Genomic DNA, 57671 nt, shown 5'->3' on the forward strand with positions numbered 1-57671 from the left:
GAAGATACAAGGTTGGGTTAGGGGTAAGTCGTCAGTTGGGTTAGCGCAGCGTAACCCAACGTTTTTAAGATAAACTCTTGAATTTGTTGGGTTTTTACAAGCTCAACCCAACTGACTTATCTTGCCTGCAAATTTAAACCCACCAATCACCCACACACCGCCAACTTTTCGCACATATCCAGCAAACGATTGGCATAGCCCCATTCATTGTCATACCAAGCGAAAATTTTCACCTGCTTGCCAACTTTCATAAATTGCAAGCCGTCCACCACCAAAGAATGCGCATCGCCAATAAAATCTGCCGACACCAAAGGCTCGTCTGTATAGCCTAAAATGCCTGCCAACTTGCCACGGCTCGCCTTATAAATAGCAGCTTTGACATCATCAATGCCAGCATCCACGCCAAGCACGCAAGTTACGTCAATGGCCGCCACGTTGATGGTTGGCACACGAATAGAATGCCCGTCAATCTTACCTTTCATAAAGGGCAACACACGCTCGGTGGCGTTGATACTGCTTGACGTGGTGGGAATGATGTTATGCCCTGCCGCTCTGGCACGGCGCAAATCTCGGTGCGTCTGATCCAGCACGCTTTGATCGGCAGTTACTGCATGGATTTCCGTCATCATCACGCCATCAATACCAAAGGCTTCATGCAGCACCGACAGCAGCGGCACCAGTGCCTGCGTGGTGCAAGACACGCCAGAAATGATGGGCAGCGCACGGCTTAGCCCATCGTCATTCACGCCCATCACAATGCTTGCGTCCACTTCATCAAAAGGCGCAGCACCGATGATGACCTGCTTTGCGCCTGCTATGCGGTGTAAATTCGCCGCCCTGTACGAGCGAAAATGCCCCGTACATTCTAGCACCACATCAATGCGCAAATCCTGCCATGGCAAATCGCTGGGGTTTTTTTGGTTTAAGAGTAAAATTTCTATGGTTTTAGCGTCTTTTGTCAATGTCAGCACCGCACCGCTCACATCGCTGCGCACACTTGCTTGTACGCCTGTTGCTGATAATCTGCCGTGCGTGCTGTCAAATTTCAGCAAATGCAGCAAAGTGTCTGCGTCCCACACATCATTGATGGCAACGATTTGCACACGCTCGCATAGCGTGTCAAGCCGCTGCAAATACGCACGCAAAACGTTACGCCCAATGCGCCCAAAGCCATTGATTGCCAAGCGAATTGGCGAGTTTTGCTGTGTCATATCTTTGCCTTTTTTGTGTCGTTTGTTGTGTGGTTGCTGCGGTTTTGGCGGTTGTATTTATGCTCAATTTTCATTTAACGCTTTAATCCAGCGTTTTAATTAAACCTTGCAATTTCACATTTTCATTTAATGTTTTCATTTGCCAATTTACCAAAAACCGCTGCAACCAAGAAAATCATCAAAGCTATTTTTGCGCCTGCTTGCGTGCTTTTAAAATGCTGACGATGGATTTTTTGCCTGCTGACTTGGCATGATTATCGTCTGGTGTGGCGGATTTTGGTTTGGCACTTATGCCGCTTTTTATGCCGCTTTTTGCACTACTTGTTGCAGCGCCATCTTTCGTATCGTCTTTGTCATCATCTGCTTTATCCAGTGCTGATTTATCCACGAAAATGAGCGCCAAGCGCACAGTGTTATAATCGCATTTATACGCAAGTGCTTCCACAATGGGACGTAATTGCACGCCATCGGTAAATTCGCCCTTGGCTTCCAGCAAATCAAACGCCGCTTGTACTGCCGCAATCACCTTATCATCTGGGCGCACCGCACTCAAATCAGGCGCATTGCCCTGCTCGTACAGCTCGCCAACGTGCGTGATAATCGTGGATAGTGCAAGGCTGCGCTTCTCGGCAATCTGCGCCAAATCCAAGCCCTGCTCAAGCAGTGCTTTGGTTTCTAATAAAGTTGGCGTGAGCGTGCGCTTATCACTCGTTGGCGTCAGTGCGCTTGGCGTTGGCGCATTGGCACGCAATCTTGCACGCAAGGCGGCGGCATCTTTCTCGGCTTGCAGGCGTTTTTCGTTGGCGGCGATGAGTTCAGGCTTGATGATGCCTTCGCACGCCACGATAAAACCTTCATGCACCTTTGCCACCGTGTCCGAATCCAGCGCACAAAATGCCGCTTCATGCTCGCCTGCCAGCTCTTGTAGGCGCTTATCCACACGGCAAATCCACTCATCAAGCAGCAAACTTTTTTGGTTAAATCCCAAAAGTTTTAGCCCATCCAGCGAACGCAACCTTGACAACGCCACATAGCCCTGCCCCATCTCAAACGTGCGTGACAAATCCACTTCGGCAGCGTCCAGCGTCATGCCTTGGGATTTATGAATGGTAATCGCCCACGCAAGACACAACGGAATCTGGCTAAAGCTCGCCAAAATCTCGCCTTGGGCATTTTCTACCGCCCATTCGTCAGGCTCAGCGATGATGCTGCGTCCATCATTGAGCCGCACCACAGGATATGCCACCGACAAAGCGTCATCATTATCGTCGTCCAAATTGGTGCTGATGGACGAAAAATCCACCACTTCACCCATCGTGCCGTTAAACACATTCAAATCAGGGTTGTTTTTGACGAACATCACCTTTGCGCCCACTTTTAGGCTTAAAATTTCAGGCGCACGCACGTTCTTTTTAAGTGTCTCAACCAGCGCTTTTTCGCCAAATTCGGTGGCGGTGAATGCGTGCGCTGGTGTGGTTAGATTGTTAAGTTCAGCTTCATTGATTTGATCCACGTTGGCGTTGTGCGTGTATAGGCGTGTACGGCTGTCATCCAAGGCATTTTGCTGCGTGGCGGCAAGCGCTTGCATGGCTTCGGCGCTCACCGTTTGCGTGCGGATTTGATTCAAAATATCATTTAATGACACGCCAAATTGCGCACGCTCATCGTCTTTGGATTGGCGGTGCTGCTCGGTCAAATAGCACACTTGAAACTTTGCCGCAAGCCACGCTTTTGCCATAAAAGCAAACTTTTCTTTGTTGGTTTCGTCCTTGTTGCCCACAGGTGGCAGCTGGAAAAAATCCCCTGAAAAAATCACCTGCACACCACCAAAAGCGAGCGAATTTTCACGAATGACTTGTAAAATTTGATCCAAAAGCTCCACCTGCTTGGCGTGCAGCATGGAAATTTCATCAACAATCAATACCTTAGCTTGCTTAATGCGCTCCACCGCCACTTGGCGTGCTTTTAGACGCTTAAAATCGTCCGCAGAAAACTCATCTTTAATGCCCATGCCACTCCACGCATGAATCGTCATGCCATTCATGTGCGTGGCGGCAATGCCTGTGCTGGCGGTGATTGCCACAGGAATACCCCGCGCGCGCAAATAGCGAATGTACTGATTGAGCACATAGGTTTTGCCTGCGCCTGCCTGCCCTGTCAAAAAGACGTTTTGCCCCGTTTTTAAAATATCTAATGCAACTGCCTGCTTCATACTTTTATCAAATTCATTTATAAATTTAAAAATAAATAAAATTTATACAAACTTACAAAAAACTTGTCGATTTCACGCCATCAACACCGTTTTATTGATTAGTTTTTCTATAAAATAAAAATCTGATCAAGAAAATTTTGGCGCATTTATTAAGGCAATTTACGGCAATTTTTGGGAAAGTTTTGCCACTTTTCACGCACGCCCAGCCAAATTCACACTTGCCAATTCTTTTCTTGCTAACCGCTTAGCATAGCACAGTTTGACTTTTTTCGCCTGACAATTTCGCTAAGCATTTTCGCTAAGCGATTTTTATCCAGTATTTTCACTGAGCGATTTATCATCAGGTGATTTTTCACCAAACAGTTTTCACCAAACAGTTTTCACCAAACAGTTTTCACCAAGCGATTTGTACCAAACAACCACACCCAAATCCACCAATGCCAAACCAGTGGAATTTTCGTCCTTTAATTGCAATAATATTGAAATATAAAATTACAAAACATTACAAAATTTATGCGTGCAAAGTTGCTTATGATTTGTTATCTTAATTTCAAGGCATTTTGGAGTACGCCTGTTTCGTTGTCGACACTCAAAGCAAATCTCGGCAAATCCCCATCCATTCATAACAAAGGATTTTATTATGAAATACGATACCCCAAACACCCCAAATTCCATCGTTCAATTTCGCAAACAATACGACAATTATATTGACGGTCAGTGGGTCGCACCCAAAGCAGGCAAATACTTTGAAAACACAAGCCCTGTGGACGGCAAACTCATTTGTACCGCCGCACGCTCGGACGAAAGCGACATCAATGCCGCGCTGGACGCAGCGCACGCCGCGCGTGATGCTTGGGGCAAAACCAGCCCTACAGAGCGTGCTGCGATTTTGCTGAAAATGGCAGATCGCATTGAAGCCAATCTTGAGAAAATCGCCCTAGCCGAAACCTACGACAACGGCAAGCCAATCCGTGAAACGCTGGCGGCAGACATTCCGCTGGCAGTGGATCATCTGCGCTATTTTGCAGGCTGTATCCGCGCCCAAGAAGGCGGCATCAGTCAGATTGATGACGACACCGTGGCTTATCATTTTAACGAGCCGCTTGGCGTGGTGGGACAAATCATTCCTTGGAATTTCCCAATTTTGATGGCGATTTGGAAAATTGCGCCAGCTTTGGCAGCAGGCAACTGCATTGTACTCAAACTTGCCGAGCAAACGCCAGCGTCCTTTTTATACTTACTAGAAACCATCGGCATTGATGAAATCCTGCCAAAAGGCGTGCTGAACGTGGTAAACGGCTTTGGCCTAGAAGCGGGTAAACCGCTGGCGTCCAGCCCACGCATTGCCAAGATTGCCTTTACTGGCGAGACGAATACTGGCCGTCTGATTATGGGTTATGCCAGCGAAAATCTGATTCCTGTTACGCTTGAGCTTGGCGGCAAATCACCGAACATTTTCTTTGAAGATGTGATGGACGCAGACGATGAATTTTTGGACAAGGCGGTGGAAGGCTTGGTGATGTTTGCGCTCAACCAAGGCGAAGTTTGCACTTGCCCATCGCGCGCTTTGGTGCATGAAAAGATTTATGATCGCTTTATTGAGCGCTGCATTGAGCGTGTCAAAGCCATCAAACTTGGCAGCCCGCTGGATACCGAAACGATGGTCGGCGCACAAGCCAGCCAAGAGCAGCTGGACAAGATTTTATCTTATCTGGACATCGGCAAATCCGAAGGCGCACAAGTGCTGGTCGGCGGTGAGCAAGACAAACGCGGCGATGACGGTGCGGACGGCTTTTACATCAAGCCAACCATCTTTGCTGGCGATAACAGCATGCGCATTTTCCAAGAAGAGATTTTCGGCCCTGTGCTGGCGGTGGCGAAATTCAGCGATGATGACGAAGCCATGCGCATTGCCAACGATACCCTATACGGACTGGGTGCAGGCATTTGGACGCGCGATGTGCATAAGGCGTACCGCTTTGGGCGCGGCATTCAGGCAGGTCGTGTGTGGACGAACTGCTACCACATCTACCCTGCGCACGCAGCCTTTGGCGGCTATAAGCAATCAGGCATTGGACGTGAAAACCACAAAATGATGCTCGCACATTATCAGCAAACCAAATGTATGCTGGTGTCTTATAGCAAAAAGGCGATGGGGTTTTTCTAATCACCTAACAAAACCACAAGACAAAACCGCTTTTGATGAGCGGTTTTGTTTTTGCTATCAAATGGCTTACTTTGTATAAAATTATTGATAAATCAGCAAATATGGACTTACAATCAACATTTTGCAGACGTTTTAAACAAGCAAGAAAAGCAAAAAATTTATCTCAAGAAAAATTAGGCGTACTGATTGGGCTTGATGAATTTGTCGCCAGCACACGAATTAACCGCTATGAAAAAGGCGTGCATTTACCCGATTTGACGACATTACAAAACATCGCCCATGCCCTAGACGTGCCAAGCGCATACTTCTTTGCTGATGATGAATTGACTCACATCATTTTGGCGCACCATCATAAAACCAACACTCTTAAAACTGACACACCATAAAATTTACGCATAAAAAAACCAGTCAGCAAACGCCAACTGGTTTTGATAAAGCATTTAAACGTTTAAGCGATAAACAACTAAATCAGCGACTTCACCGCTTCTACCACCGCTTCGGTCGTGATGCCAAAGTGTGCGAATAACTCTTTGGCAGGCGCAGACTCGCCAAAAGTCGTCATGCCGATGATTTTACCGTCAAGTCCGACAAATTTATACCAATAATCAGTGATGCCAGCTTCCACCGCCACACGCGCACGCACATGGCTTGGCAGCACGCTTTCAATGTACGCACGCTCTTGCTTAACAAAAATTTCCGCACACGGCATAGACACCACTCGCACGCCCGCGCCTTGCTCGGTGAGCGTGTTGTAGGCATTCATCGCCAGCTCCACTTCTGAGCCTGTGGCGATGATGATGGCGTTTAACTCACCTTGTTCTCTGGCAAGCACATACGCACCTTTTTCAATGTCAGCGATTTGCTCGGCAGTACGTGCTTGGTGCGCCAGATTTTGACGTGATAGAATCAATGACGTTGGTGCAGTTTGAGTTTTTAGAGCAACTTTCCATGCCGCTGCCGTCTCCACCGTGTCGCATGGACGCCATGTAAAATGATTTGGCGTGTTACGCAAACTTGCCACCTGCTCCACAGGCTGATGGGTCGGGCCATCTTCACCAAGTCCGATACTGTCGTGGGTGTAGACGTTAATCACACGCTGCTTCATCAGTGCCGACATACGCACCGCATTGCGCGCATATTCCATAAACATCAAGAATGTGGCGGTATACGGGATAAATCCGCCATGCAGTGCCACGCCATTAGCAATCGCTGTCATGCCAAATTCACGCACGCCATAATGCACATAGTTGCCGTCTGCGTGGTTTTGTACGCCTTTTGCGTCTTTCCACAAGGTCAAGTTTGAACCTGCCAAATCCGCACTGCCGCCTAGAATTTCAGGCAGCTGTGGCGCAAAAGCAGCGATGGCGTTTTGACTTGCCTTGCGTGTGGCGATGCTTTCGCCTTTGTCTTGGCAAGATTTGATGAACTCATCCGCCACTTTATCAAAATCGCTTGGCAACTCGCCTGCCAAACGGCGCAACAGCTCAGCCGCTTCGGTTGGGTATTTGGCTTGGTAGTCGGCAAATTGGGCATTCCAAGCGTTTTCTTCGCTTGCGCCTTTATCCGTGCAATCCCACGCCTTATAAATCTCATCAGGTACGAAAAACGGCTCGCTGCTCTCCCAGCCAAGCTCCGCACGCGTCAAAGCAATTTCGTCCACGCCAAGTGGCGCACCATGGCAGTCTTCTTTGCCTTGTTTGTTTGGCGAACCAAGACCAATCACGGTTTTACAGATGATAAGCGTTGGTTTTTTGGTTTCGGCTTTTGCCGCTTCGGTGGCTTTACGGATTTGCTCGCTGTCGTGTCCGTCCACGCTCAGCACTTGCCAGTTATAGCTTTCAAAGCGTTTGGCGGTGTCATCGCTGAACCAGCCTTCCACTTCGCCATCAATAGAAATGCCGTTGTCGTCATAATACACAATCAGCTTGCCAAGCCCCAGCGTGCCAGCCAGCGAACACGCTTCGTGGCTTACGCCTTCCATCAAGCAGCCATCGCCCAAAAAGCAGTAGGTGTAATGGTCAATGATGGCGTTGTCTGCTTTGTTAAACTGCGCAGCAAGCGTTTTTTCTGCCAAAGCAAAACCTACCGCATTGGCGATGCCTTGCCCAAGCGGGCCTGTGGTGGTCTCAATACCGTCCGCATAGCCAAATTCTGGGTGGCCTGCGGTTTTTGAGTGTAATTTACGGAAATTTTTGATGTCATCAAGCGTCAAATCATAGCCCGTCAAGTGCAGCAAGGCGTACAAAAGCATTGAGCCGTGTCCGTTTGACAGCACAAAGCGGTCGCGGTTTGCCCATTTGGCATTTTTTGGGTTGTGGCGTAAAAATTCACGCCAAACCACTTCAGCAATATCCGCCATGCCCATCGGTGCGCCCGGGTGGCCTGAGTTGGCGTTTTGCACAGCGTCCATCGCAAGAATGCGAATGGCGTTGGCGTTTTTACGGTCTTTTAGTTGGGTTTGCATAAGCGCTACCTAAGATATTGATTTATTAAGAGAATTTAAAGGTTTATAAAATGAGCAAAAGTAAAATTTAGCGAAATGATGGCAAAATTGCACAAATTTCACATGTTTGTATTGACAATTTCAATCCAACGAATGCTTTGGCGCAGTGGCTGGCAACTCAAAAGTTTGTGTTGATAGTACGCTTTGTATTTGCTCGTCATTCAAGCCAGCCTGCACCAAAGACTGCTTAAGCTGCTTAAGTCTGGCATAAAACGCTTGCTTGGCTTGATGCACGCCATCAGCGATAAACTGCGCGTCCAAATCGCTCTCAAGGCGATAAAATTTAATATTCGACACACAAGGATAAAACCACTCAAAACGTGCCGTCAGCTCTTGAATGGCAAGCGTGCCATGCGCTTCGCTCACGCCATCATCGCCAAGATACACACTGCCTTGCATATTGGCAAAACCGTGCTTTTTTAATACCGCTTTGATGTCGGCATAGGCGTTTTGCCAAGTGGCAGCATGATACCTGTCCCTTAGACAATTTATATCCATGTCAAAAGCGATTAAATAACGGCTCACAAGCACTCGCCACACTTAAAATTGGCAAATCTTCACGTTCATCACGCCAGCACCGTCAAGCCGCCCATATAAGGCTGCAGTGCTTTTGGAATATTGACCGTGCCGTCAGCGTTTTGGTGGTTTTCAAGGATTGCAAGCAGCGTACGCCCCACCGCAAGCCCTGAACCATTTAGCGTATGCACAAGCTCGGTTTGCTTGCCGTCTTTGACGCGCGCGCCCATGCGGCGTGCCTGAAAGTCGCTGCAATTTGAGCAGCTAGAAATCTCACGATAAGTGTCTTGTGATGGCAACCAAACTTCAATGTCATAAGTTTTCACCGCACTAAAGCCCATATCGCCAGTACACAGCTGCACCACACGGTACGGCAACTCCAACGCCTGCAAAATGCTTTCTGCCTGCGCAGTCATCTCTTCTAGCGCCTGCATAGACGTATCGGCACGCACGATTTGCACCATTTCCACTTTTTCAAACTGATGCTGACGAATCAAGCCGCGCGTATCACGCCCAGCACTGCCCGCTTCAGAGCGAAAGCACGGCGTGTGAGCGGTGAGCTTCATCGGCAAATCACTCGGCGCAAGCATGACATCACGCACGCTGTTGGTCAGCGGCACTTCAGACGTTGGAATCAGATAATAATTGTCGCTGACTTTAAACAAATCTTCTTCAAATTTTGGCAGCTGCCCTGTGCCTTTTAGGCTGTCGCTATTGACAATGTACGGCACGTACATTTCGGTGTAACCTTTGGCGATGTGCGCATCCAGCATGAACTGAATCAGCGCACGATTTAAGCGCGCCAAACCACCTTTGAGCGTGCTAAAGCGTGAACCCGTCAGCTTCGCCGCCAGCGCAAAATCAAGCTGACCTAAGTTCTCACCAATGTCGGTGTGGTCTTTGATTTCAAAATCAAAAGCGCGCGGCTCACCCCATTTGCGCACTTCTACGTTGTCGTTTTCATCTGCGCCCACAGGTACGCCATCAGCTGGCAAATTAGGAATGGCAAGGCTTTCAGCAGTGATGACAGCTTGCAGCTCTTTTAATTTTAGCTCGGCAGCTTTCATCTGCTCGCTGACTTTTTCCATCTCGGCAAGCAGCTCATCAGCATTCTCGCCACTGCGTTTTAGCTCACCGATTTTTTTTGCGCCTGCATTTTTTTGCGCTTGCAAATTCTCAGTTTCCACCTGAATGGCTTTGCGCTTGGCTTCCAAATCCTGCCACAGCGCCACGTCCAGCGCATAGCCACGAGTGGCAAGTTTGGCTTGCAATTCGTTCAAATCACCACGCAATAATTTTGGGTCTAGCATACAATTCTCTTGATTGGATTTATCACGATTTTGTTGATTGGTGCATGATTTGTCGCACGATTTTAGGCGATTTTCATGCAGCATTTGCATAAATTGACGGCAATAAACCACCCAAAAACCGCCCAAATTTGGCACAATCAACATTGATATAAATTTTTGCTTATCATACCAAATTTTACCGCTTTTTGTCAGCTTTTTTGTTGTGCTTGGCACAGACTTTATGCCAAATATCGGCAAATTGACGGATAATTTTACGCCCTTTTTATAACGATGACTTTGGCAAAACAACAATAAAATAACCAAAACAACACCACTCATCGCCACCATTTATCAAAACTTACCACGAACCCAACCAACAATTTCATCAACAATCCTACAAAACCCTACCAAAAACCGCCAATTTGCAAAAAATTTGGCAAAAGCGTGTATTTTTGGTTTATTTTTTGCCGTAAACTTAGTAATATAAGAGCAATTTTCTGGCAAATTCAAATGCATGTTAATTTGCCAATGTGTTGTATTTATCTGTTGTGTTTTATCAACGATTTTCTTAATTTAATTTTCATTAAACCTAACGGAATAACCATGTCAGCAAGCTCAAAAGCATTGTACCCTTACACCCTAAAACCCGTGTCGCTCAATCTGACCGATGCCGAATTCAAAGGCGCTCAGCTTGCCTTGTTTGAAAAAAGCGCCAATAATTTTGGGCTAAAATCTGTGCGCACCAAAGAATGGATTGTGCTTGCGCTGATGACGGCGGCGGCAATCGCAGGGCTGGTATTCGTCAGCGGCTATTCCACCATCATTTTTTGGGTGATGCTCGTGCTGGTAGGTTTGTATCTTTTGGCGCGCACTTTGGGGCTAAAATGGTACATGAAGCGTGAATACGACAAGCAAGTGGCTGGCGTGAGTATGCCTGATGAGATGAAAAAAGTGCAGCTTGGCGTGCAGTCGCATGGACTTGTGCTGTCTATGCCAGCACCGAGCGACATTCTAAACAGTCCGCAGCTGCGTGGTATGCAAATGCGTGCCGCACCGACACAATCAGCGGTAATTCCTTGGTCGGCAGTAACCAGCTGGGACGAGACGGACGAGTATGTATTTGTGCTGTTTGAAGCCAAAGGTCAAAAAGGCAGCCAAATCATTCCAAAACGCCTAAATGCCGAAGGCTTGCCGATTGCCACCATCACCAAGCACCTAAAACAAGCCAAACCGCAAGGCTTAGAATCTATGATGCAAACGCCAGTTTAAGCATTTTGATTTAAATCACATTTTAACAAGACCGTGCTTTGACGCGGTTTTGTTTTTGAGAACGACTCACCGACTGAGTTTAAAAACAACCCTGCTTAAGCCCAACCCACCACATTGCCAAAGCGCACCAAAATCACAAACACAAAAAACGCCCTTATCATTAAGAGCGTTTTTAAATCGTGAAAAGTTAGTATTTTAACTCAATGATTTCCACCCAGTAGCCGTCTGGGTCTTTGATGAAAGCGATGTCCTTCATGCTGCCGTCTTCTGGGCGTTTTTGAAATTCCACGCCATTTTCATCAAACCACGCCACCGCTTTTGCCAAATCTGGCACGCTAAAGCAAATATGCCCAAAGCCACGCGGGTCGCTGTTGCCGTTGTGGTAGCTAAAATCAGCGTCATTTTCTGTGCCATAATTGTGCGTCAGCTCCAAAATGCTGCGCTGGCGAGACACATAAGCGGTCAAATCTGCCGTTTGTGGCAAATTGGCACGCTCTTCTTCAGTCAATTTCGCCAAAAAGTACAAATCAAATTTTGCGTCTGGAAACTGGCTGTGGCGCAGCAAAGTCATGCCCAAAACACCTGTATAAAACTCCAAAGATTTTACAGGGTCTTTAATGCGCAGCATGGTGTGGTTAAACACAAAGCCTTCTGATTGCGCTGGAATGTCTTTCACGCCTGCCGCACTTAGGGCAGTTTTTGGTTGAGCGATGGTTGTCATGATACTCTCTTTGTGGTTTTGTTTTGAATGTGAAATTTGCTTAAAACTTAGTTAAACTTAAAGTTTGATTAAACTTAAAACTAGTTGAATTTGTTGGCAAGCGCAAACCGCCAACGACAGCCATCATTCTAACAAAGCCCGCCTATTTTGGCAAATTGGCAAACTTACAAGGCTTTGAAACTCGCCATCAATTTTTTAGCTTGCCATCAATTAAAGAAATTCACCTTGCCAGTGGCGACGTCATATTCTGCGCCAATGATGGTCAGCGCACCAGAATTTACCATATCTTCTAAAATGCGTGAGCCGTGCTTAAGCTGGCTGACCGACATTCGCACATTGGCACGCACCGCACGGTCAATAAATTCGTCCATATCTACATCGCCATCACCAGCCGACACGATTTCGTGCAGATTGTACACGCTTGGGCGAATGCGATCCACGATGGATTGCAAGTTTGGCGAATAATACTGCTCTGGATTGGTCAAGGCTTCCACGCACGCCGTTACCGCGCCGCAATGCGAATGCCCAAGCACCACAACAAGCTGCGTGCCAAATTTCTCAGCGGCAAACTCAATCGAGCCGATTTGACTTGGCGCAACGACATTGCCCGCCACACGAATGACAAACAGCTCACCCAAGCCCTGATCAAAAATCAGCTCCACAGGCACGCGCGCATCCGAGCAACCTAAGATAATAGCGCTTGGTTTTTGCTCCGCCACAAGCATTGGCGGTGGAATTTTTAGCGGCTCGGTGCTGGCAAGATTGGCAACATAACGCTCGTTGCCTGCCTTGAGCATTTCTAGCACGGCTTTGGCATCTAATGGCTGTGATGATGACATAAAACCCTCTGTAAATATAAAAGCCGATGATTATTCTGACAACACTTCTAGTACGGTGCTGGCAGGCGTATCCATGTCTGGTGCAGACTGGTTTTCAGGCTTTGGTTTATCCGCCTTTTCTGCGCGCGGCTTATCAGCTTTGGCTGGCGGTTCAGATGGCTGATGGGCTGGCTGCACCGCTTGAGTGGCAGGCTGCGCGGCTTGGGTAAGCGAATTTTGCGCTGCTGGCTGATGCGCAGGCTGATTTGGTTTCTGATTTGACTTCTCGCTTGGCTGGTTTGCGCCATCATTAAATACCGATCCGCCTACCGCGCCTGAGCGAGTTTTTGACGCATTGCCAGCTTCACTTGGTGCGCCAATGCCTTGTTCTTGGGCGCGTGCCAATGCCGCTTCACGCGCCTTGGCGATTTTTGCCGCTTGCTCACGGCTGCGCTGCGCCAAAGCGTCATCGGCAGGTGTGGCAGCTTGCACAGGGATTTCACGCTTGGTGGCTTGCAAATTCACACTGCGTGGCTGGCGTGGCGATGAATCACGCACCACCGAACCACGCTCGTAATCATCAATCATCTCAATATAACGACTGACAGGCGCAACGCTTAGGCGCACGGACGCTGGCAAGCCAAAATCGGTAACGCTAAGCTGGGATTGTGCGGTGTCGGCATTGCTAAATTTGCCATAAGTCAGCACATAGCGTGGCTGCTTATCCGCATCCAAATAACGAAAATAAGCGAACTGATCACGGTCTTCTCGTCCGTTCAGATAATCCACGATGACTTCGTGCTGTCTTACGTCCATCAGCTCAATGGCGTAGCTGTTTTTGGCGGCTTCAAAAAAGCGATGGTCTTTGAACTCGGCAGGATAAGTGCGCAAATCTCGCACCAGCGTAGAAAAATCAATCGGTGCGACTTCTTTATTCAGCTCACCAAGCGTATCAATACGAGTTGGCAAGGCGATGTCTTGGGAAGTGATTTCTTCTTTTTTGGTGTCTGTGATGATTTTTGGTGCGCTTGCCGCCAGCCACAAAATCAGCCATGCCGCCAAAATCGCACCAGCCGCAATCAGCCAGTACAAGGCTTGGCGGCGAAAATAAGCACTTGCAGTTGTTGATTTATACATCGTTTTTCTCGCTTAACACATCGCTCACAGACGTTAATACTTCGTTTAAAATCGCCATGTCAAAATCTGCCGTAACAAAAGCATCGCCCAGCGCACGCAAAAGCACCAAGCGAATCTTGCCTTGCTGAACTTTCTTGTCATGCCCCATTAGGCTTAATGCTTCGTCCACCGCAATCTTTGGCGGCTGTACAGGCAGCTCAAATCGCTCAATCAATGCCACCACACGGCGCACATCGTCAAGGCTAATCAGCCCAAGTTTATAAGACATCACAAGCGCCTGCACCATGCCAGCCGCCACCGCTTCACCGTGCAGCCATGCGCCATAGCCTTGGTGCGTCTCGATGACATGCCCAAACGTATGCCCAAAATTAAGCAAAGCACGCTTGCCAGATTCACGCTCATCAGCCGCCACGATTTGCGCCTTATAATCACAGCAGCGATGCACCATCTGCGCAAGCGTTTCGCCATCTTTGGCAAGGATTTTATCGGCATGATTTTCAAGCCACGCCAAAAATTCAGCGTCCATAATCAGCGCATATTTGATGACTTCTGCCATGCCAGCAGCAAATTCTCTAGGCGGCAAAGTCGCAAAAGTCGCCATGTCGGCAAGCACCGCCACAGGCTGCCAAAACGCACCAATCATATTCTTGCCAAGCGCATGGTTAATGCCCGTTTTGCCGCCCACAGACGAATCCACTTGCGCAAGCAGCGTGGTCGGCACTTGAATGAAATTCACGCCACGCATAAAACTTGCCGCCGCAAAACCTGTCATATCGCCAATCACGCCGCCACCAAGCGCCACCAGCGTACAATCACGCGCAAAATGCGCCTGCATCAGCGCATCATAAATGGCGTTAATGCTGTCTTGGTTTTTAAACTGCTCGCCATCAGGCAAAACGCACGCACGCACATCAAAGCCCGCCTGCGCCAGTCGCTCTTGTAGCCCTTTTAAATACAAAGGCGCAATCAAATCATTGGTAACAATCAGCACCTGCCTGCCTTTAATATAAGGCACAATCGGCGTTGCCAAATCCAGTGCTGCCAGCGCATTGTCTTGGGCGGATTGCTCGGTAAACGCACGGCAATCGCCACTTGCGGTGATAAAAATCGGATAATCGTGGCTTTGGGTGTGTACGGTCAGCGTGTGTTGTGTGTTCATGAGTGATTCGGTTTTGTTAATTTTAAGTAGTTGATTATTTTTGGGTTTTAAGTTTTTCAGGCGTTAAAATTTTAGCGCAAGTGGTACTTTAGCTTTAATAAAGGCACAAATGACGAACGCCTATCCAAGCCTAATTTTAAACTTTAGTTTGTAAACTTTGGTTTTTAAACTTTAATTTATAAACTTGGCTTATCAAATCCAATTTTAAATCTTGCCAATCAAGCCAGCCAAAATCTACTCATCAGCGTACTGCTTGAGCTGCTCAAGCAATTCTGCCACCATTTGCTTGGGATAAGCACGCCCTGTCGGCACGATGATGTCCGCCACTTCACGGTACAAAGGATTGCGCACTTGATACAAAGATTCTAACACCGCGCGCGGGTTGTCGGATTGTAGCAGCGGTCGGTTTTTGTCTTTTTTGGTGCGTGCCAGCTGCGTATCAACGCTTGCGTCCAGATAAATCACCAAGCCACGCCCCAAAAGTGCACGATTTTGCTCCCTGCCCACTGCGCCGCCGCCTGTCGCCATGACAATGCCGTCTCGTTCGGTCAGCTCTTCTAGTGCGCGCGTTTCACGATCACGAAAACCCGCTTCGCCTTCTTTGGCAAAAATCCAAGGAATGTCCGCGCCTGTCTGCTCGCTGATGTACCAATCACAGTCCACAAACTCACGTCCCAAATGCTTGGCAAGCAGCTTACCAACCGTGGTTTTGCCTGCGCCCATCGGCCCCACCAAATACACGCTCGGCAATTTTTTGGCAAGGCTGGTGATGGATTTTTCAATGATAACATCTTCAATGATTGGCGATTGTCCGTCAGTCATCGTTTTAGCCTATTTTAAATTTATAATCAAACAATCTATGATACAAGGTTTGCGCCAATCTTGCCAGTTTTTTTGTATTTTTTATGTATTTTGATGGGTTTATTTTGGTGTTGGTTTAGCGTTGACTAGATATGATGATGATTTTTCAGCGTCTGTTTTTGTGATTGGCAAACCTTAAAATCATGAAAAGATGGCGCAAATTGCCTGCAAAATGGCGCAAAAATTGGCAAGCATGGCAAATCCATCTATGCTTGCCTATTTAGTTTCACCCATTAAAAACTTGGCTTAACCATTCGGTTTGACAATTCGGTTTGACAATTCAACTTAAAAAGTCTGGTTCACCAAGCGTGGCGTAACAAAAATCAGCAACTCTTCTTTATTATTCACACGCCGCTCATTACGAAACAGCCTGCCAATGTACGGCAAATCGCCAAAAAACGGCACTTTCGCCACCGTATTGCCCTGCGTGTGGCGATAAATCCCGCCCAGCACGACGGTTTGCCCATCTTGGACGTGTACTTGCGTTTCAATGGCATCTTCTTGAATAGCAATCTCGCCCAAATTGGTAACAGGCGTGCCATTTTTCACCAAAAGTTTGAGCAAAATGCTGCCGTCAGGCGTGATGTTTGGCGTGGCTTCCAGCACCAATGCCGCTTCTTTAAAGACGGTGTTGGTCGCGCCAGACGCCGTTTCTTCTTGATAAGCGATTTGCATTCCCGATGAAATGCGCGCGGTTTGTTTGTCTGCGGTCATTACCTTTGGCGTGGAAATGATTTCGCCTTGATTGGTGGCTTGCATGGCGGACAGCTCCAAATCCAGCATGGCATTTGGCAAGGACAAAATCCCAAAAGCAATGCTGCCTGCTGGATTTGCCACGCCCAAATTCACCGATAAATTATCAGGACGTGTTACGCCTTCACGCCGATAATTGCTGGTGCGCATATCCCAAAGCGTGGACTGCCCACCGCCAATCTGCAAATCCTGCCGATCTGACAACATCCCAAAATTCACGCCCAACTCACGGCTAAAAGTATCACTTGCCGCCACGATACGCGCTTCAATCATCACTTGGCGCATCGGCACATCAATGAGCCGCACCGCTTCACGAATGGCGTGCAAATGCGCTGGCACATCTTGGATAATCAGCGTATTTGTGCGCACGTCTACCGCCACCGCCCCACGCGCTGACAGCAGTCCTTGTGGGCGTGCGTCTGTATTTGTGGCGTTTGGCGTGTTTGCTAGGTTTGTAGCACTGGCTGTATTGCGCTGATTGCCTTGTAAGCCCACCAACAAATCACGCATTTGGCTGGCGTCTGCATAGCTTAGGCGCACATATTCAGTGCTAAGCGGCATAAGATTCGCCAGACGCTGCGCCTGCTCGGCAGCATTGGTCGCACGCTTATCAGCTTCTTCTGCGCTTTCAATCATGATGACATCGCCATACCAAGTTTTGATCAGATTTTTGCTGGCAATGACAATATCCAGCGCCTGATCCCAAGGCACGTTCGTCAATCGCAGCGTGATGTTGCTTGTAACCGCATCGCTCACCACGATGTTTGCCTTGCCTGCGTGCGCCAACACATCAGGCACCGTGCGCACTGGCAAATCATAAAAATCCAGCGACACCCGCTCGCCTGTGTAAGTTGGCGCAGTGGAATTTGGCGTGGCACTGCTTGGTGCGCTATTTGTGGCAACTGGGCTAATTGGGGAAAAACCACCTTGAGATGAGCTGACTTGTGGTAAGCTGTTTTGAGATAAATTAACTTGAGACAAGCCGTCTTGAGATGAAAAGCCTTGCGGTAAGCTGTTTTGAGAAAAGCTGTTTTGAGAAAAACCGTTTTGAGAAAAACCATCTTGCGCAAAATCCGCTGGCGCACTGGCTTGCCCAACTGATTGCCCTGTCGTTTGCCCAGCACTTTGAGCAGCTGTTTGAGCAGCTGTTTGAATAGCCGTTTTATCAATCAAGCCTGATTCATCTACCGTCTGCGTCAAAGGCGTGATGACGGCACTCTCGGTGCGATCAATAATCTCACCAAATGCCGTGATGGGCGATAATAACAACAAAACGCCAAGCCATGCAAAATTGATGGCGTACGAATGGGTGGTTTGAGTGTGGATTTGTGCGTGCGTCTGCGTGCGAATGACAATGCCGTCCATGTGCATGATAAAATTATACCAATAAAAACGCTTTCATTGTAAGGCGAAAAAATCAGATAATCAAGCCTAAATTTACTCCCAATTTGCCCCAACTTATCCCAGTTTACCGCCAAGCGCACGCAAAAAAACAGCGACAGATTACTCCGCCGCTGTTTTTGCTCTTAGCATTTGCGCTAAATTTTAAATTTAACTTTACGTCAAATTAGAATTTTAGGTGTGCGCCAATGCCCCACATATTTGCATCTGAGCTTAGGTAGTTATAACCTGCTTCGATACCGATGTTTGCGGTTGGGTTGTAGCCCACTGCCACACCACCAGCCAAGCCAGTTTTGTCGCCTTCATAAGAGCGTGCACCTGAAACACCTTCAATGCGCTCGACTTTTACTTCAGTTTTCGCTACGCCCAGTTTGCCTTTGGCATAAAATGGCGTGTTGTTGAAGTGGTAGCGATAAGTACCGTATGCGCCGTAAGTTTTTGCGTCATACTCGTAAGTTGAAGCGCCTTGGGTGAATTTTTTGTCGTCCGAACCTACATACTCAACTTCCGCACCAAAGTTTTGGTCAAAGTTGTAACCAGCGTACACACCGTAAGCGGTTGCGTCTTTTGGTTGGTCTGCGTCAATTTGACCCACTTTCACACCAACGTATGGCTGACCTGCTGCCGCTGAACCATAAGAGATGGCTGCGTTTGCGCTCATTGCTAGAGCTGAAGAAGCGCCAAGAGCAAGAAGTGTTTTGGTTAGAGTTTTCATAGTTCTCTCCTAAAATTGTGGCTGCGCCACGTTGCTTATTGTTTGTTTATTACTATTTTCACCAAGTGGTTTGTGCGTTGTTTGGTGAGCTGTGTTTGGTTGGCAACTCATCGTGCAACTGCGCTTGCCTGCTTGGTATGGGTTTATAGTAACAAAATATTTCAAGCGGTCTGTGCGTGTTTGTAGAGTGTTGTGTAAAGTTTTGTAATAAAATCCGCGCGCCTGTCAAACTCTACCGAAAAATGAAACGTTTTGTTACTAATTCTTGGCAAATAAGGCAAACTTTGCGCAAATTTGGCGCATTTTCGCTGGTTTGCGGAAAGTTACCCCATCAAAATTGGTTAATTTTTAACCATTTTACGCCCAAATGCCTAAAAATGTCAAAATTTTCCGCACTTTTTCTTAAAACACAAACAAAAACACGTCAGCGTCAAATCTTTTTTGGGCGATTTTTTGGTAAATTTTAGCAATTTTTGGCAAATTGACATGAATTGTTACAACTTTCAAGAAATTTACGCAAAAATTTTTGGCTGTGTTACAATCGTTTTTAGAAAAAATTTGGCAAATGGACGAAAATTCCTACGATTTTGCCAATTTCAATCAGACAAACACCCAATCAAGGCAAAATAAGGCGAAACGATGAAAAAAACTTTGATTATTTTTGATTTGGACGGTACGCTCATTGACAGCGTGCCAGATTTGGCGGCGGCGGTGAACGCCATGCTGACGGAGCTTGGCACGGCAAATGCCAGCACCGAGCAAGTGCGCTCGTGGGTGGGTAATGGTTCGCTGGTGCTGACTGAGCGTGCCTTGACGTGGGCGAATCTTGCCACTGATGATGCCGCCTTGCACCATGCGCACGAGCGGTTTTTGGCGCATTATGCCGACTGCGCAAGCTGTGCCACCGCCCCTTATGCTGGCGTCAGCGCAGGACTAAAGACGCTTAAGCAAGCGGGTTTTGCGCTTGCCATCGCCACCAATAAGCCTGCACGCTTCTTGCCAGAAATCTTGGCGGCGCAAGGCTGGCATGATTTTGATTGCGTGATTGGCGGCGACAGCTTACCCACCAAAAAGCCTGACCCTACGCCACTTTTGCACATTTGCGATGCGCTTGGCATTTCGCCTGCCGCTGCCATCATGGTGGGCGACAGTAAAAATGACGTCGTCGCTGGCAAAAACGCCAACATCACCACGCTTGCGCTCAGCTATGGCTATAATTATGACGAACCGATTGCGCACAGCGAACCTGATGCGGTTTTTGATGAGTTTGCCGATTTGGTGGCGTTTATTTTGAAAAACTTTGCCGAATGATTTTGGCGTGGCGAAATTCACCATTCAAAAACCCCATGCCAGTGCGTGGGGTTTTGTTTGATGGATTTGGCTAAAAATTGGTGTTTTGGCGTTCTTGTTGCACTCGCTTTAGTTCCGCTTTGGCAAATAAAGCATGGTCAGCCCAATCGCCAATATGACCGATAATGCAAAATACCAAACCGTCATTCTTTATTGTCTAAACGCTTAAATCCTTATTCATGCTATAAATCGCCGTATAAAGCATGATCGCAATGAATTATAGCGTAAAAAACATCATCTATTTACCCCCCCCCAATCGCTATTTATGCTGGCGCAAAATCCTTGCAAACAATAAAAATCCATAGCAAATAACCAACAACATTTGCCATTTTCACCCAAACGCCGCTTGACCCATAAATCATCTGGCGCAGCAATGATGGCAACCTTAGCAATATCATCGCTCATTTTACAATTTTTATAATGACAAGCGTCTGTGGCTCGTGTGGCTTTTGCGCAAATTCATCATCAATCCCTTTGACAGTCATCGCCCACTACCGATAACTGAGCGCTTCTGCCAGCTGCGCCGTGCCAATCTCATCAAGCCCTGCCAAATCAGCAATCGTGCGTGCCACTCTTAGCACACGGTGATAGCTGCGTGCCGACAGATTAAGCCTTGCTTGCGCCACTCTTAATAGCTGCTGCTCGGCATCACCAAGCGGCGCCACTTTGTCAATTTCACTGGGCGAAAGCTCGCTGTTTGGCTTATTTTGGCGTGCCATCTGACGCTCTCTGGCTGCCAGCACGCGCGCTCGCACCACTTCCGAGCTTTCACCCGCTGGCGCAGTTTGCAGCTCGTCAATCGGCATGGCTGGCACATGAATGTGCAAATCAATGCGGTCAAGCAGCGGCCCTGAAATCTTATCCTGATAGCGTCTCACCTGCTCAGGCTTGCAATGACAACGCCCAGAACCATCGCCATGATAGCCGCACGGACACGGATTCATCGCCGCCACCAGCTGAAAATTGGCAGGAAAGCGCACTTGCGAATTGGCACGGCTGATGATGATTTCTTTGGATTCTATCGGCTGGCGCAGCACTTCTAAAGTCTTGCGGTCAAATTCTGGCAATTCGTCCAAAAACAACGCCCCAAAATGCGCAAGGCTAATCTCGCCGGGCTTTGGCTTGGAGCCGCCACCCACCAGCGCCACCGCACTGATGGTGTGATGGCACGCACGAAATGGGCGCACGCCAAACTCATACTCCGCACCTGCCACCGAATAAATGCTCGCCACTTCCAGCGCTTCTTCGTCCGAAAGTGGCGGTAAAATACTCGGCAAGCGGCTCGCCATCAAAGTTTTGCCAGAACCCGGAGAACCTGTAAACAGCAGCGAATGTCCGCCTGCTGCGGCAATCTCCAGCGCGCGGCGTGCGTGGTGCTGCCCTTTTACGTCCGCCAAATCCAGCGCATAGCTGTGCGGTTTGGCGTCTGGCGTGTGCGTGATGACGGGCAAAAGCTGGGATTTGTCATTACTGATGCCGCTCACCACGTCCAAATGCCTGCACACTTGCTCAAGCGTTTCGGCTGCCAGTACCGTTACGCCTGCCACTTTCGCCGCTTCAATGGCGTTTTCTTTTGGTACAATCAGCGTGCGTGGCGCAAGGTTTTCGTTGGCGTTGTCGTTGGTATTTTGTGCGCCAAGCGTTTGGCTTGCCTTGATGGCGCGCGCCACCGCCAGTGCGCCTGTTACCGCACGCAGCTCGCCATTTAGTGCAAGTTCGCCAATAAATTCATACTCGCCAAGCACCGATTCATCAAGCTGACCGCTTGCCGCCAGCATACTGATGGCAATCGGCAAATCTAGGCGCGCGCCATCTTTGGGCAAATCCGCAGGCGCAAGATTGATGGTCAGACGGCGATTTGGAAAGTCAAATCCGCTGTTTAAAATTGCCGAGCGCACACGATCTTTACTCTCACGCACGCTCGCTTCAGGCAAGCCAACAATCGTCAAAGCAGGCATTCCTTGCGACAAATGCACTTCCACCGTAACATTTGGCGCGTGCAACCCCACCACCGAACGGGTAAAAACTTGAGCAAAAGACATAATTTCTCCTTGTGTCGCACACTTTTTGTCTTGATTGAATGGGTTTTGGCTAAAATTTGGTTTAGTTTGACTTGGCTTATTTTAACTGGATAAACTTCTCATCTTATCCATGATTTACACCACAAGCCAAGCCGCAACCAAACCACCATTTAAGCCTTCAAATACTGCGCAGATAAATCTTGGATTTCCACCGCATATTGCACGTCTGCCACATCGGCAAAGTGCGCCTGCAGCACCGTCATCACACGCCCCACCAATGCCGATTTTACGTCATCGCTGCGCCCAGCCAACAAAGCAATCTTCGCTACCACAAAATGCTCGCCATCGCCTGCTTCACCGAGTCCAATTAGGCTCACAGGTGCGCGGTAAATGCGGCTTTTGATGTCTTTGGCGGCACGAAATTCACCGCTGGCAAACAGCGTTTCATTCACCGCTTTTAGCAGCGCTTTGCCATCTTGCAAAGGCAAATTTTCAGAAAGTTCAATCACAACGTGTGGCATAAAAATTCCTTGATGGATTTTAAAAAACTTAGGGCTTGACCGTTACCAGCACACGAATGCTGTCAGGCACTAAAGATAACTGCGCCAACGCTTCCAAACCTTGCGCGCGCATGGCTTCGAGCTGTGCGATTTCATCATCACGCACGTTTGGATTGATGGCTTGCAAGCGTTTTAAGCGCCCAATTTCTTTATTCATGTACTCGCCAAATTGCGCCTGCGCTGCCGCTGCGATGTCGTCCAGCTGCTCATTTGCCAGCGTTTGCGCACGTTTCGCCTGCGTCTCAATCACCGCTGAGCGCACCTTGATGACTTGGCGAGCCTTGGCTTTTTCTAGGCGTTCGGTCAGTGGCAGCAGTTTTTCAGGCGTGGCAACCGCACTCAAATCATCGCCACGCTCAGTCAAAAACACTCTCAATACTTGTTTTGGCAAATAAGCCGACAAATTCAGCTGCTTTGGCGCAATCACTTCTACTCTAAAGTTGCTCTCCACCAGCACCATGCCTTGTGGCATTGCCGCAGATTTTAGCAGTGCCACTTGCGTATTGCCAAATGAGCCGCTCGTTACCATCTCCAAAATTGCCGTAACCAGCGGATGCTCGTAAGTCATGTAATCCATGTCTTCACGCGCCAACGCCTGCGCACGGCTAAAGGTGAGCGTCATGCCATCTTCATCAAGCGGCAAACTTTCCACGCCGTCATTATCAATCTCGCCGCCATCAATCGGATGCACAATCCACGAATGATCACGCTGCACGCTGTAATCCATGTTCACCGCTTCAAAATAGCGGTCTAAGAACATCGGCAAAAGTTTGGCTTCGTCCAGCTCGCTCATCGCTTGGGCAATGCGCAAAGACGCATTCGGACGGCAAGAATTATACTCCAGCAATCTATCACGCCCTGCTTGCAGCTCGGCTTCTAGCTCCACACGCAAATTTGCCGCGCTGGCGATAAGTTCGGCAAATTCGTCCGTTTGCCCGCCTTGCTCCAAAAGCGGCTTGAGCGTGGCGATGTATTGCTCTTGGACGGTTTGGGCAGTTGGGCTGATTTGATTAAAAATATTGAGTGCGCCATCATACCAATGGTACAGACGCTCTTGGGCAGTGCCTGCGATAAAAGGAACGTGCAGCGTGATTTTGGCAATCTGTCCAATGCGGTCAAGTCGCCCAATGCGCTGCTCAAGCGTGTCTGGATTGGCTGGCAAATCAAACAACACCAAATCCTGCGCAAACTGAAAATTGCGCCCTTCTGAGCCAATCTCCGAACACAGCAAAATCTGCGCACCGCTCACATCGGCAAAATACGCCGCCGCCTGATCTCGCTCAAGCAAGCTCATCTGCTCGGTAAAGACAGCCGTCTTGATGCCAGCGTGCAGACGCAGCACCGCTTCTAGACTTTCAATGGTCGCCCCAGAACGTGCAATCAGCAGCACTTTTTTGTGTTTTAATTCATCACGCAAAAGACTAATCAGCCACGGCACACGCGGATCGCTTTCCAGCCATGAGCCATCTGGGTAATTTTCTTCGCCCCATAGTTGCTCACGCAGTTTGCCATGCGTATAATGCGTGTCTTGCCAAGCGGCAGGCAGTGGCAACGGATAGGCGATACTTGTGCGCCCATGAAAACCTTGCACGCTGTCTCTGGTATTACGAAACAGCACACGCCCTGTGCCATGACGGTCTAAAAGCTCGTTAATGACGTGCGTGCGTAATTTGTCGTTGTCGTTAATGTCAGCCAGCTCGTTTTCACTAAAGCCCAACAAACCTGACACCGCGCGGATTTGCTTGTCAGTCAGTGGCTTGCCATCAATCAGCAAAGTCGCCACCATTGCCACATCGGCAAAAGCGTCTTGGGCGGCGATAAAATCTTCTAAGTCATCAAAACGGTGCGGATCAAGCAAGCGCAAGCGGGCAAAATGACTCTCCACGCCCAGCTGCTCTGGCGTTGCGGTCAAAAGCAGTACGCCTGCGGTGCTTGCCGCAAAATCCGCCACCAGCTCATATTTGTCGTTGCCGCCTTGCTCGCTATCCCAGTGCAAATGGTGCGCTTCGTCCACCACCAGCAAATCAAAACCAGTCGCATACGCCTGCTCGTACAAATCACGATGATCCAATAGCAAATCAATGCCAGCGATGATAAGCTGCTCGGTGGTAAAGACGTTTTGGTCAGGGTTATGCTCTTTAATAGACGCAGTGCGCACCAAATCAAACAGCGCAAAATCCAAATTAAAACGGCGTTTTAGCTCAATCATCCATTGATATTGCAAGCTGTCTGGCACCAGCACCAGCACACGATTCGCCTTGCCTGTCAAAATCTGCTGATGGATAATCAGCCCAGCTTCAATGGTCTTGCCAAGCCCCACTTCGTCTGCCAAAAGCACACGCGGCGCCAAGCGTTTACCGACTTCATGGGCGATGTACAGCTGGTGCTTGATGATGTCCACGCGCGCACCAATCAAGCCACGCAGCGGATGGCGGTTTAGCATGGTTTGTAGTTTTAGTGCGTCTTGGCGCAGATCATAACGCTCGGCATTTTCAATGCGCCCAGCCAGCAAACGCTCAAGCGGCTTGGCAAGCTGAATATTTGCCGCAAGACGTGTCTCCATCAGCGACTTGCCGCACGTCAGATGATAACGCATGACGCTCGCCACTTCTTCGCAGCGCTCCACGATGTACTGATTGCCGTCTTGGTCGCTCACCGTATCGCCTGCCGAAAACACCACACGCGACAAAAGCGCAGACGCCTTGGCATAGACGCGCGTCTCTTCGGATTGCGGAAATAAGATATGCACGCAGCGTTCATCTACGTCAATCACCACACCCAGCCCAAGACTGCTCTCAGAATCTGACAAATAACGCTGACCAATGGCAAATACTTGATTCATAAACTACCCACCCGTTAGGGAATGATTTTTCTTGTTGTTTTGATGGTGAATACCGACACCAAACTTCCTATTTTACTAAAATTTCACAAAAATTTCACGGATTACTTATCAGCACAAGGCGCAAATTTTTTCAGATGGTTTTTGGGTGGTTTTCGGACGGATTTTAGACAGTTTGACAAACAGCTTTTCTGGCAATTTCTACTCACCGCCCAATCTTAATTAGCAAATTTCAGCCAAGCACACAAATCTATCAAGCAAGCACAAGACAACTTAAACCCATCGCCAAGCTGTGCTACAATGGCAAGGTTTTATGTTTTGGCGACTTGTGCGCCGCTTGAAATGAACGCAAGTTTTGCGTACAAATTTCACCCACAAACGCCACCATTTCACCGATAAACCAAACCCATAAATCACCACAAGGAACGCCAATGAAAGCTGTATTTTTGGACGCTGGCACGTTTTCGCCGCAAATTGATTTGTCCTTGCCAAGCTGTATCAGCGCATACGAGCGCTTTGACAGTACCGACACAGACGCACAAATTTTGGCACGCTGCCACGATGCTGACATCATCATCACCAATAAAGTGCTGCTTGGCAAAGACATCATCGCCCAGCTGCCCAAGCTAAAACTGGTGCAAATCAGCGCCACAGGCATAAATAACGTGGACTTACAAGCCTGCCAAGCGCACGGTGTCAGCGTGCAAAATGTCGCGGGTTATTCTGTTAAAAGCGTGCCAGAACACACTTTTATGCTCATGCTGAACGCCCTGCGTGCTGGCAATTATTACCACCGCACCGCCACTGATGGCAGCTGGCAAGCCGATGGGCGTTTTTGCTTGCTGAATGAGCCGATTTTTGATTTGGCGGGTCGTACGCTTGGCATCATTGGCGCAGGCAACATCGGCAAACGTGTGGGCGAAATCGCGCGCGCCTTTGGCATGGCGGTGCTGTATGCCGAACATCAGGGCAAAGCGCCACGCTCGCCTGAATACACCGCCTTTGATGATGTGCTTGCCAAGGCGGACGTCATCAGCCTGCACTGCCCGCTGACCGACAGCACCGCCAATCTCATCAACGCACAAACCATCGCCAAAATGCAAAAACAGCCGCTAATCATCAATGTCGCTCGTGGCGGCGTGGTGGACAGCCAAGCGGTGGTGGACGCACTGCACGCAGGGCAAATTTTAGGCTATGCCAGCGATGTGTTTGCGCACGAGCCTTTTGCCGATGACGAGCCACTGCTTGCCGTCAAAAACCACCCGCGCGTGTTTTTCACACCGCACAACGCTTGGGGCAGCCTTGGCGCACAGCAAAAATTATGGAAAATTCTGTGCGATAATGTGGCTGGTTTTGTGGCGAATTTTAAGGCGAATGCCTAAACTTTAAACTGGGTTAAATTGGTGAAGTTAATAAGCTCAAACGACAGTCTTGCCTTTTAAAACCATCAACCATTAAGCCGATAAAGCCTAAAAACAAAAACCCAAACAAAAAACACCTCCAAAAAATTTGAAGGTGTTTTTTATTGTTCTAATCAAATCATGCGACAAATCACATGACTTTCACACGATTTGGCTTGATTAGATAACAGTGATACCCTCTTGGATATACACTTGAGTGCCTGCTTCAGTAGCATAAGCGGTGTAGCCTGCTGGAGCGGTATCCGCTTGTGTAAAGCCAGCGATTACAGGAGCGCCTGCAGTGCCGCCATTGCTACCTAGGTCTACAGTTGCTTTGGTTGCGCCTTGAGCCATGTCGATAAACAGACCTGAGAAAGTCACTTGAGTAGCTTCTGCACCGGCTTCAGTAGCAGGAACGTCAAAAGTGCGTGCTTCTTGCTTCATTGCGTCTACTTGTGGAGCAACCAAGTCAAGCTCTACTGCGCCAACAGTCAGCGGAGAAGCAATCGATACGTCATTGATGGTTACTTCATTGGCTGCAACACCGCCTACGGTGTAAGTGATGTTTTCAGCGTCTTCCACCAAGCCGTCAGCCAATACCGGTGTAGTGATGGTGAATGATTCTACGGTAGAATCTACATTCACAGTGCCGTCTGCATTTACGGTTACGCCTTGGCTGTAGATTGCTTTGCCAAAGTCGGTAGCGTCTGCAGTACCGCTGGTTTCAACTGCCAACTTGTCCACACCGTTTTTGTTATTCAAAGTAACGGTGGTTACCAAATTTGCGCCTTCATTTACGGTAGCAGTGCTTGCTACAGCAGTAACAACAGCAGGAGCAAGGTCGGTTTGTGCAGTAGCAACAGCAGTATCACCGCCAACAGTTGCGGTTACGGTAACGTCGGTGTTGTTAGTTGGTACAGGCAGCAATACTTCAACTTGGTTTTTCGCCAAATCTTCGGCAGTCAAAGGTTTGTTATACAACTCGTTGCCTGCTTGGTCGGTTACTTTCAGGACATCGCCTTCTTTGTAGCCGGCAGTACCCAGTTTGTTAATAAATACGCGAACGGTCGGCGCGGCTTCTTTTTCAAACAGATCAGAATGCTCAACAACGCCGTCAAGGCCAGTATTGATGATTACTTCTAGTTGCTTAGAAGCATTCAAATCTTCAATCGTAAACGTAGGGCCGTTTACTGCTTCACTGGTGTTGCCCGCTGGATCGGTAGCAGTGACTTTACTGCTGTAAGTCGCATTAGGATTCAATGTGCGAACATCCACGCTCCAGTTGCCGTCTGCGTCCACTACGGTTTTTGCAGTGAATACTTTGCTTGGATCGTTCACGTCAGTAACCGTTATAGTAATGGTATCGCCCGGAGTGCCTTTACCAGAGAAAGTCGGTGTTCTGTCGTCAATGATAGACTTGTCTGCAATCTCGCCTTTTACCGTACCGAAGTCGTCAGTTGCAGTAAATGTGAAACTGTCGGTCGCTGGCGGTGTGGTGTCAAGCGTAAATGGATTGCCTTTGGTTGGCTCACTGGTCGCACCTGTCTTAGGGTCAGTAACAGTGATGGTGCTGGTGTACGTGCCTTCTGGCAAGTTTGGCTTCATCACCACTTCCCAAGTACCATCTGGTTTTACAATGGTAGTTACAGGATATGAAACGCCAGTTTCGCCATGGGTAACAGTAACGGTAACAACATGACCCGGAATTAGCGCATTGCCGCTAAAGGTTGGGGTGTCGTCATTGATCACAGGTGGTTGATCACCATCTTTGGTTGGCGGCACAATGCCTACATGCTCTTGCGCACGATCAGCCGTTGTTACGTTTGGAGATTTAGGCTGAACATATGCCGGAACTTCACGCACAGGGGCTTCTGTTGGCACTTCGGTTACTGGAGGAGGAGTCTTGTCTTTGCCATCGCCTTCACCTTGGGGCTTCTCTTCTTTCTCTTCTTCAACAGGCGCTACTGGAGCTGCTGGAGCTGGTGCTGGCGAATCATCGCTGCTGCCACCTGCTGCCGCTGCGATACCACCGATGGCTGCTGCGCCTAGTAGCCATGGCCAGATTGCGCCTGCTGCTGCCACGCCAATCCACCATGGAGCCAAAGCAGCTTCACCACCCAACGCCTGACCTTCCACATCATTGATGGCAAGTTTGGTAACGTAGTCTGCTACTTCGCCAGTGTCTGGGATGTAGTAGTAGTATTCGCCGTTTTCAGCTTGACCGATTAGGGCTGCTGAGTCTTCGTGGTCGTAGAAGCCTTCTAGGATAAGGTCGTCTTCTTTGCCTTCATCTTCTAGTGAGATGTGTAGGTCGTTGCCCACACGTTTGGTGATGATGTGGTCAGGGGCGACGTTTTTGACTAGGTCGATGAACTCGTAGTTTACGTTCTTTTGTGCTTTAACAACGGTAGGCTGACCATCTTTGGTTACTACCGTGATTTCTTGCAGTGTTTCGTTCGTGCCATGCACTTTTACAAGAATGTTTTTCATAAAAATCTCTTGAATGAAGTTATTTTAAATCAACTTAAGTTTTGGATTTGGTGTTTGGTTATTAGTTTGGTACCACAACCATCACACGGCGGTTTAGCTGACGACCTTCTTCGGTGTCGTTGGTTGCTACTGGACGTAGCTCACCAAAGCCTTGTGCGCTGATGCGGTTTGGTGCGATGCCATAATCTGTGATTAGTGATTGACGTACGGCAGCAGCACGGCGCTCTGAAAGTGCTTGGTTGTAGGTTTCGCTGCCGCGAGAGTCAGTATGACCTTCTACAATCACTTGTGCGTCTGGATAGTCTTTTAGGAAGTTTGCCGCTTTGGTAACTTCTGAGCGGTATTGTGGTTTGATGTCTGATTTGTTGGTGTCAAACAAGATGTTCAAACGAATGTTTGGACGGGTTTCAACGTAGTATTCAGATTGTGGTGCTGGCACTACTGGTGCTGGTGCAGGTGCAACAACTGGTTCTGGGCAGTTGTGTGCTTGTACACGGCTGATTTGGTGTGCTTGACGATAAGTGCCTTGTAGTAGGTTTGCAGCAGTTTGTGCGTCTACTTGGCGTAGGGTTGGTTGGAAAGTGTTTGCGTCTGCTGCTACAGCAAAGTAAACAGTTTCACCAGCGGCAAGTTTAAGGTTTACTGCGCCTGCGTCTAGGTCGTTGATTTTAGCGGCAGTTGGAACAGCAGACAGTGCTACATCGCCTGCACATACGACGCTTGCTGAGTAGTGATTGTCTTGTACACTTACCAAGAAACGATCATCAAGACCGATGTTAGTGCTTGAATCTGGATTGGCAACGTTTTCAGTTGCAGGGCGGATAAATACCAAAGCAGCAGTGCGATCATCTAAAGCGATGTTTTGTACATCAGATACCATGCCTGAAGCTGATTTGTTCCATGTTACCACGTTTTTAGCTGGAGTGGTCGTGCTGCAGGCGGTTAGGCCTACGACAGCGGCTAGGGCTGTGGCTAGGGGAATGTGTTTAAAAGATAGCATTGCAAATCCTTATAAAATAAGCGCGAAAATACGAGCAAAAATAGTAAACCAAACTTACTATCCATGCTTGCCTTGTTATGGTGCTGCAAAAATTGCAAGTTTTGGTTGCTTAATTATACTATACTTCTAGGCGGTGTGCACTTGTCTTAACAAAACTTGAACAATTATTCTGATAAATTTACAAATTTCAAATGACGGCTTGAAACTGGGTGGCTTGGGCACTAAAATCTCAATAAATTACAGCAAATTCACGATAAAAACATAAAAATACCGACTATTTAAATGCCGTATTTTCATAAAAATTTTGAGCAGTGAATGGATTGAATTTATAAATAATTGAATTTGGTGAATGATTGAACTTAGTAAATGATTGGACTTGACAAATAATCTTGGGATTTGACCAGATGACTGCTTGAGGGATTGGGTGGAATTTATGCTGTGTTTGGCTTTATTCCAAATAAGCAAAAACCCCTAAGACTGATTCATCTTAAGGGTTTGAATGTGGAGCTCTTGGCGAGAATTGAACTCGCGACCTCTCCCTTACCAAGGGAGTGCTCTACCCCTGAGCTACAAGAGCGAAACTTGTAATATGGAGCGGGTGGCGGGAATCGAACCCGCACCATCAGCTTGGAAGGCTGAGGTTCTACCACTAAACCACACCCGCAGGGTAGAGGTAGAAAATATGGTGGTGGGGGAAGGATTCGAACCTTCGAAGCTTTCGCGACAGAGTTACAGTCTGTTGGGTTTGACCGCTCCCCAACCCCACCTGAGCGTCAGGACTTTTCAAATCATCAATGCGATGTTACTTTGAAAAGTTAAGCCCACAAACGGGGCTTTACCTGAATATTTTCTTAGGAATGGTGCCGGCTGCCGGAGTCGAACTGGCGACCTACTGATTACAAGTCAGTTGCTCTACCAACTGAGCTAAGCCGGCGGTGTTTCCTAAGTGGTGCGTATAATACCACATTTTCAGATGTGCGCAAGCTCTTTTTTCAAAAAATTTGATAAAAGTTTATAACTTATTGATTTTAAAATATATTTATTTTTAAATTTTTTTGGTAAAGTTGCGCACATTCATAGCCAAGTATCTTTTTTGCACCCTACTTGGTTTACTTTTAAATAAAATAAGTATGAATTGATGGGTTTTTGTTGAGAAATTAGGGTTTATAAGCCGTTATTTTTATCAAATTGAGCTGCACACCAAAAAACAGCCAAAATCAGCGTTTAAAAAAACCCAACCAAACGGCTGGGTTTTTATCAGTGCAATCATTGCCATCAAAGCAATCAATCCCCTTGATAGCCTTTTAACTTCAAACGTGCCTTGTGCAGCAGCGGCTCGGTGTAGCCAGACGGCTGTACCGCACCTTTAAAGATAAGGTCGGCAGCGGCATTAAAGGCAATGTTATTGTCAAAATCATCTGCCATCGGACGATACGCAGGGTCGCTGGCGTTTTGTGCATCCACGACTTTCGCCATGCGTTTTAGTACGTCCATCACTTCATCTTTGGTTACGATGCCGTGCGCCAGCCAGTTGGCGACGTGCTGAGACGAAATGCGTAGCGTTGCACGGTCTTCCATCAAGCCCACGTTGTTAATGTCTGGCACTTTTGAGCAGCCCACGCCCAAATCCACCCAGCGCACCACATAGCCTAAAATACCTTGGCAATTGTTTTCTAGCTCACGGGTTTTTTCTTCGGCGCTCCAGCTGGTGTCGGTTGCCAGCGGAATGGTCAGCAAATCATCAAGACTTGGCACAGCAGCTTTAGCAAGCTCTTCTTGGCGGCTCATCACATTACACTGATGATAGTGCATGGCGTGAATGACAGCGCCAGATGGCGATGGTACCCACGCACAGTTCGCCCCAGCTTGCGGATGTTCAATCTTCGTGCGGTACATATCCGCCAGCTCGTCAGGCTTAGGCCACATACCTTTACCGATTTGCGCTTTGCCACGCAAGCCAGCACCCAAGCCAATGCCCACGTTACGCTCTTCATAGGCATTAAACCACGTTTGCCCCTTAATCTCGCCCTTGCGCACAAATGCGCCCGCATTCATGGCGGTGTGGATTTCATCGCCCGTTCTGTCCATAAAGCCTGTATTGATAAAAATGGTGCGGTCTTTGGCTTTTTCAATGCAGTTTTTCAGGTTTGCCGATGTGCGGCGCTCTTCGTCCATGATGCCCACTTTGATGGATTTGGCAGGCAAGCCGATGGCTTTTTCGGCACGCTCAAACAGCTCCACCGCAAACGCCACTTCTTCAGAGCCGTGCATTTTTGGCTTGACGATGTACATTGAGCCAGTGCGAGAATTGCGCAAGGTATTTTCGCCACGAATGTCAATGGCGGTCAGCATTGGCGTGATGAGTGCGTCCATAATACCTTCAAAAATCTCTTCGCCATTCACCAAAATCGCAGGGTTGGTCATCAAATGCCCCACGTTGCGCAGCAGCATAACCGAGCGGCCGTGCAAGGTTTTTTCGTTGCCGTTTAGGTCGGTATAAGTGCGGTCAGCGTTTAGCGTGCGTGTGATGGTTTTGCCATTTTTTTCCATCACTTCGCTCAAATCGCCCTTCATCAAACCAAGCCAGTTGCGATAGCCTTCCACTTTCTCTTCTGCGTCCACCGCTGCCACCGAGTCTTCTAGGTCTTGAATGGTGGTAACCGCTGCTTCTAGCACCACGTCTTTAACGCCTGCTTTGTCGGTTTGACCGATGGCGTGTGTTGGGTCAATTTGGATAATGGCGTGCAAGCCATTGTTTTTTAGGATAATTTCACTTGGGTTGTCGGCATTGCCATTAAAGCCCACCAGCTTATCATCAGCCAAAGTGGCGGTTTTATCGCCCAAAGTCGCAACCAATTTGCCGCCATCAATCGCATAGGCAGTTACGTCAGCGTGCGAGCCGTCTGTCAGCGCAAAATGCTCATCTAGGAAATTTTTGGCAAATGCCACCACTTTTGCACCGCGCACAGGGTTGTAGCCCTTGCCTTTTTCTGCGCCGTCCGTTTCTGGGATTACATCAAAGCCATACAATGCGTCATACAAGCTGCCCCAACGTGCGTTGCCAGCGTTTAGCGCATAGCGAGCGTTACGCACAGGCACAACCAGCTGCGCCCCTGCGATGGTGGCAATCTCATCGTCCACGTTTTCGGTGGTGATGGTAAAATCCGCCACTTCTGGCTCAAGATAGCCGATTTCAGTTAGGAAATTTTTATAAGCGCCCAGCTCATAGGCGTTATTTTTGTGCCAATCGTCAATTTTGGCTTGCAATTCATCACGGCGAGCGAGCAATGCTTTATTTTTTGGGGTCAAATCCAGCACCACTTGCTCAAAATTTTTCCAATAAGTGTCGCTGTCTAGCTTCGCCACAGGCAGTGCTTCATTTTCAATAAAGTCAAACAAAATTTTATCAATGGCAAGTGCGCCTTTGGTGATACGTTGGGTAGCCATAATTTTTTGTCCTTAAAAATTGGTGTGGTGGTCGAAAATTGACAAGAAAACCGTTCGTGGTGAGCTTGTCGAACCATGGCGGTTTTCGCTACCCTTCGACAAGCTCAGGGCGAATGGAAAACCGATTAAACCTTTAAAATTAAACAAAAACGGTGCTTTGCGTGAGTTGCAAAACACCGTTTTTACGAACTTGGAAAACCAAGTGGCTAACGTCTTATACAAGGAAGGCGAACGCAGGTGTACAAGTAGTACATCAAGTGAGCCTGACGCCGTAGAAGCGTTAGTCCACGCAGGTTTTTAGCCGCCAAATTGGTTCATGGTGTTCTTGCTTGCATCACCTGCTTTTAGCGCATTCTCACCAGAGAAAATCTCTTTGTGATCGTCGCCGATGTCAGAGCCCGCCATCGCTTGGTGCTTCACGCAAGCAATACCACCACGGATTTCTTTACGCTGAACGCCTGCCACATAAGCCAGCATACCTTCTTCGCCGAAGTAGCCTTTGGCAAGTTCGTGCGTTGATAGCGCTGCGGTGTGGTAAGTTGGTAGCGTGATTAGGTGATGGAACACGCCTGCTTCACGCGCTGCGTCCGCTTGGAAAGTACGGATTTTCTCGTCCGCATCACGCGCAAGCTCGCTGTCGTCATACTTGGCGTTCATTAAATCTGCACGCTCGTAGCCTGACACGTCTTTACCTTCAGCAACCCAGCGGTCGTACGCTTGTTGGCGGAAGTTGATTGTCCAGTTGAACGATGGCGAGTTGTTGTACACCAATTTAGCGTTTGGCACTTGTTTTTTCACATCACGCACGAAGCTTGCGATGCCTTCTACGTCTGGCGTTGGCGTTTCGATCCAAATCATGTCCGCGCCATTTTGTAGTGAAGTTACGCAGTCTAGTACCACGCGGTCGTGCTGAGTGCCTTCACGGAACTGATACAAGCCAGATGGCAAGCGAGTTGGGCGGTGTAGTTTGCCGTTGCGCTTGATAAGGATTTCGTCTTCTTTGGCTTCTGAGATGTCAATTTCAGTGGTTTCAAGGTAGCTGATGTATTTGCTTGCCAAGTCGCCCGGCTCACGAGATACAGGGATTTTTTGGGTAAGGTCAGCACCTTCTGAGTCAGTGCGCGCCACGATTACGCCTTCGTCCACGCCAAGCTCCAAGAACGCATAGCGAACGGCGTTGATTTTGGCTAGGAAGTCTTCGTGTGGTACGGTTACTTTACCTGCTTGGTGACCACATTGTTTTGCGTCTGATACTTGGTTTTCGATTTGGATAGCGCACGCACCTGCTTCGATCATTTGCTTGGTTAGCAAGTAAGTCGCTTCTTCGTTACCAAAGCCTGCGTCAATGTCAGCGATGATTGGCACAACGTGCGTTTCAAAGTTGTCGATTTGCGCTTCGATTTCTTTTACTTTTGCGCTATCGCCAGCAGCTTCAGCTTTTTGCATGGCGCGGAATAGATCGTTTAGCTCTTTTGCGTCTGCTTGACGAAGGAAAGTGTAGATTTCTTCGATCAGCTTAGGCACAGAAGTTTTTTCGTGCATAGATTGGTCAGGCAATGGGCCAAACTCAGAGCGAAGTGCCGCCACCATCCAGCCTGATAGGTAGATGTAGCGTTTGTTGGTTGTGCCAAAGTATTTTTTGTTGGCAATCATTTTTTGCTGAGCGATAAAGCCATGCCAGCAGCCCAAAGATTGAGTGTATTTGGTGTGGTCAGCGTCATACTCTGCCATGTCTTTACGCATGATGGCAGCGGTGTATTTGGCGATGTCAAGACCAGTTTTGAAACGGTTTTGTACAATCATGCGAGCCGCATCTTCTGGGCGAATGGCATTCCAAGTACCGCCAAGTTTTTCTTTTACTTTGCGAACGTGTTCTAGAGCAGATTGATAAGTCATGATAATTTCCTTAATGTTCATGGTGGTCAAAAGACCGTTTCTACTAACACCAAAAAGGCAAGTTGCGCTTGCATTTTTCGTATGCTTAGAATACCCAAAGCAACAGGATTTATCCAATATTATAATCAAATGTTTGCTATTTATTAAGAAAATACTACCATTATTTCGCTATTATAAATCTGCGTAATTTTACGGTAAATTTTATAATTGATTGATTTTTATAAGATAAATTACTTACATAAATTCACATATTTTTAATTAAACGCATAATATTTATTAAAAAATCTAACGAATTTTGATGAAAATTTGTCTAAAATTTGTGCTTGAAAAGCGTATTTTGTGCTAAAATTGAACAATCATACACCTAAAATTAGCGCTTTTTTGGATAATTTTTAGCACCTTTGATGGCTGTCAAGCGCTATTTTTAAGCAGTAATCATTTTTAAGCACAAAACACATTTTATCAATTTAACACGCAAGCACCATGACACAGCTCACCACCCTTGCCGATTATTTGCACAGCACAGGCTCGCTGACCGCCCTGCTTGAAGCCAAAGCTGGCAAGGCTTTGACGGTGCAAGTGCTGTATGAAGGCTTTCGTCCGCTGACACGCCCTGAAAAGCAAAGTTTGGGACTGGTGCTGCACCGCCCTGCGCTTGGCAAGGTGCGCACAGTGGCGTTGTACGGCAATGATGCCGAGCCTTGGGTGCGTGCCACAAGCATTTTTCCTTTGGCGCATTTGACAGGCAGTGCAAAACGCCTACAGCACCTAAAAACCACGCCCATCGGCTATGTACTATTTAAGCGCAGACGCACGCTGCCGCACACACGCACGGTTCGCTTTGATAACGATTTAAACGCATGGGGCAGGCATACGGTGTACGATTGGTACGGCAAAAAACTGCTTATCAGTGAGTGGTTTTTGCCAGAATTTGCGGCAAGGCTTGGGTAAAGGCAGGTTTGGTTTATAGGTTGGATTGGCGGCAAATCGCAGGTTGGGTTAGCGCAGTCTTGTAAGCTGGGTTAGCGCAGCGCAACCCAACGATTAAGAGCTGACTTTAAACCAATGTTGGGTTTTGGCTTTGCAAAGCCCAACTTACCTATCCAACCACAGCCCTTCGACAAGCTCAGAGCGAACAAAAAACTACACCAATTCACATTTTAGGCAATCGCTGAACTTGATAGATTTTCGTTCCACTCAACCCAACTTACCTATCGTCATTTAATCCAACTTACAAATTGGTTTGGCATTATTCATAGCACCTTTTAAAGAGAACTCATCATGACAAAATTCATCATTGGTATCATTATTGGCTTACTTTTAAGCTTTGGCTTTGATAAAGTCTCCACCCACCTAAAGGCTGACGAATGCCTAGACGCTGGCGGCAGTTTTGATTATCAAAGCGAAACGTGTGATTATGGCGATGGCGCACAAGGCAATAAAAATCACGGCAACTAAACTTGCACGGCAAACAAATGCCCAATCATGAAAGAATTTCAGCTTAATTGAAATTTTTATCCACCAATTTACCGTGCATTTATGCCAAGATTTGTGATAAACTAGCCACGTTATTTTCACTTCTTAATCTTTTCACTATTGATAGGTTATTTTATGTATCAAGAAATCTCACTACACGCCTACGATCCAGAGCTTGCCGCTGCCATGGACAAAGAAACCCAGCGCCAAGAAGATCACATTGAGCTGATTGCTTCTGAAAACTACTGCTCACCTGCAGTGATGGAAGCTCAAGGCTCATCATTGACCAACAAATACGCTGAAGGCTACCCAAACAAGCGCTACTACGGCGGCTGTGAGCATGTGGACGTGGTGGAGCAGCTGGCGATTGACCGTGCCAAAGAATTGTTTGGTGCCGACTACGCCAACGTTCAGCCACATTCTGGCTCAAACGCCAACGCTGCCGTTTACCTTGCTCTACTAGAAGCGGGTGATACCGTGCTTGGCATGAGCCTTGCGCATGGTGGCCACTTGACGCATGGCGCAAGCGTGTCTTTTTCTGGCAAAACTTACAACGCCGTGCATTATGGCATTGACGAAAACGGTCTTTTGGACTATGACGAAATCCAGCGTCTTGCCAACGAACACAAGCCAAAAATGATCATCGCAGGCTTCTCAGCTTATTCACAAGTGATGGATTGGCAGCGTTTTCGTGAGATTGCCGACAGCGTAGGCGCATATTTGTTCGTGGACATGGCGCACGTTGCAGGTCTTGTGGCGGCTGGCGTTTACCCAAGCCCAGTTCAAATCGCTGACGTAACCACAACCACCACGCACAAAACCTTGCGCGGCCCACGTTCTGGTCTGATTCTTGCCAAGAAAAACGAAGAAATTGAGAAAAAATTAAACTCAGCCGTTTTCCCCGGCACACAAGGCGGCCCGCTGATGCACGCCATCGCCGCAAAAGCGGTTTGCTTTAAAGAAGCGATGAGCGATGAATACAAAGCCTACCAACAACAAGTGGTGAAAAACGCTCAAGCGATGGCAAACACCATCATCGCGCGTGGCTATGATGTGGTGTCTGGCGGCACGCAAAACCACCTAATGCTTATCAGCCTAATCAAGCAAGAAATCACCGGTAAAGAAGCCGACAAATGGCTTGGCGATGCGCACATCACCGTGAACAAAAACTCAGTACCAAACGATCCAAAATCACCATTTGTAACCAGCGGTATCCGTCTAGGCACGCCTGCCGTTACCACTCGTGGCTTTAAAGAAGCTGAATGCGTGGAATTGGCGAACTGGATTTGCGACATTTTGGACGCACGCGGCGATGAAAAAGTGCTTGCTGAAGTGCGCACGAAAGTTGCTGAAGTTTGCAAGCGTTTGCCAGTATACGAGCGTAACACCAAATAATCGCTCTTGCTGCAATTTGCACTTTGTAATTTGAAATCCACAAAAAACCGCCCAGCGTGATCGTTGAGCGGTTTTTTGGCTTTTAGGCTTTAAGCGTTTTGAGCTTTGAGCGTTTTAGCTTTTATTAAACCCAATTCAATTTTTACAACAAAACGTGCGGTACAAACAGGCTTGTGTCTTTGGTGATGGCAGTGAAATCTTCACGCACGCCAATGCCTGCTGAGCCATGCCCCACAATCCAGCTGCCAATCAGCGTGTGCATGACTTGACCTTGATTGTTAGTAAACACAGGCAGAGCTTGTGCTTTTTGATAAACAAAGCCTTCTTTGCCATAATCGCCGCCCGTTTGCTCGGTTTGCCCTTGGGCGTGCAGCGTGATGCTCGCCCCTTCACGAGAATAAAACGGCTTTTGCACATAATCTGCACCAAATTGCGCCAATTTTTCAGGCTCAAGATAAGCAGGCAAAAGATTTGGGTGATTTGGGAACAACTCCCACAGCACCGCCAAAATCGCCTTATTGCTCAGCAATAGTTTATAAGCAGGCTCAATAAACTGCGTGCCGCTGCCAGCGATGTACTGCCCAAAACTTTCTGTAACCAGCCATTCCCACGGATACAGCTTGAACAAATGCTTAATCATCTCGCCTTGTTCGTCCACAAAACGCTGATTTGGCGCATGATAGCCAATCGCTCCCACGTCCAAAAAGCGTGTGGTAAGCCCTGCTTGAATCGCCACGTCTTGTAAATACTGCGTGGTGATGGTGTCTTCGGTGCTGGCAGTTACCGCTGCAAAGTGCAATTTGTCATCAGCGCCAAATCCCTGCGCCAGCGCACGAAACTCCACCAACAAACGCTCATGAATGCTGTTAAACTGATCTGCGCCTGCCAGCGCACCGCCCTGCGCCTGCAGCCAATACCACTGCGCCACGCTCGCTTCAAACAGCGATGTGGGCGTATCAGCATTGTATTCATACAGTTTTGGGGCAGATTTGCCGTCATAGCACAAATCAAAACGCCCGTACAGGCTTGGCGACTGCGCACGAAAACTCGACTCAATCAAGCCTGCCGCCACATCGCCAATCGCCAAGCGTGCATAATCGCCTGTCTTGACGACGTGCGCCGCCGCTTGCAGATACATCTGGTGCAGCTCTTCGGTAACACGCTCAAGCTCGTCTACCTGCGCTTCGTCAAGCACATAGCACGCATCTTCTTGCCAATAATTACCGTCAATGCTGTGATAATCAAAGCCGATTTTTTCCATCTCGGCTTGCCAGTCTGGGCGTGGTGTAACCGCAATGCGCTTCACGAGCTGACTCCAGTTGCCTGAGCGGTGCTGCCAAAGCCGCCACGCGCTGTGCTGTTTTGGCGGTCGTTTTGGTTTGCTGATTGATAATTTTGTGTGCTTTGTGCCGCACTTTGGCGTGTGCCTTGATTGGCGGTTTGGCTGGCGGTTTGATTAGCAGCTTGACTGTTTGCCGTTTGATTGTTTACTGGCTGCTGCGTCATGGTTGGGGTTTGTGCGGTTTTTGATGCGGCAGTGGCGGCAGCGTTGTTGCCAGCGGCTTTTGATGCCAAATAACCAGCCGCTGCACCTGCTGCTGCACCTGCCAATAATGCCGTGCCTGCGCCCATGCCTTCTGCGCTTGCTTCGCCATCGCTCAAGACACTTTGTTCAGCGGCAGCTTGCTCGGCAGCGGCTTGTTCTTGGGCTGCGGCAAGTTGCGCTTGAGCAGCAGCAAGCTGGGCTTCGGCTGCCAATACCGCTTCTTCTGCTGTTTGTGGTGCAGGTGCTTGCGCTTGCTCTTCGCCGCAAGCCGCCAAGCCAAATGCCGAACCTAAAAGCACCAAAGAAACTTGCGCAGAGCGGCGCGTGGTAAACTTAGCCATAAGATTTTCCTAAAGTTGAGTTTGTGATGAGTTTACAAGTGATTTGGCTGATGGTTTTGTGATTGTGATTTAAAGTTGTTATTAAAATCCATCGCCAAAAATGCACATAAAAGACGTATTATGTAAGCAAATGCGTGATTTTACAAGCATTTTGCGTGCTTTTTTGTAAGAATTTTTCGTGTAAAATTGACAAATCCGCCCCGCTTGATATTTCACCCATCGCCAAGCCGTGCTATAATAAAGCAATTTTATTGTGGGCAAATTGCCAACTTTTTACCAAATTTTCGCCGCACCAAATGCGCCATAGCCAATCGCCAAGCACCGCCATCACTGGCAACTTGGCATAGCCAGCACTTTGTTATGACAGACATCACACCAAAAGCCACGTCCAAAACCAGCAAAGCAGACAGCCTAAGCAGCCGTTTATGGCAAGGCTTTTTGACAACCGTTGGCACCGAGCGATTTTTCCACATTTTCTCACCTTGGGTAAAATGGCTTGGCGCATTGGCTGCGATTTTACTTGGCGTAGGTACGGTGTGGGGCTTAGGTTTTGCGCCCATTGATTACCTGCAAGGCAACAGCTACCGCATCATCTTTATCCATGTGCCAGCCGCAAGCCTTGCCATGAGCGTTTATTTGGCGCTGGCGGTGCTTGGGGTGATTTTTTTGGTATGGAAAATCAAAACCGCAAGCCTAGTCGCCCAAGCGATTGCACCGATTGGCTTTTGTTTTTGCGTTTTATCACTGCTAACTGGCGCAATCTGGGCAAAACCCACTTGGGGAACGTACTGGGTGTGGGATGCGCGCTTGACAAGTATGCTGATTTTGGCGTTTTTATACGCTGGCGTGATGGCGCTGTTTTCCGCCTTTGAACACAGCGCCAACCGCGGAAAAGCCGCCGCCGTGCTGTCCATCGTGGGTGCGGTGAACTTGCCCATCATCAAATATTCGGTGGATTGGTGGAATACTTTGCACCAAGGCGCAACCTTCACGCTCACCAGCGCCCCAAAAATGTCGGCAAGTATGTGGGTGCCGCTGCTTATCATGATGATTGGCACTTATTGCTTGGTGGCGGCGCTTGCCATTTACCGCACCAACACCCTAATTTTAAGCCGTGAACACAACAAAGCGTGGGTACAGCGTCTGCTTGGCAAATAATCCCACAAAAAGCGACACAACCAAACCCTAGGAACAATCATGAAACCGTATTTTACAAACCTAAGCGAATTTATGCACATGGGCGGTCATGGCAGCTTTGTGTGGGTGTGCTACGGCATTACCATCGCAGCGATTGTGGCGTGGGTGATTTTTGTCCGTAAAGAACGCCAAGCCACCATCGCCAAACTTAGTCGTCAAAATGGGCAATCGGCTCGCCTAACCAACAAACAGCGCACCGCCCAAGCCCAAAATCTTAATCGCTAAAATTACAACGACAAACCGTTTTTTAAACCAATTTTAAACGCATTTAAAACTAGGTTTTAAAAACCAAAATTTTTAAATCCTTATCCGCTGAAAATTGATAAGCCGTTTAAAAACTTAAGCAAATTTACAAGCAAAACCACAATTTTAAAAACAAACACAAAGCAAGTGGTGCTATCATGAATCAAACACGACAAAAAAAATTGATGTGGGTCATCGCCATGCTGGTTGGTGCGGCGATTGCTATTGGACTGATTTTGTACGCCGTGCGTCAGCAAGTGGATTTGTACTACGACCCGACCGCCATCAGCCAAGGCGAAGCACCTGAAGCCAAGCGCATTCGTGCAGGCGGTATGGTGGTGGCAGGCAGCGTCAAGCGCGACCCTGCCGACCAGCTGAACATCTTATTTGAAATCACCGATTATCAGTCTGTCGTGCCTGTCAGCTATCGTGGCGTGCTGCCAGATTTGTTTGCTGAAAATTCAGGCGTGGTGGCGACAGGCGAGCTACAAAACGGTACGTTTGTGGCATCTGAAGTGCTTGCCAAGCATGATGAAAACTATATGCCGCCTGAAGTTGCCAAGTCGCTCAAAGACGAACACGCAGCGCGTGGTACCGATGTGAGCGGTGAAGTTTTCGTCCCTGCCACCAGCATGGCGGAGATTGACGAGCGCAATGCCGCCCAAGCCAATCAAGACGCTGCGCCAGCAAATTCAAGCCAAAGCAACTGATTTTACTCACAAACACCGCTGTCATACGATGGCGGTTTTTGTGTTGAGTATTTTGCACTGAATGGCTTGCAAGCCAAGCAAACTCAAGCCTTATGCCAAAAACGACAAAAAACATTGCAAAAATCGTCAAAAAAGACTATGCTAATGATGGCGTTTGCTCGTGGCTTGATTTGACTAAATTTAACTGAATTTAACCAAAATCGCCCAGCAAGCCAATCAACAGCAACATGGAGCAATCACATGAAAATCATCGTACTTACTGCACTTGCAGCCGCACTTAGCTTGACAGCGTGCAGTCACAGCAAACCAGTACAAACCGCCACACAAAGCACCCAAACTCAAGCCCCAACCGAAGCCACCAAAAAACAAAAAGACGCTGGCGTGTGGATTGACGTGCGTGGCAGTGAAGAGTTCGCAGCAGGTCATCTAAAAGGCGCGCTAAACATCACCACCGCTGAATTGGCGCAGCGCATCGCAAGCGTAGAACCTGACAAAAACGCACGCATCAACGTGTACTGCCGCTCAGGTCGCCGCGCTGGCGAAGCCAAAGCCCTGCTAGAAAGCCTAGGCTATACCAATGTCGTCAATCATGGCGGCTATGCTGATTTGGTTGCACAAGGCTACGAATAATCGGTATTTGCACCACTTAAAACCACAAACCCGCCCAAAACCCTGCGTGATGGTTTTCAATCAGGGTTTTGGCTGGATTCGCTGTTTTTAAACGGTTGATTTTTCAGCCGTTGTTTTTTAGACTACTCACTTTTAAGCGATTGCCTTTTAAACCGCCATTTTTAAACCCAACCTTGACAATCCGCCCATCGCCATGAAACCAACCAACCAACCAACCAACCAACCAACCAACCAACCAAAGCATGATATCACTTTTATCGTGCCTGTCTACAACACTTGTGAATATTTATCGCAGTGTTTAGAAAGTATTATTGCTCAAGACATTGATAAAGAAATCATCGCCATTGATGATGGCTCAACTGATGGTAGCGGTGAAGTTTTGGCGCAGTTTGCCGAACGTTATGACTTTATCAAAATCATCAGCCAAGAAAACAAAGGCGTGTCAGCAGCGAGAAACGCTGGGATAAAAGCAGCTGCTGGGCGTTATGTGTATTTTGTGGATTCTGATGATTATTTGTTGCCAAATTTGCACTTTGCTGATTACCTTGCCGTCATGGACAAAGAACAAGCGCCCGTTTTGTGTGGCTGCTTGGAATGGGCGCTCAAAGACGCTACGGTACTGCCCGCCTTGCCAAAAGTGCGCAAAGCTGCGCTGTCGGTGTATGTGGACAACACCAGCCAGCAGCATTATGTGGAAATCGCCCCATCGCTGGTCTATATTGACGCGCTCATACATCGTGGCTTTTTCCCTGCGTGCTTTATTTATATCATTCACACCGAGCATTTGCGCAGGTATGGCATTTATTTCAACGAAACGCTCACGCACTGCGAAGACACGCTGTTTGTTACCCAGCTTTTGACTTGCTGTGAATTTACGATGATTGAAACAAGTGAGAGATTTTATTATTATCGCCACCGACAAACCAGCATCACCAGCCAAACCAACGACCCAAACTCCCTATCCATGCCACTGGCTGCCGTCAATCATCTTTATCAATACTTGCTGAATCATGATTTTAGTCCGCAAATGCGTGTGCGGATTTTACTCATGGGCTTGACGGCGCTTGGTGGTGGCTTGTGGAACTTTACCGACTTTGATACCGCCACCCAAGCCAAATTCAAAGACCTGCTCACTCCAGAAATTTACGGCATGTATCAGCTGTACCACGCCTTAAACTTAACATTTCGTGGCAAGTCACTGCGCAGATTTGGCGATATCGAAGCGATGTTTAAAAGGTGGCTTGATAAGTAAACCCAAATCAGACGCCAAAGAAACACAACCCAAGCTCACTTACAGCACCAACCTATTCGCTTTTAGCAAACAACCCTTCATGCAACGTCGCCAGCTCAGCTTTATCATCATCAAAAGCCAAAGTCTCTTGGGCACGCTGCAAAGCACTTTGGGCGATGCTCTTGGCGCTTTGTTGTAGTGTATGGTCTTTGGCATGACAAAAAATCCCAAACAGTACTTTTTGCATAACCAGCTGCACTTCCAGCGTGCCGCTGCCGTCTCGCATGATGGGATAAAAGCTGTTTTCCAGCCATTTTGTCGTATCCAGTGGCGCAATAAACAGGCGGTCAAATTGAACCTCTTCAGATGGCGTATAATCAGCAGTGGTGAGATTAAAAATGCTCGTCATCACAGCAATCGCGGTGCCTGCATCATTATTCGTAGCCAGCGCACGCTGCGCCACTTCACTAAGCACAATAAAGCCCCACTCAGGGTCTTGGGCAAAGTCTCGGCTGGCGTCAATCATAAAACACGCGCGTATCTCATCAGCTGCGTCCACATTTTCCACCAGCGCAAGCGTGCTGTCTGGCATGATAAAATCACCTGCGTGCGCGATGATATGTATGTAGCCTTGTTGGTCTTGGGCAAGTTTTTGCAAACCAGCAAGATTGATGTGCGTCAGATAGCCTGCGCCGTTTGCCAAAACAGGCGGTGCTGTATCCGCCAATGCCTTACCGCCTGTGCCCATCTGCGGGTCTTGATAATAGGCTTGGACAGCCGCTTGAGTGGCGTGAGAAATCTTGCTCAGCGTGTTGCTTTGCCCGCCCAGCTGCGAGAGTATCTGCACCCAGCGAATCAGCATCAAAATCAAATAACCCAAAATCAGCAGCGTCCCCACAAACAGCACAAAACGTCCATTTTGGGCATAAAAGCCCAGCCCCAGCGCAATCTTGGCAATGATGGCATACACAAATGCCGACAAAAAACTACCAATCGCCAGCCGCGTACTGCCATCACTCATCACAAGTTTGGTGGCGCGCGGCGTGGTGGCATTAGACGCAGAACCAAATGCCGACACCATGATGGACAGCGAAAAAGTACTGACCGCCAGCATGGTAGAGGCAATCACGTTGAGCAAATCATCAAGCGTATCCAAATCCAAATGCGGAAAAGCGTCTGCCGACAAATGACTGTCTGCCAATTTGGCAATCAGCACAAACACCACCGCCAGCACCGCTCCCAATGTCGGTGCTACCCACAAGGTATTTTCAGGTTTTTTAAAATTTAAATACCATTGATAAAACATCGTTTTTAACATACAAACTTAATACTTAATCAAAATTTACTTAATATAAAATAAAAATGCAATATTGCGCCCATTTTAGCAAAATTTTCTAACAATCTTAAAAAGCGCAAGAAAAAACTTAAAAATTACAAGAAAACTTAACAAAAATACAACCCGCCGCCAAATCATTCATCGCACGCAAAGCGCTTTTGCTGTGTTATACTTTCACGCATTCATCAAACCAAATTTAACTTTTACCAAACCAAACTTAATCAGTAGGAAATTTTATGAAATCAAGAGCCGCTGTCGCCTTTGCACCCAATGAACCATTACAAATTGTAGAGCTTGATGTCGCCCCACCGAAAAAAGGCGAAGTACTTATCAAGCTGACACACACGGGCGTATGCCACACGGACGCTTACACTTTGTCAGGCGAAGACCCAGAAGGTGTATTCCCTGTTGTGCTTGGGCACGAAGGTGCTGGCGTCGTTGTAGAGCTTGGCGAAGGCGTAACCAGCCTAGCAGTCGGTGATCACGTTATTCCGCTTTACACGGCAGAATGTGGTGAGTGTGAGTTTTGTAAATCCAATAAAAGCAATCTTTGTGTCGCTGTGCGTGAAACGCAAGGAAAAGGGCTAATGCCTGATGGCACGACTCGATTTTCTTATAATGGAGAGCCAATTTATCATTATATGGGTTGTTCAACATTTAGCGAATATACGGTTGTTCCTGAAATTTCTCTGGCAAAAATCAATCCACAAGCCAATCACGAACAGGTCTGCCTGCTTGGCTGCGGCGTAACAACTGGCCTTGGCGCTGTACATAACACCGCCAAAGTCCAAGAAGGCGATAGTGTGGCGGTGTTTGGTTTGGGTGGTATTGGGCTTGCAGTGGTGCAAGGTGCAAAACAAGCCAAAGCAGGACGCATTTTTGCGATTGACACCAACCCAGAAAAATTCAAACTTGCTAAAGAATTTGGTGCAACAGATTGCATCAATCCAAATGATTATGACAAACCAATTCAGCAGGTGCTTGTTGAAATGACCAAATGGGGTGTAGATCATACCTTTGAATGTATTGGCAATGTCAATGTTATGCGTGCTGCTTTAGAATCGGCACACCGTGGCTGGGGGCAATCTATCATCATTGGTGTGGCAGGTGCTGGCAAAGAAATTGCGACTCGCCCATTTCAGCTCGTAACAGGCAGAACGTGGAAAGGGACAGCATTTGGCGGGGTAAAAGGCAGAACGCAGCTGCCCGGTATGGTTGAAGACGCAATGAAAGGCAAAATCTCGCTTGCACCTTTTGTAACTCACCGCATGCCATTAGAAGACATCAATAAAGCCTTTGATTTGATGCACGAAGGTAAATCCATTCGTAGCGTAATTCATTTTAGCGAATAAAAAGCACATAAAAGTGAGTAAAAAAGATGAAGCAAATCGAACAATACAGCTGTTTTGTTGGTACGCAAAGCGTGTGGGAGCATTTTTCCCACAGCCTAAACTGCCAGATGAAATTTGCCATTTATTTGCCTAAGCAAGCAGGAAATCAAAAACTTCCTGTACTTTATTGGCTGTCTGGATTGACTTGTAGCGAGCAAAACTTTATTACAAAATCAGGATTTCAGCGTTATGCTGCCGAGTTGGGCGTTATCGTGGTCGCGCCAGACACTAGCCCACGCGGTGCAGATGTGCCAAATGATGACGCTTATGATTTGGGGCAAGGTGCAGGTTTTTATCTGAATGCCACCCAAGAGCCTTGGGCTAAGCATTTTAAAATGTATGATTATATCGTAGACGAATTGCCTGATTTAATCAATGCACATTTCCCAACAAATGGTAAACAAGCTATCAGTGGACATTCAATGGGCGGACACGGTGCATTGACGATTGGACTTAAAAATCCTGATAGATATGCAAGTGTGTCTGCATTTTCGCCGATTGTTGCACCAAGCCAAGTGCCGTGGGGGCAAAAAGCCTTTTTAGCTTATTTGGGTGAAAATGCTCAAGACTGGCAAATCTATGACAGTGTGGAGCTGATTAAACAAGGTAAAAAATTGCCGCACATCTTGGTGGATCAAGGCTTGGCGGATCAATTCCTTAATGAGCAATTAAAACTTAATTTGCTTGAGCAAGTTTGCGAAACTCACGGTCAAAACGCCCAAATTCGTTATCACGAAGGTTATGACCACAGCTACTATTTTATCGCAAGTTTTATCGGTGAGCATTTGGCTTATCACGCCAAACGACTGGCAGCGTAAATTTTTCGCCAACCATCAGTCAATCACCAACAAAAAAGACGGTCAAATTGCCGTCTTTTTTTTATTAAAATTTCTCGTTGGCTTGATGGTAAATTTTGGCGATACAAACTCACAAACGCAAATCAAAGCAGCTTAAATTAAGGAACGGCAAATTAAGCAAACAGCCCTTGTACCAACGCCATATACAGCACCGTCCCAGCACCGATGGATAAAAACATATTTTTTCGCCAAAGGTGCAATGCCACCACCACCGCCCCTGCGATAAATTCAGGCGCACCGTAGGGCGTTTGTGTCAGCGAAATATTTTTGTAGCAATACACCACCAAAAGCCCAAACACCGCAGATGGCAGAGCCTGCCCCAAATAGCGCACAAAATCAGGCACACGTCTGTGCGCAGGAAACAGCCAAAACGCCATCCAGCGACACGCCTGCACCGCAAGCACGGCAAGCGCAATGGTCAAAATTTGTTCATTGATGCTCATAGCTTTACTCACGATTTGGCTGGCTTGGCGTTTGCCATCTTAGCTTCAATCGCCTTTTTGCGCACGCTCAAATACAGCAAAATTCCGCCCATCGCAGGCAATAAAAAATGCGTCTTGCCAAAAATTATCAGACACGCTGCCGTCATGCCAATGCCAACAAGCGAACTTTCGTGCGTTCGCTCCCTTGCCCACTGCTCCACAAAAATCACCAAAAACAGTGCCGTCATCGCAAATTCCGCCCCTGTCAAATCAAACGGCAGCACCGCCCCAAGCACACCACCCAATGCTGAACCCGCCACCCAATAAATGTGCAAAAACAGCGTAACCAGCACCATAAACCACGCCCTATCCACGCCATTTGGGTCAGCGGTGTAGTTAATCGCAAAACTCTCATCGGTCATGCCAGCAATCAAATACCAACGCTTCCAGCCAGTAATGCCTTCAAACTTACCGAGCATAGAAATGCCATAAAAAATCTGTCTGGCACTGACCATCAGCACCAGCAAAAGCACCGATGACGGCGCAAATGCCATAATCAGCATACCTGCGACAATAAATTCCACCGACCCTGCAAAAATAAACAACGCCATCAGCGCAGGATACCACGCCGAAAATCCCAGCGAAGACATATACACGCCATACGCCATGCCCAAAAACAAAAAGCCTGACATAATCGGCAGACTGTGAGCAAAGGCGGCTTTAGCGGTGTGGCGTAAATCAGGTGAAATCATGGGTTTTGTTTTGATGGATTGGCAAATGGCTGGAATAAATGAGCTGGGCTTAGTGATTTAAGGTTGGCGATTTAATTGAGTTTATGGTGAAATTTGATAGTTTAGGTTCGCAATTGGTATTCAAACTTATCAGCCAGACTGACAACACAGCCCAGCATTTAAAAACTCTCTGGCAAATCTTAGTTTTTTGCTTAGCCTATAAACCAAAAAACACCCTGTAATTTATCGGCTTTTGATACATCTGTCAAGAGTGGCAATCCAAACAATGTTTGGCGGCTCAATTTCATCACAAAATCCGCCCCAACAACTCAAACTGCGGGTACTGGCTAAGGCTTGCCAAGCCACGATAGCCCTGCGCCAGTCGTTCGCTGTCGTTTTGGATCAGTTCTGCGCATTTATCCGCAAGTAGCTCATAAGGCGCGCCTGCCACGCCTGCCAAAAATCGTGGCTCAATGACGGTGGTTGGGTTGATTTCGCTGACGATTGGCACAGCATTATTCATCAGATATGAGCAGCGCACCACTTCAAAAATCTCAGTCGTACGCAGGTGCGGATTGACGATGAGCTTGGCGCGCGCAATCCACTCATCACGCTGCTTGCCGTACACATTGAACAAATGCTTAAAGCGCAGCCCACGCGCCATCAGCTCGTCCAGCACTTTTTTACGCCTGTCGTTGGTTGAGCCATAAAACAGCACGTCAATATCTTGCTTGATGCCGCTATGCTGGCTGTAAATGCGGTTGAGTGATTTTTGATAGCCAAATTCAAACAGCTTCGCCTGCACGCCAAATTCTTGCCACAGCGCAAGATTTTTGGTGCTGTAATCCCAAATCACAAACCGCTCGCCCAGCGCCAAATACAGCTTTGTCCACTCACGAATCACAGGGTGTTCGCTTTGTAAATCCAGCTGTTCTAGATTAAAAACGATGGTATTGCTCGGCAGCTCAAGCGCTTTTTCACCAAGCGTATGCACGCCAAAGACGATGTTTGTCGCTTCTGTATAAATCGTACGGCTCGTGATGGTCGCTGCCACGCCAAGCTCCAGCAGCGAAAAATACAAAAGTTCGGCAAGCTCATCAAACACGCCGGGGTAAAAAGTGGTGATGTTGTAGGTGGGTTTTGTCATAAGATTGGTGCGCTGCTTTGCAAAATCACTGGTTGTTAAATCGGCAAGGCAAAATCGCCCAAGCCAAGCGCTATTGTAGCACAAAACCAAACTTACGATAAAATGGTGTTTGACTTAAAATGCAGGTTGGGATTGGGAATGGCAAGGCGAGAAGCAAACAGCGCAAAAACACACCAAAAAGAAACTGGCAAAAAATTATTGATCCAGCAAACGGCGCAATAATGCGATTTCTTTATCTTTTTGCACCAGCATTTCGTCTTTATGCGCGATGATGAGTTTAAGTTTTTCTATTTCTTGCTGACTGCTGTAATTTCTATTGACGCAATTTTGGTTGTTATCACCAATCAACAACGCCACGTCTTTATCTGATTTTAGCAGCTCAACCACATCAATATTAAAGGTGTTGGCAATATTTTGCAAATGCTCGATGGTGATTTTGCTCTCTCCACGCTCAAGTTTGGCATAGCCATTTTTTGACATTCTCAATTTTTCCGCCATTTGCTCTTGGGTCAAATGTTGCTCTTTTCTTAATTGAGCAAGATTATTGGGAATGTCCATAAAGCACCTTTTTGTGGGCAAAAGTCATAAAAAGTGGGTGGGAAAAATCGGGTTTGTTGGTGGATTTTCAAGGTATTTTATTATAAATTTTAAATAGTTTCAATTTTTTTATTCATTATTCATAAGGAGAATAGCATGATAGAACTTACAAGCTTTGATGGGCACAAAAAACAAGTGGAGGTCTGTAGTATTTCAGGAAAAGTAATTGATGTTAGGCGCACAGTTAAGACGCATATCAGCGGTCGTTCTCATGCTTTAGCAGGAGGCAAAAATAGATATGCACATGCTGGAACATCCATAAAATCAAGCAATACAACTCATGATGAGGTTTATATTGTTAATGAAGCTGGCAAAGAAGAAGTTTTGAGACTGACCAATTTTGAAGAAGCCAATATCCGAGCTGGCCACCACGTTCAAGCGCTATACTTCAAAGGGTTTTCACCAAAAGGCGATCCGACAACCACCCCTTACATTTTAATAAATAACAGATCTCTTGACAAAGTTGTGAAAAAATACGATGAGATAATAGAACCATTATTCAAAACAGGCCTAATAGGCTTAATGAAATTACAATTTAATCAAATATCTTCAAGTGTGGTTTTTGTTGCATTGGTAATCATACCATTAATTATCGCCCTATTTACTGCTTTGATTTTTACACCTGTCTTTGCAGCCGGCTATCTCATATGGTGGATGTACGCATCACGTAACATTAACAAGCAAGCAGAAGAGCTGTTTGGCGAAATTGATTTGCAAATAAAACAATACCTTCTACCGCCGACTTAATGATAGACTGGTTTTTCCATACCCCGGTTTACACAACCCAACATTTCAGAATAAATTTTTGCAATGTTGGGTTTTCGCCTTGCTCAACCCAACCTGCAGATGAATTATTTTATAACCATTAAACACCTAAAAAAATCCCAAACCACTTCAACCAACTCATATTTCACACACAAAAAAGACCACCCTAGAGTGGTCTTTTTTCAATCAATGCTCACGAGTGCTGCGAAACTCCACTTCAGGGTAGCGCTCTTGCATCAGCTGCAGATTCACACGGCTTGGCGCAAGATACGTCAAATAGCCGCCGCCATCGATGGACAGCTGGTCGTGGGCTTTTTTCTTGAATTTCTCAAGCGCCGCCTTGTCATCGCAGTGAATCCAGCGCACCGTCGCAATAGAAATCGGCTCAAAGCTGCACTGCACCTTATATTCTTCTTTTAGGCGGTGTGCCACAACTTCAAATTGCAGCACGCCCACCGCACCCAAAATCAAATCGTTGTTAATCTGCGGCATAAATACTTGGGTCGCGCCTTCTTCAGAAAGCTGCTGCAAGCCCTTTTGTAGTTGCTTAGATTTCATCGGATCTTTTAGCACCACACGGCGAAACAACTCAGGCGCAAAGTGCGGAATGCCCGTAAAATTCAGCACTTCACCACTGGTAAAGCTGTCGCCAATCTGAATCGTGCCGTGATTATGCAAGCCAATAATATCACCAGCGTAGGCTTCTTCTAGGGCTTGGCGATCGCCCGCCAAAAACGTTACCGCGTCTGAAATGCGCACTTCTTTACCCAGTCGCACATGATTCATTTTCATGCCTTTTTCGTATTTACCAGAACAAATTCTTAAAAAGGCAATACGGTCGCGGTGGCGTGGGTCCATGTTGGCTTGAATTTTAAAAACAAAGCCGCTAAATTCGCTCTCGGTCGCCAGCACGGCACGCTCCACCGCTGGCGCAGACTGTGGCGCAGGTGCGTATTTGGTGATCGTATCTAGCACCATGTTCACACCAAAATTCCCCAATGCCGTACCAAACAGCACAGGCGTAATTTCCCCTGCCAAAAACGCTTCAACCGACCAATCCTCCGCTGTCATCTGCGCAAGCTCTAGGCTGTCGGTAAAGGCATTAAACATCAGCTCGCCCAGACGCTCTCTTACGTCAGGGTGGTCGTAGCCGTCTCTGGTCTCAATATCAATAATCTCGCCACCATGCCCTTTTTTGTACAGGTACAATTTATCATCAAAAAGTCCGTACACGCCCACGAAATCCTGCCCCATGCCCATCGGCCAAAAAAACGGTACGCATTTGATTTTTAAGACATTTTCAATCTCATCAAGCAGCGACAGCGGGTCTTGGATTTCACGGTCAAGTTTGTTCACAAATGAGATGATGGGCGTGTCTCGCATACGGCAAATTTCCATCAGCTTGATGGTGCGCTCTTCCACGCCTTTTGCGCCATCAATCACCATCAGTGCGCTGTCCACCGCCGTCAAGGTGCGGTAAGTGTCTTCGCCAAAGTCGGCGTGGCCGGGGGTGTCCAAAAGATTTACCACGCAGTCGTTATAATCAAACTGCATGACAGACGTGGTGATAGAAATGCCACGCTCTTGCTCCATGCTCATCCAGTCGGACGTGGCGTGCTTGTCGGTTTTGCGTGATTTTACTTCGCCTGCGCTTTGGATTGCCTTGCCCCACAGCAGCAGTTTTTCGGTCATGGTGGTTTTACCTGCGTCAGGGTGGCTGATGATGGCGAAAGTGCGGCGTTTTTGGATTTCTTGGGTAAGATTGCTCATAACTTTAAAAAATTGCACAAAATTAGCGCATATTATAAGGCTTTATGCGTGAAAAGACCATATTAAATAAGACTTGATTGTCATAAGGCGCTTATCTCGCGGCGCAACGGCTTATTCTTTACCAAAGCCATGTCAAATTCGTTCACACATCTTAAACCGTTAAATCTTAAACCGTTAAATCTTAAAATCTTTCAAAACTGCCCAAACCTACCACCCATTTACAAAAAACAAACCCCTGCCGTAGCAAGGGTTTGAGCATTCAATAATTTAAAACAAAACCTTGTTAAATTATTTGCGTTTTTTACGGCTGATGGCGTGAATTGCACGGCCGTCTGCTGCCAATGCTGCTTCATGCACCGCTTCTGACACTGTTGGGTGTGCAAAAGTCATCAACTGCAAATCTTCAATGCTAGAAACAAACTCAAGCGCAATCATGCCTTGATGTACGATGTCGCCTGCGCCCACGCCTACAGCGTGCATGCCCAATAGGCGGTCGGTTTTTTCATCAGCAACCACTTTAATCAAGCCCACGCCTTCGCCTTGTGCCAGCGCACGGCCGTTAGCCGCTAGGTTGAATGAGCCAGTTTTTACTTCGTAGCCTTGCGCTTTGGCTTGCTCTTCGGTCAAGCCCACCCACGCAATCTCAGGGTGCGTATAAATCACGCTGATGATGGTGTCGTAGTTCACTTGCGCTTTTTCGCCATGAATGCGCTCTACCGCCATCATACCTTCTTCCATCGCTTTGTGAGCAAGCATTGGGCCACGCACCAAATCACCGATTGCGTACACGCCATCTAGGTTGGTTTTGCACTGCTCGTCCACGTCCACAAGACCACGCTCGGTCAAGGTGATGCCGCAGCCTTCAGCCAATAGCTGCTCGCTATAAGCACGGCGACCCACGCACACGATCAAGCGATCAAACACTTCAGTTTTGGTTTCGCCATTCACGTCAGTGGTTACTACCACTTCACCGTTTACCACTTCAGCGTTGGTAACTTTGGTGTTCACACGGATGTCAAGACCTTGTTTTTTCAGCAATTTAGCCGCTTCTTTTGAGATGTCTTTGTCCGCTGCCGCCAAAAATTCTGGCATGGCTTCATACACCACCACTTGCGAACCCAAGCGACGCCATACAGAACCCAGTTCAAGGCCAATCACGCCTGCACCAATCACGCCCAAACGCTTCGGTGCTTCGCTAAACTCTAGCGCGCCAGTGCTGTCCACGATGTACTCGCCATCTGTCTTGGCAACTGGGATTTCAATCGGCACAGAACCTGCCGCCAAAATCACATACTTAGCGGTGATTTCGCTTTCTTCACCAGTCAATGCCGCAAATTTAACTTTTTTCTCTGCGCCTTTACCGTCAAGCAATGTGCCAGTGCCTTGCAGCCAATCCACGCCATTGCCTTTTAGCAAGCCTGCCACACCAGCAGTCAAGCCTTTTACGATATTGTCTTTGCGCTCAAGCATTTTAGCAACATCAATGCTCACATCACCTGTGGTGATGCCGTGCTCTGCCATTTCATGCTTCGCTGCTTCATAGCGGTGTGAGCTGTCAAGCAGTGCTTTTGATGGGATACAGCCCACGTTTAGGCAAGTGCCGCCCAATGCAGGCTCGCCTTTGTGAACGCGTTTTTCAATACACGCCACGCTAAAGCCAAGCTGTGCGCCACGAATTGCTGCTTCATAGCCGCCCGGGCCACCGCCAATCACAACCAAATCATAAGAAGTTTTCATGATTATTCTCGTTTATGTGTTTGTTTTTAAAGGATTTATTGCTTATATAAGCAAATTTTTTAAAAAGCCTGCCTGCAACAGACAGGCTTTAGATTGTCAAAAGACTACCATCAAAAGATGGTGATCAAATTACAAATCAAGCAATAGCATTGATGGATCTTCAATCAATTCTTTGATGGTTACAAGGAATTGTACCGCATCTTTACCGTCAATCAAACGGTGGTCATAAGACAGTGCCAAATACATCATCGGCAAGATTACCACTTCACCGTTTACTGCCATTGGACGCTCGTTGATGGCGTGCATACCCAAAATCGCAGTTTGTGGTGGGTTGATGATTGGTGTAGACATTAGCGAACCAAACACACCGCCGTTGGTGATGGTGAATGTGCCGCCAGTCATCTCTTCGATTGCCAATTTGCCTTCGCGTGCTTTGATGGCATAATCACGGATGCCCGCTTCTACGTCAGCTAAGCCCATGCTGTCAGTATCGCGCAGTACAGGCACAACCAAGCCACGATCGCTTGATACCGCCACGCCCACGTCATAGAAGCCGTGGTAAACGATGTCGTCGCCATCGATAGAAGCGTTCACTGCTGGGAAACGTTTTAGAGCTTCGGTCGCTGCTTTTACGAACAATGACATAAAGCCAAGTTTCACGCCATGACGTTTTTCAAAGCGGTCTTTGTACTTAGCACGCAAATCCATCAATGGCTTCATGTTCACTTCGTTGAACGTGGTCAGCATTGCGGTTTCTTGGGTGGCGGCAAGCAGACGCTCAGCGATGCGCTTACGCAAGCGAGTCATTGGTACGCGAGTTTCAGCACGCTCACCCACAGCAGTAGCGATTACGCTGCCAGATGAAGTTTTCAAAGTTGGGTTTACCATGTCAGACTTAGTAACACGGCCGCCACGACCTGTGCCAGCCACGTCCGCTGGGTTTACACCAGTTTCTTTAGCAGCTTTACGCACCGCTGGGCTTTGGTCTTTGAAATCGCCTTCAGCAGTGGCTGGTGCAGCTTGTGCAGGCGCGGCAGCTGGCTCAGCTTTTTCTTCGGCTGGTGCGGCTGGTTTTTCAGCAGGTGCAGCGCCCGCTTCAAACTGCGCAATCACTTCAGCAGACAATACGGTGTCGTCCACGCCTTTTACAATGCTGGTTACCACGCCATCATCAGGCGCAACCACTTCAAGCACCACTTTGTCAGTTTCAATTTCTGCAAGCAGTTGGTCGCGGCTTACCGCATCACCTTCGGCAACGTGCCATTCTACGATTGTGCCGTCTTGTACTGATTCTGGGAACACAGGGGCTTTAATTTCAGCCATGATAAACTCCTAGGTTTATTTGATTTGTTTGCAAAATTTTATTCAAAAGTGCGCTTTTCACACTTTATCAAATGATTGAAATCCACCTTAAAACCAATTCATAAAACCGATTAAAAATGGATTGATAAAAACAATTTAAAAACTGCCAAATCCACATCTACTCATTGCTCATCACTTTACACATTCGCTTAATATCGTGTTAATGTATAAATCAAGCAAAAAGCAGGAAAGCTAAGCTGCATCGCACAGCTTAGCTTTAAGGGTTATTGCAACTGATCTTCGGCAACGTTCAACGCCTGAGCGATGAGCGCTTTTTGCTGCGCTGCGTGAATCTTCGGCGAGCCTGTCGCTGGTGCGGCTGCCGCAGGACGTGCTGCTGGTGCTGCCAATTTGTCCGCAGGGATAAAGCGATACAACTCTGGTAGCAGATAGTACCACGCACCTTGGTTTAGCGGCTCTTCTTGCGCCCATACCACAGATTCTAGGTTTGGATACTTGGCAAGCTCTTCTTGGATACGCGCTTCTGGCAATGGATACAACTGCTCAACACGCACGATGGCAACGTTGTCCAAGCCAAGTTTACGGCGCTGATCCAGCAGCTCGTAGTACACTTTACCACCGCACAGCACTAGGCGAGTTACCTTGCTGTTGTCCAGCGCATCAATCTCTGGCAATACCGTTTCAAACTTACCATTTGCAAGCTCTTCAAGCTGCGAAGTTGCCAACGGATGACGCAGCAAAGATTTTGGCGACATCACAATCAGTGGCTTGCGTGCTGGGCGCACCACTTGGCGGCGCAGCGCATGGAAAATCTGCGCAGGCGTGGTCGGTGTGATGACTTGCATATTATCTTCGGCACACAGCTGCAAATAACGCTCTAGACGTGCTGATGAATGCTCAGGGCCTTGACCTTCAAAGCCGTGTGGCAATAGCATTACCAAGCCTGCCAAACGCTGCCATTTGGTTTCACCGCTGGCGATAAACTGGTCAATCACCACTTGCGCACCGTTGGCAAAGTCGCCAAACTGCGCTTCCCAAATAATCAATGCGTCAGGCATGGTGGTGGCATAGCCGTATTCAAAGGCAAGCAC

At 47.7% G+C, this 57671-nt stretch carries 46 protein-coding genes, 4 tRNA genes and 1 pseudogene (1 of these 51 running past the window's edge); 16 read left to right on the top strand and 35 right to left on the bottom strand.

All coding sequences use genetic code 11. The features are described from left to right. Window positions 1-146: 146 nt before the first annotated feature. Both B0181_RS06650 and B0181_RS06655 read right to left on the bottom strand, forming a co-directional pair. The gene (locus tag B0181_RS06650; protein ID WP_078276735.1) at window positions 147-1211 is read right to left on the bottom strand and encodes a type I glyceraldehyde-3-phosphate dehydrogenase; all 1065 of its coding nucleotides are present in this window, start codon (window positions 1209-1211) and stop codon (window positions 147-149) included. 382 nt (window positions 1212-1593) lie between these two features. Beyond that, window positions 1594-3423: pseudogene (locus B0181_RS06655) on the bottom strand (AAA family ATPase); the annotation flags it as partial. Between the two features lie 640 nt (window positions 3424-4063). On the opposite strand from B0181_RS06655, the gene exaC reads away from it, so the two are divergent. Together exaC and B0181_RS06665 are read left to right on the top strand one after the other, a co-directional pair. After that, entirely contained in the window at window positions 4064-5590 is a 1527-nt protein-coding gene (gene exaC / locus B0181_RS06660) for an acetaldehyde dehydrogenase ExaC (protein WP_078276737.1), read from the top strand. Between the two features lie 101 nt (window positions 5591-5691). Beyond that, a complete protein-coding gene (locus B0181_RS06665; RefSeq protein ID WP_078276843.1) occupies window positions 5692-5976 on the top strand; it encodes a helix-turn-helix domain-containing protein in 285 nt (94 codons plus the stop codon). Window positions 5977-6053: 77 nt separating this feature from the next. Here B0181_RS06665 and tkt read toward each other — a convergent pair whose 3' ends face one another. The 3 genes from tkt to serS form a co-directional block, all read right to left on the bottom strand. Further along, window positions 6054-8054 (bottom strand): transketolase, encoded by a 2001-nt coding sequence (gene tkt / locus B0181_RS06670; RefSeq protein ID WP_078276738.1) that lies wholly within the window; start codon window positions 8052-8054, stop codon window positions 6054-6056. Between the two features lie 120 nt (window positions 8055-8174). Then, a complete protein-coding gene (locus tag B0181_RS06675; RefSeq protein ID WP_211276073.1) occupies window positions 8175-8591 on the bottom strand; it encodes a hypothetical protein in 417 nt (138 codons plus the stop codon). A gap of 68 nt (window positions 8592-8659) precedes the next feature. Further along, a complete protein-coding gene (gene serS / locus B0181_RS06680) occupies window positions 8660-9919 on the bottom strand; it encodes a serine--tRNA ligase (RefSeq protein ID WP_078276845.1) in 1260 nt (419 codons plus the stop codon). 582 nt (window positions 9920-10501) lie between these two features. Here serS and B0181_RS06685 point away from each other — a divergent pair. Then, complete coding sequence (locus B0181_RS06685) at window positions 10502-11167, top strand: YcxB family protein (RefSeq protein ID WP_078276739.1); 666 nt, start codon at window positions 10502-10504, stop codon at window positions 11165-11167. A gap of 187 nt (window positions 11168-11354) precedes the next feature. Here B0181_RS06685 and gloA read toward each other — a convergent pair whose 3' ends face one another. From gloA to B0181_RS06720, 7 genes are all read right to left on the bottom strand, one after another. Continuing rightward, window positions 11355-11888 (bottom strand): lactoylglutathione lyase, encoded by a 534-nt coding sequence (gene gloA / locus B0181_RS06690; RefSeq protein WP_078276740.1) that lies wholly within the window; start codon window positions 11886-11888, stop codon window positions 11355-11357. Window positions 11889-12094: 206 nt separating this feature from the next. Beyond that, entirely contained in the window at window positions 12095-12727 is a 633-nt protein-coding gene (locus B0181_RS06695) for a carbonic anhydrase (protein ID WP_078276741.1), read from the bottom strand. 30 nt (window positions 12728-12757) lie between these two features. Beyond that, window positions 12758-13843, bottom strand: coding sequence for a hypothetical protein (locus B0181_RS06700; protein WP_078276742.1), 1086 nt, complete (start codon window positions 13841-13843; stop codon window positions 12758-12760). Further along, window positions 13836-15002, bottom strand: a complete 1167-nt coding sequence (gene aroB, locus B0181_RS06705) for a 3-dehydroquinate synthase (RefSeq protein ID WP_078276743.1) — start codon at window positions 15000-15002, stop codon at window positions 13836-13838. The genes B0181_RS06700 and aroB overlap by 8 nt, the downstream gene beginning before the upstream one ends. A gap of 234 nt (window positions 15003-15236) precedes the next feature. Then, the gene (aroK, locus tag B0181_RS06710) at window positions 15237-15824 is read right to left on the bottom strand and encodes a shikimate kinase AroK (RefSeq protein ID WP_078276744.1); all 588 of its coding nucleotides are present in this window, start codon (window positions 15822-15824) and stop codon (window positions 15237-15239) included. Between the two features lie 324 nt (window positions 15825-16148). Beyond that, window positions 16149-17987: a type IV pilus secretin PilQ gene (locus B0181_RS06715; RefSeq protein WP_078276745.1), complete on the bottom strand. Its 1839-nt coding sequence runs from the start codon at window positions 17985-17987 to the stop codon at window positions 16149-16151. Window positions 17988-18183: 196 nt separating this feature from the next. After that, window positions 18184-18732 carry a porin family protein gene (locus tag B0181_RS06720; protein ID WP_078276746.1) on the bottom strand — a complete coding sequence of 183 codons (549 nt, stop codon included), beginning with the start codon at window positions 18730-18732 and terminating at the stop codon, window positions 18184-18186. A gap of 639 nt (window positions 18733-19371) precedes the next feature. Here B0181_RS06720 and B0181_RS06725 point away from each other — a divergent pair. Beyond that, a complete protein-coding gene (locus B0181_RS06725) occupies window positions 19372-20043 on the top strand; it encodes a phosphoglycolate phosphatase (protein ID WP_078276747.1) in 672 nt (223 codons plus the stop codon). 273 nt (window positions 20044-20316) lie between these two features. Here B0181_RS06725 and B0181_RS12090 read toward each other — a convergent pair whose 3' ends face one another. The 4 genes from B0181_RS12090 to rapA form a co-directional block, all read right to left on the bottom strand. After that, window positions 20317-20487, bottom strand: a complete 171-nt coding sequence (locus B0181_RS12090) for a hypothetical protein (RefSeq protein WP_158078942.1) — start codon at window positions 20485-20487, stop codon at window positions 20317-20319. An 86-nt stretch (window positions 20488-20573) separates the two neighbouring features. After that, entirely contained in the window at window positions 20574-22124 is a 1551-nt protein-coding gene (locus tag B0181_RS06730) for a YifB family Mg chelatase-like AAA ATPase (RefSeq protein WP_078276748.1), read from the bottom strand. 149 nt (window positions 22125-22273) lie between these two features. Beyond that, window positions 22274-22624: a 5-carboxymethyl-2-hydroxymuconate Delta-isomerase gene (locus tag B0181_RS06735; protein WP_078276749.1), complete on the bottom strand. Its 351-nt coding sequence runs from the start codon at window positions 22622-22624 to the stop codon at window positions 22274-22276. A 28-nt stretch (window positions 22625-22652) separates the two neighbouring features. Then, window positions 22653-25505 carry an RNA polymerase-associated protein RapA gene (gene rapA / locus B0181_RS06740; protein WP_078276750.1) on the bottom strand — a complete coding sequence of 951 codons (2853 nt, stop codon included), beginning with the start codon at window positions 25503-25505 and terminating at the stop codon, window positions 22653-22655. 428 nt (window positions 25506-25933) lie between these two features. On the opposite strand from rapA, the gene B0181_RS06750 reads away from it, so the two are divergent. After that, on the top strand, window positions 25934-26884 hold the full coding sequence (locus tag B0181_RS06750) for a D-2-hydroxyacid dehydrogenase (protein ID WP_078276752.1): 951 nt from the start codon (window positions 25934-25936) through the stop codon (window positions 26882-26884). A gap of 198 nt (window positions 26885-27082) precedes the next feature. Here the strand turns inward: B0181_RS06750 and B0181_RS06755 are convergent, their stop codons facing one another. The 8 genes from B0181_RS06755 to B0181_RS06795 form a co-directional block, all read right to left on the bottom strand. Next, on the bottom strand, window positions 27083-29392 hold the full coding sequence (locus tag B0181_RS06755; protein ID WP_078276753.1) for an Ig-like domain-containing protein: 2310 nt from the start codon (window positions 29390-29392) through the stop codon (window positions 27083-27085). A 61-nt stretch (window positions 29393-29453) separates the two neighbouring features. Further along, entirely contained in the window at window positions 29454-30392 is a 939-nt protein-coding gene (locus tag B0181_RS06760) for an OmpA family protein (protein ID WP_078276754.1), read from the bottom strand. A gap of 502 nt (window positions 30393-30894) precedes the next feature. Next, window positions 30895-30969, bottom strand: a tRNA-Thr gene (locus B0181_RS06765). 13 nt (window positions 30970-30982) lie between these two features. Continuing rightward, a tRNA-Gly gene (locus B0181_RS06770) sits at window positions 30983-31056 on the bottom strand. Between the two features lie 19 nt (window positions 31057-31075). After that, window positions 31076-31159 (bottom strand) — tRNA-Tyr (locus B0181_RS06775). 91 nt (window positions 31160-31250) lie between these two features. Next, window positions 31251-31326 (bottom strand) — tRNA-Thr (locus B0181_RS06780). A gap of 350 nt (window positions 31327-31676) precedes the next feature. Beyond that, window positions 31677-33839: a malate synthase G gene (locus B0181_RS06785; RefSeq protein WP_078276755.1), complete on the bottom strand. Its 2163-nt coding sequence runs from the start codon at window positions 33837-33839 to the stop codon at window positions 31677-31679. A 297-nt stretch (window positions 33840-34136) separates the two neighbouring features. Then, a complete protein-coding gene (locus B0181_RS06795; protein ID WP_078276846.1) occupies window positions 34137-35738 on the bottom strand; it encodes an isocitrate lyase in 1602 nt (533 codons plus the stop codon). Between the two features lie 480 nt (window positions 35739-36218). On the opposite strand from B0181_RS06795, the gene B0181_RS06800 reads away from it, so the two are divergent. The 3 genes from B0181_RS06800 to glyA all read left to right on the top strand — a co-directional run bounded on the left by B0181_RS06800 (window position 36219) and on the right by glyA (window position 38606). Further along, window positions 36219-36686, top strand: coding sequence for a chorismate--pyruvate lyase family protein (locus B0181_RS06800; protein WP_078276757.1), 468 nt, complete (start codon window positions 36219-36221; stop codon window positions 36684-36686). A gap of 330 nt (window positions 36687-37016) precedes the next feature. After that, window positions 37017-37193 carry a hypothetical protein gene (locus B0181_RS12095; protein WP_158078943.1) on the top strand — a complete coding sequence of 59 codons (177 nt, stop codon included), beginning with the start codon at window positions 37017-37019 and terminating at the stop codon, window positions 37191-37193. Between the two features lie 153 nt (window positions 37194-37346). After that, window positions 37347-38606 carry a serine hydroxymethyltransferase gene (gene glyA / locus B0181_RS06805; protein WP_078276758.1) on the top strand — a complete coding sequence of 420 codons (1260 nt, stop codon included), beginning with the start codon at window positions 37347-37349 and terminating at the stop codon, window positions 38604-38606. Between the two features lie 142 nt (window positions 38607-38748). On the opposite strand, the gene B0181_RS06810 is transcribed toward glyA, so the two are convergent. Together B0181_RS06810 and B0181_RS06815 are read right to left on the bottom strand one after the other, a co-directional pair. Then, complete coding sequence (locus tag B0181_RS06810) at window positions 38749-39912, bottom strand: glutathionylspermidine synthase family protein (protein WP_078276759.1); 1164 nt, start codon at window positions 39910-39912, stop codon at window positions 38749-38751. After that, complete coding sequence (locus B0181_RS06815; RefSeq protein WP_078276760.1) at window positions 39909-40493, bottom strand: hypothetical protein; 585 nt, start codon at window positions 40491-40493, stop codon at window positions 39909-39911. The genes B0181_RS06810 and B0181_RS06815 overlap by 4 nt, the downstream gene beginning before the upstream one ends. 360 nt (window positions 40494-40853) lie before the next feature. Here B0181_RS06815 and B0181_RS06825 point away from each other — a divergent pair, with 360 nt between their 5' ends. The 5 genes from B0181_RS06825 to B0181_RS06845 all read left to right on the top strand — a co-directional run bounded on the left by B0181_RS06825 (window position 40854) and on the right by B0181_RS06845 (window position 44525). Next, window positions 40854-41651 carry a heme ABC transporter permease gene (locus tag B0181_RS06825; RefSeq protein WP_078276762.1) on the top strand — a complete coding sequence of 266 codons (798 nt, stop codon included), beginning with the start codon at window positions 40854-40856 and terminating at the stop codon, window positions 41649-41651. 39 nt (window positions 41652-41690) lie between these two features. Beyond that, entirely contained in the window at window positions 41691-41915 is a 225-nt protein-coding gene (gene ccmD, locus B0181_RS06830; RefSeq protein ID WP_078276763.1) for a heme exporter protein CcmD, read from the top strand. Between the two features lie 176 nt (window positions 41916-42091). Further along, the gene (gene ccmE, locus B0181_RS06835; protein ID WP_078276764.1) at window positions 42092-42643 is read left to right on the top strand and encodes a cytochrome c maturation protein CcmE; all 552 of its coding nucleotides are present in this window, start codon (window positions 42092-42094) and stop codon (window positions 42641-42643) included. Between the two features lie 240 nt (window positions 42644-42883). After that, window positions 42884-43273 (top strand): rhodanese-like domain-containing protein, encoded by a 390-nt coding sequence (locus B0181_RS06840; RefSeq protein ID WP_078276765.1) that lies wholly within the window; start codon window positions 42884-42886, stop codon window positions 43271-43273. A 193-nt stretch (window positions 43274-43466) separates the two neighbouring features. Then, a complete protein-coding gene (locus B0181_RS06845; protein ID WP_078276766.1) occupies window positions 43467-44525 on the top strand; it encodes a glycosyltransferase in 1059 nt (352 codons plus the stop codon). Between the two features lie 52 nt (window positions 44526-44577). Here B0181_RS06845 and B0181_RS06850 read toward each other — a convergent pair whose 3' ends face one another. Next, window positions 44578-45810, bottom strand: coding sequence for a DUF2254 domain-containing protein (locus B0181_RS06850; RefSeq protein ID WP_078276847.1), 1233 nt, complete (start codon window positions 45808-45810; stop codon window positions 44578-44580). Between the two features lie 266 nt (window positions 45811-46076). On the opposite strand from B0181_RS06850, the gene B0181_RS06855 reads away from it, so the two are divergent. Both B0181_RS06855 and fghA read left to right on the top strand, forming a co-directional pair. Further along, window positions 46077-47192, top strand: a complete 1116-nt coding sequence (locus B0181_RS06855; protein WP_078276767.1) for an S-(hydroxymethyl)glutathione dehydrogenase/class III alcohol dehydrogenase — start codon at window positions 46077-46079, stop codon at window positions 47190-47192. 26 nt (window positions 47193-47218) lie between these two features. Then, window positions 47219-48049, top strand: coding sequence for an S-formylglutathione hydrolase (fghA, locus tag B0181_RS06860; protein ID WP_078276768.1), 831 nt, complete (start codon window positions 47219-47221; stop codon window positions 48047-48049). Between the two features lie 152 nt (window positions 48050-48201). On the opposite strand, the gene B0181_RS06865 is transcribed toward fghA, so the two are convergent. The 4 genes from B0181_RS06865 to B0181_RS06880 form a co-directional block, all read right to left on the bottom strand. After that, window positions 48202-48531: a branched-chain amino acid transporter permease gene (locus tag B0181_RS06865; RefSeq protein ID WP_078276769.1), complete on the bottom strand. Its 330-nt coding sequence runs from the start codon at window positions 48529-48531 to the stop codon at window positions 48202-48204. A gap of 8 nt (window positions 48532-48539) precedes the next feature. Next, entirely contained in the window at window positions 48540-49262 is a 723-nt protein-coding gene (locus B0181_RS06870; RefSeq protein WP_078276770.1) for an AzlC family ABC transporter permease, read from the bottom strand. A 286-nt stretch (window positions 49263-49548) separates the two neighbouring features. Then, window positions 49549-50388 (bottom strand): glycosyltransferase family 1 protein, encoded by an 840-nt coding sequence (locus B0181_RS06875; protein ID WP_133141510.1) that lies wholly within the window; start codon window positions 50386-50388, stop codon window positions 49549-49551. Between the two features lie 195 nt (window positions 50389-50583). After that, complete coding sequence (locus B0181_RS06880) at window positions 50584-50946, bottom strand: helix-turn-helix domain-containing protein (RefSeq protein ID WP_078276772.1); 363 nt, start codon at window positions 50944-50946, stop codon at window positions 50584-50586. 135 nt (window positions 50947-51081) lie between these two features. Between B0181_RS06880 and B0181_RS06885 the strand changes: the two genes are divergently transcribed. Continuing rightward, the gene (locus B0181_RS06885) at window positions 51082-51732 is read left to right on the top strand and encodes a hypothetical protein (protein ID WP_078276773.1); all 651 of its coding nucleotides are present in this window, start codon (window positions 51082-51084) and stop codon (window positions 51730-51732) included. A 204-nt stretch (window positions 51733-51936) separates the two neighbouring features. Here B0181_RS06885 and B0181_RS06890 read toward each other — a convergent pair whose 3' ends face one another. The 4 genes from B0181_RS06890 to B0181_RS06905 form a co-directional block, all read right to left on the bottom strand. Next, window positions 51937-53520 carry a peptide chain release factor 3 gene (locus tag B0181_RS06890; protein WP_078276774.1) on the bottom strand — a complete coding sequence of 528 codons (1584 nt, stop codon included), beginning with the start codon at window positions 53518-53520 and terminating at the stop codon, window positions 51937-51939. A 288-nt stretch (window positions 53521-53808) separates the two neighbouring features. Beyond that, on the bottom strand, window positions 53809-55257 hold the full coding sequence (lpdA, locus tag B0181_RS06895; protein ID WP_078276775.1) for a dihydrolipoyl dehydrogenase: 1449 nt from the start codon (window positions 55255-55257) through the stop codon (window positions 53809-53811). Between the two features lie 129 nt (window positions 55258-55386). Then, window positions 55387-56580, bottom strand: a complete 1194-nt coding sequence (gene odhB / locus B0181_RS06900) for a 2-oxoglutarate dehydrogenase complex dihydrolipoyllysine-residue succinyltransferase (RefSeq protein WP_078276776.1) — start codon at window positions 56578-56580, stop codon at window positions 55387-55389. 263 nt (window positions 56581-56843) lie between these two features. Beyond that, window positions 56844-57671, bottom strand: partial view of a 2-oxoglutarate dehydrogenase E1 component gene (locus B0181_RS06905; protein WP_078276777.1) — the end only. Its footprint extends 2013 nt past the window's final position; 828 of the gene's 2841 nt are visible here — the last part of the coding sequence; its start codon lies off the right edge, out of view; its stop codon occupies window positions 56844-56846.

It is taken from the genome of Moraxella caviae, from assembly GCF_002014985.1.
GTDB lineage: Bacteria > Pseudomonadota > Gammaproteobacteria > Pseudomonadales > Moraxellaceae > Moraxella > Moraxella caviae.

Coding starts and splice junctions, on each gene's coding strand:
- B0181_RS06650 (WP_078276735.1), bottom strand. CDS start 1,211: ATGACACAGCAAAACTCGCCAATTCGCTTGGCAATCAATGGCTTTGGG.
- exaC (WP_078276737.1), top strand. CDS start 4,064: ATGAAATACGATACCCCAAACACCCCAAATTCCATCGTTCAATTTCGC.
- B0181_RS06665 (WP_078276843.1), top strand. CDS start 5,692: ATGGACTTACAATCAACATTTTGCAGACGTTTTAAACAAGCAAGAAAA.
- tkt (WP_078276738.1), bottom strand. CDS start 8,054: ATGCAAACCCAACTAAAAGACCGTAAAAACGCCAACGCCATTCGCATT.
- B0181_RS06675 (WP_211276073.1), bottom strand. CDS start 8,591: ATGGATATAAATTGTCTAAGGGACAGGTATCATGCTGCCACTTGGCAA.
- serS (WP_078276845.1), bottom strand. CDS start 9,919: ATGCTAGACCCAAAATTATTGCGTGGTGATTTGAACGAATTGCAAGCC.
- B0181_RS06685 (WP_078276739.1), top strand. CDS start 10,502: ATGTCAGCAAGCTCAAAAGCATTGTACCCTTACACCCTAAAACCCGTG.
- gloA (WP_078276740.1), bottom strand. CDS start 11,888: ATGACAACCATCGCTCAACCAAAAACTGCCCTAAGTGCGGCAGGCGTG.
- B0181_RS06695 (WP_078276741.1), bottom strand. CDS start 12,727: ATGTCATCATCACAGCCATTAGATGCCAAAGCCGTGCTAGAAATGCTC.
- B0181_RS06700 (WP_078276742.1), bottom strand. CDS start 13,843: ATGTATAAATCAACAACTGCAAGTGCTTATTTTCGCCGCCAAGCCTTG.
- aroB (WP_078276743.1), bottom strand. CDS start 15,002: ATGAACACACAACACACGCTGACCGTACACACCCAAAGCCACGATTAT.
- aroK (WP_078276744.1), bottom strand. CDS start 15,824: ATGACTGACGGACAATCGCCAATCATTGAAGATGTTATCATTGAAAAA.
- B0181_RS06715 (WP_078276745.1), bottom strand. CDS start 17,987: ATGCACATGGACGGCATTGTCATTCGCACGCAGACGCACGCACAAATC.
- B0181_RS06720 (WP_078276746.1), bottom strand. CDS start 18,732: ATGAAAACTCTAACCAAAACACTTCTTGCTCTTGGCGCTTCTTCAGCT.
- B0181_RS06725 (WP_078276747.1), top strand. CDS start 19,372: ATGAAAAAAACTTTGATTATTTTTGATTTGGACGGTACGCTCATTGAC.
- B0181_RS12090 (WP_158078942.1), bottom strand. CDS start 20,487: ATGAGCGATGATATTGCTAAGGTTGCCATCATTGCTGCGCCAGATGAT.
- B0181_RS06730 (WP_078276748.1), bottom strand. CDS start 22,124: ATGTCTTTTGCTCAAGTTTTTACCCGTTCGGTGGTGGGGTTGCACGCG.
- B0181_RS06735 (WP_078276749.1), bottom strand. CDS start 22,624: ATGCCACACGTTGTGATTGAACTTTCTGAAAATTTGCCTTTGCAAGAT.
- rapA (WP_078276750.1), bottom strand. CDS start 25,505: ATGAATCAAGTATTTGCCATTGGTCAGCGTTATTTGTCAGATTCTGAG.
- B0181_RS06750 (WP_078276752.1), top strand. CDS start 25,934: ATGAAAGCTGTATTTTTGGACGCTGGCACGTTTTCGCCGCAAATTGAT.
- B0181_RS06755 (WP_078276753.1), bottom strand. CDS start 29,392: ATGAAAAACATTCTTGTAAAAGTGCATGGCACGAACGAAACACTGCAA.
- B0181_RS06760 (WP_078276754.1), bottom strand. CDS start 30,392: ATGCTATCTTTTAAACACATTCCCCTAGCCACAGCCCTAGCCGCTGTC.
- B0181_RS06785 (WP_078276755.1), bottom strand. CDS start 33,839: ATGGCTACCCAACGTATCACCAAAGGCGCACTTGCCATTGATAAAATT.
- B0181_RS06800 (WP_078276757.1), top strand. CDS start 36,219: ATGACACAGCTCACCACCCTTGCCGATTATTTGCACAGCACAGGCTCG.
- B0181_RS12095 (WP_158078943.1), top strand. CDS start 37,017: ATGACAAAATTCATCATTGGTATCATTATTGGCTTACTTTTAAGCTTT.
- glyA (WP_078276758.1), top strand. CDS start 37,347: ATGTATCAAGAAATCTCACTACACGCCTACGATCCAGAGCTTGCCGCT.
- B0181_RS06815 (WP_078276760.1), bottom strand. CDS start 40,493: ATGGCTAAGTTTACCACGCGCCGCTCTGCGCAAGTTTCTTTGGTGCTT.
- B0181_RS06825 (WP_078276762.1), top strand. CDS start 40,854: ATGACAGACATCACACCAAAAGCCACGTCCAAAACCAGCAAAGCAGAC.
- ccmD (WP_078276763.1), top strand. CDS start 41,691: ATGAAACCGTATTTTACAAACCTAAGCGAATTTATGCACATGGGCGGT.
- ccmE (WP_078276764.1), top strand. CDS start 42,092: ATGAATCAAACACGACAAAAAAAATTGATGTGGGTCATCGCCATGCTG.
- B0181_RS06840 (WP_078276765.1), top strand. CDS start 42,884: ATGAAAATCATCGTACTTACTGCACTTGCAGCCGCACTTAGCTTGACA.
- B0181_RS06845 (WP_078276766.1), top strand. CDS start 43,467: ATGAAACCAACCAACCAACCAACCAACCAACCAACCAACCAACCAAAG.
- B0181_RS06850 (WP_078276847.1), bottom strand. CDS start 45,810: ATGTTTTATCAATGGTATTTAAATTTTAAAAAACCTGAAAATACCTTG.
- B0181_RS06855 (WP_078276767.1), top strand. CDS start 46,077: ATGAAATCAAGAGCCGCTGTCGCCTTTGCACCCAATGAACCATTACAA.
- fghA (WP_078276768.1), top strand. CDS start 47,219: ATGAAGCAAATCGAACAATACAGCTGTTTTGTTGGTACGCAAAGCGTG.
- B0181_RS06865 (WP_078276769.1), bottom strand. CDS start 48,531: ATGAGCATCAATGAACAAATTTTGACCATTGCGCTTGCCGTGCTTGCG.
- B0181_RS06870 (WP_078276770.1), bottom strand. CDS start 49,262: ATGATTTCACCTGATTTACGCCACACCGCTAAAGCCGCCTTTGCTCAC.
- B0181_RS06875 (WP_133141510.1), bottom strand. CDS start 50,388: ATGACAAAACCCACCTACAACATCACCACTTTTTACCCCGGCGTGTTT.
- B0181_RS06880 (WP_078276772.1), bottom strand. CDS start 50,946: ATGGACATTCCCAATAATCTTGCTCAATTAAGAAAAGAGCAACATTTG.
- B0181_RS06885 (WP_078276773.1), top strand. CDS start 51,082: ATGATAGAACTTACAAGCTTTGATGGGCACAAAAAACAAGTGGAGGTC.
- B0181_RS06890 (WP_078276774.1), bottom strand. CDS start 53,520: ATGAGCAATCTTACCCAAGAAATCCAAAAACGCCGCACTTTCGCCATC.
- lpdA (WP_078276775.1), bottom strand. CDS start 55,257: ATGAAAACTTCTTATGATTTGGTTGTGATTGGCGGTGGCCCGGGCGGC.
- odhB (WP_078276776.1), bottom strand. CDS start 56,580: ATGGCTGAAATTAAAGCCCCTGTGTTCCCAGAATCAGTACAAGACGGC.